We start from the raw sequence: 43,319 nt of genomic DNA, 5'->3' as shown, positions 1-43,319 counted from the left end.
CCCCCCCCCCCCCCCCCCCCCCCCCCCCCCCCCCCCCCCCCCCCCCCCCCCCCCTCAAAACCAAAACCCCCCCCCCCAGATTACTACGCGTCTCGTGGGCTCGGAGATGTGTATAAGAGACAGGTGCATGGGTGGGTCTCCAGCTGCGTGCGGGATCGGCCCGGTGGGAACCGGGCTCGTCGGTCGCGAGGGGTGGCGCCCGCCTGCTCCCGCCCACGCATCCGGGACACGTGAGGACCGGCTCCGAGCCGGCCGCAGGAACGACGGACGGTCCGAAGTATTGCTTTTGTGACCATTTCGTGTCTCAGAAACGCGGAATGTCGCCTTGACGCGCTGCCGACCTCGGCAGCATGACGCTGCCGAGACGGGTGACGTCAGCGGTTCCGGGCGGGGCGTCGCCGCGCCGCGACGTCGAGGGCGCTCGTGAGCAGTGCGACCGCGACGATGGCGGCGGCGACGCGCAGCGCGAGCCCGGCGTCAGGCGGCGTCGAGGCGAAGAAGACCGTGCCGACGAGCGCGATGCCGGCCGCGGTGCCGATGCGCTGGCCGGTCTGCAGCAGGCCGCCCGCGGTGCCCGCCCGCGCAACCGGGACGTCGGCCACGGTGAGGGTCACGTTCGGGGAGATGACGAACCCGCTGCCGATCCCGGCCACGAGGAGCGGTCCGGCGAGGGACCAGCCCGACGCGCCTCCGGTCACGGTCGTCAGCACGACGTCCGAGGCCACCAGCCCGATGAGCACGATGACGAGACCGGCGGTCACGAGCGAACGCCCCCACCGTGACACGAGCCGCCCGCCCACCGCGGAGGTGATCGCCGACCCCGCGGCGAAGGGCGTGACCGCGAGACCGGCGAGGAGCGGTGAGTAGCCGAGCGCCTGCTGGAAGTGGATCGTGAGCACGAAGAAGATGCCCGTGAAACCGGCGAAGTAGAGCGTGCCCACCGCCGCACCGGCGGCATAGCCCGGCACCCTGAAGAGGAGCAGGTCGACGACCGGCTCGCGGCCGCGGCGGCTCTCGCGGCGCTCCCAGGCGAGGAACAGCGCCAGCAGGAGGGTCCCGGCGACCGCCACCCACCACGGCACCGCCGCGGAGGTGCGGCCCGTCTCGACGACGGGCAGCAGGAGGCAGAGGACGGCCGCGCCGAGCAGGAGGACGCCGACCGGGTCGAGCTCCAGGCGACGGCTGCGGTGCCGCGGCGGCGGGTCGGGCAGCCAGCGCCTCGCGAGCAGGACGGCGGCAAGCGCGACAGGGAGGTTGACGAAGAAGATCCAGCGCCAGCCGTGCTCCGGTCCCAGGCGGTCGAGGATGAGGCCACCGGTCAGTGGACCGACGGCGGTGGAGATGCCGATCGTTGCCCCGAGAAGGCCGAAGGCCCGGCCCCGCTCGGCGCCTCGGAACAGCTGTTGGATCAGCCCCGACACCTGCGGGTTGAGGATGCCGCCGGCCGCCCCCTGGACGAGCCGCGCGGACACGAGCAGGGCACTCGTGGGCGCCAGACCGCAGGCAAGGCTGGACAGCCCGAACAGGACGACACCGACGAGGAACACCGTGCGCCGGCCGAGGGCGTCACCGAGCCGGCCGGACGGCACGAGCGTCAGCCCGAAGGTGAGGGCGTAGCCCGAGACGACCCACTGCAGCTCGCTCGACGATGCATCCAGCCCCGCCCGGACGGAGGGCAGGGCGACGTTGACGATGCTGACGTCGAGCAGCGTCATGAAGCCGGCGACGAGGCACACCCACAGGGCCTTCCACCGCCGCGGGTCGGGCCCGTCGGCGTCGTAACCGCGTCCTCCGGGGAGGGATGCGTCGGGGGCCGGCGGGGACGTCACCACGGGCCCGTACCCGGGGCGGCGGCGAGGCCCGCACGTCGTCCCACCGGGCGGATGCCCCCGTGGCGTCAGGTCAGGGCGATGACGACGACGCCGACGAGCGCGGCGACTCCGAGCACCAGTGTCGCCGCGGCGGCTCGGGCGAGAGCCGGTCCGGGCGCCGGCGCGGAGGGGCCGGCCGGGACGTCGCCGCCGCCCGTGGCGCGGACCGTGGCGTCCGCCTGGCGGTATCGACGTCGGGCCGTCACGGCCAGGTCGAGGCTCCAGACGAGCCCGAGGACGCAGGTGACCTCACCCCACACGCCGAGGTGTGGGGGCAGGACGCGCATCCCCACGAGGGAGCCGACCGCCACCGACAGCGCGGTGCGCCGCCACGCCAGTGAGGTGCGTTCCGGCTGCAGCCCCCCACGCACGGGTGGGTCCGGCGTCGTCACAGCAGCAGGCCGACGACGACGGCCAGGGCGACGAGGCCGAGCATGAGGGCGATCGGCAGCTTGAGGCCCGAGGAGGGCAGCGGTGTCCGGCGCCGTACGGCGCGTTCGGTGCGAGTCCAGGACAACCACGCCTGCGCCGTCGCCGCGACTCCCGCGACGACGAGGACGACCGCGATCGAGGCCCGCAGCCACCCCGTCAACGGCACCTGCAGGGCCTCAACCGCCAGACCCCCGGCGATGAAGGCCAACGCGGTCCGGATCCACGCGAGGAAGGTCCGCTCGTTGGCCAGGCTGAAGCGCGGGTCCGGCTCGTCACCCTCGCCGTAGACGGACCGGGGGAAGCGGTCTGGCGGGTCGCGGTCCGGACGCACGGGCCCTCCTCGGTCGGCTCGCCGGGTCCGGGCTGTGCCGCTCGGTCGGCGGGGTCGTGCCGGCGAGGCGCCGGCGGTTCCACCCGATCATCTCGCGGGGTGGGGCGAGTGGCGCCCCGGGATGCATCCTGACCGCAGCCGGCCGTGTGGTCACCGGGACGAAGGACGCCTGGGGAGCAGGCGGCGGGCCAGGCCTCGTGTCGGCGGCTCGCGCACCGGCCCGCGGGTCGGCACCGCCGCCCGTTCCCGGGCGTCCGTGAGCTCCTGCAGCGCCCACAGCGCGTCGCTGATGAGCGAGCCGTACACCGGCCACTGGCCCGGGTCGTCGAGCGGGGTGCGTCGCACCTCGTCGCGCAGCGCGAGGAGAACGTCCTCGGCGTGAGCCGCCGCGGCGTCGAAGGCCTCGTCGGCGTCGGGGTCCCGGTGCCCGAAGCGCTCCAGGGCGTGGGCCGTCGCCCGCAGTGCGCCGGCGTACCGGGTCAGGAACGTCGCGGACGGGACCGGCTGTGCCCGGTCGGGGTTGGCGGCCTCGACCAGGGTGCGCGCCACGCCGGTCAGGTGCCAGAGGCAGTGTCGCAGGGCCGTGACGGTCTCCGCGTAGCCCTCCCAGTCGACGGTGGCCGGCCGCAGGGACGCGCGCGGGTTGAGCCGCGTGCTCTCGCGTCCGGTCTCGATCTCCTCGACGACGCGGGGCGCCGTGTCGCTGATCGCGTTGCCACGCCGGTACCAGCGGCGTGCCGCGTCGGCGTCCCAGTCGCCCTCGAGGCCCGCCGCGACGTCGCCGAGCAGCTCGCGCACCTGCCGGGCCAGGCTCGAGACCCGTTGCCGGGGCCTGGTCAGGTGCAGGGGGCTGAGCACGAGGGCGTTGGTCATCACTCCGATGACGCCGCCCGCCACCGTCTCGACGACCGTCAGGTACGTGAAGCGCGCGTCGGTGCCACCGGCCGTGAGCAGGGACAGCAGGACCATCGCGGGCACCTGGGAGCCGTGCGAACCGAGGCGGGACCAGCGGCTGATGACGAGCGCCACGAGCGTCACCCCGAAGACCGTCCACCACGTGGCGCCGAACCAGGTCGCCGCGAGCCACGCAGCACCGAGGCCGAGCACGACCGCTGCGACCCGCTGAGCGCTGCCGGCGATGGAGCGGACCATGGTGCGGTCGACGACGAGCAGGGCAGCCATCGGCGCGTAGAACGGGATCGGACTGTGCAGCACGTGCAGGGCGAACTGCCACGCCAGGACGGCTGCCAGCGACGCCTTGAGCAGGAGCAGCAGGGCATCTCGCTCCGGCCCGGGGCGGCGCAGGGCGGTGCCGAACGCCCGGGCACGGAGGCGGGCATCCGTGCGCCAGTCACCCATCGGCGGCCGGAGGATCGGCAGAGATCAGGGCAGGAGGGCGGTGCGGCATCAGACATCCTCGCGAGGGTGGGCCCGGTCCGTGGTTGCTGAGGCCAGCGACCATACCCGGCGGCCCGGGTGCTTGCGCCGACGGCCCAGCCCTCGCGTCGGACCGGGCCCGGAGCTCCCGCGTCGCATAGCCTTGCGCTGTGGCACAAATCGGACAGCCACGGGCGAGCCCGGCGGACCGAGCGGCGCGGCAGGGTGCCTGGCTCTTCCTGCTGGCGGGGCTGCTCGCCGTCCTCGCCATCGCGCTCGACTCCGGCCGTGGCGAGATCCTGCTCGTCGTCGCGGGTCTCGACCTTCTCGCAGCGTCCCTGTGCCTCTGGTTGCCGTGGCGACGATGGCCGGTGACGCGGATCGCGTGGCTGTCCCTGCTCGCCTTCCTCGTGCTCGCGGTGTCGACGTGGGCGTTCGAGGGCCAGCCGGGCGGCACGATCCCCTTCTACGTCCTGACCTTCGTCTGGCTCGGGTTGCACCAGCCTCCGACCGTGGTGGCCTGGGCCGCTGTCCCGGCGGCCGTCTCCTACCTCGGCGGCCTCCTGGCCGCGGGCGCTCCTGCGAACGTCGTCGGGGGCAGCATCGTCGTCATCCCCGTCCTCGTGGCCGTGGGCCGCGTCATCGCCCGGAGCATGTACGACCTGCGCGAGAGCCAGCGGCTCCTGCAGTCCCAGGAGCAATGGCGGGCGGCGATGACGGCCACCCTCGCGCACGACATCCGCTCGCCCCTCACCTCCATCACCGGTGCGCTGGAGATCGTCTCCGACGACCCGGGCACCCCCGTCGCACTGGGGCGCCTCCTCGACTCCGCGAGCAGGCAGGCCGAACGGATCACCCGGCTCGCGGGCGACCTGCTCGACCTGGAACGCATCGACCAGGGGCGGCTGCGGCTCGAGATCACCGACGTCGACGTGCCCGCCCTCGCCGACCGGGTCGCCGGCCTGACCGACCCCGGGCAGGTGCGCGTCGAGGTGCCGCAGGGGCTCCAGGTCCACGCGGACCGTGGCCGGCTCGAGCAGATCCTCGTCAACCTCACCAACAACGCCCTGCGGCACGGCTCGGGACCGGTCGTCATCAGTGCGCACGACGGGTCCGGCGTCGTGACGCTCTCGGTGCGCGACCACGGGCCGGGGGTCGCCCCCGAAGCGGCCGCCAGGTTGTTCACCCGGCTCGCCGAGGGCCGGCCGGACACCGACTCGGTGGGGCTCGGGCTCTGGATCGTGCGCATGCTCACCGAGGCGCACGGCGGCGAGGTCTCCCACGAGAACTGCGACCCCGGGGCGGCCTTCCACGTGCGCCTGCCACAGCGCTGAGGCCCCGTCGCGCGGCTGGGGCCCCGCCACCGTCACTCGTCGCACTCGTCCGCCGGCTTCGGACGGTGACGTGGCCCGACATCGGACGACGGTGCCCTCGCTCCCGGTCGGGAACGAGGGCACCGGACGTCAGCGCACCCGGGTCAGAGTTATGTCCGCCTTCGGGGGCGTGAGCACACGCTGGAGCACTGGACACACGGTGGTCAGTCGACACGACGGGAGCGGGACGCCGGAACCGCGGCAGGGAAAGGCCGAACGCGGGCCCCGTCCGGGACCCGCGTTCGGCAAAGCGCCTGTGTCACAGGGACATTCGCACGCCCCCCGACTGACCTCAGATGTCGAAGTACATCTCGAACTCGTGCGGGTGCGGACGGAAGCGGATCGGGTCCACCTCGTTCTTGCGCTTGTACTCGATCCAGGCGGCGATGAGGTCCTCGGTGAAGACGTCGCCCTGGAGCAGGTACTCGTGGTCGGCCTCGAGGGCGTCGAGCACCTCCGGGAGCGAGCCGGGCACCTGGTCGATGGCGGCGTGCTCCTCGGGCGGCAGCTCGTAGAGGTCCTTGTCCACCGGCTCCGGCGGCTCGATGCGGTTCTTGATGCCGTCGAGGCCGGCCATGAGCTGGGCCGCGAAGGACAGGTACGGGTTGGCCGACGGGTCCGGCACGCGGAACTCGATGCGCTTGGCCTTGGGCGAGGTGCCGGTGATCGGGATGCGCACGCAGGCCGAACGGTTACGGGCGGAGTACACGAGGTTCACGGGAGCCTCGTAGCCCGGGACGAGACGGTGGTAGCTGTTGATCGTCGGGTTCGTGAACGCGAGCAGCGACGGGGCGTGCTTGAGCAGGCCGCCGATGTACCAGCGGGCGAGGTCCGAGAGGCCGCCGTAGCCGCGCTCGTCGTAGAAGAGCGGCTCGCCGTCCTTCCACAGGGACTGGTGCGTGTGCATGCCCGAGCCGTTGTCACCGAAGAGCGGCTTCGGCATGAACGTCGCGGTCTTGCCTGCGGCCCACGCCTGGTTCTTGACGACGTACTTGAACTTCATGATGTCGTCGCCGGAGTGAAGCAGCGTGTTGAACCTGTAGTTGATCTCCATCTGGCCGGCGGTGCCGACCTCGTGGTGGCTGCGCTCGACGTTGAGACCGACCTCCTTGAGCTGGAGGCACACCTGATCGCGGAAGTCCGCGAAGTGGTCGACGGGGGAGACGGGGAAGTAGCCGCCCTTGTAGCGGGTCTTGTACGCCTTGTTGCCGCCCTCCTCCTCACGACCGGTGTTCCAGGCAGCCTCGATGGAGTCGATGTAGTAGTAGCCGGCGTTCTGCTTAGTCTCGAAGCGCACGTCGTCGAAGACGTAGAACTCCGCCTCGGCGCCGAAGTAGGCGGTGTCGGCGATGCCCGTCGACTTGAGGTACTCCTCGGCCTTGCTCGCGATGTTGCGCGGGTCGCGGCTGTAGCGCTCGTCGGTGAACGGGTCGAGGATCGAGAAGTTCATGACCAGCGTCTTCTCGACGCGGTAGGGGTCGACGAACGCCGTGGCGGGGTCCGGCACGAGCTTCATGTCCGACTCGTGGATGGCCTGGAAGCCGCGGATCGACGAGCCGTCGAACATCTGGCCGACCGAGAAGAAGTCCTTGTCGACCGACTCAGCCGGCACGTTGAAGTGCTGCATGACACCGGGCAGATCGCAGAACCGAATGTCGACGAACTTGACGTCCTCGTCCTTGATGAACTTGAGGACCTCGTCAGCTGAGCTGAACATCCAACCTCCTGATGTGGGGCGAGGTCGCCACCCGGGAAGGAAGGGCGTCGGCCTCTGCTGTCGACAGCGACCCTAACCAGCCGCAGTTTCCCGGCCATGACCCGAATGTTTCGCCGGTGTTACGGATGGACAGGCCCGGGCAAAGCACGCGTGCGGGATCTCGTTACGCTGGTCCCGTGGTGGACCGCAAGGACTTCGGCTCGTGGCTCCAGGGGCCGCGGGAGCGCACGCAGCAGCCCGACGAGTGGCGCGGTCGTGCGCTCGGCCTGCCGCCGAGCGGGCCGGGCTCGGTGGCCGGCTTCGGCATCCGGTTCGTCGGCGTCCTCATCGACTGGGCCATCGCCTCGTTCGTCGCCCGGGGTGTGTTCGGCGTCCCGTTGCCCTTCTCGACCCCGCCTGCGACAGGTGGGCAGAACTTCGTCGTCCTCGGGATCTTCGCCCTCATGAACCTGCTGCTCGTCGGCACGCTCGGCACGACCATCGGACACCGGGTCGCCGGGCTCCAGGTGCGCTCGCTGAACGACGGCCGCGTCCTGCCGCTGCAGGCTCTCGCGCGAACGGTGCTCCTGTGCCTGTTCATCCCGGCGATCGTGTGGGACCGCGACGGACGCGGGCTGCACGACAGGGTCCCCAACACCGTCATCGTCCGCACCCGCTGACGCGCCGACACAGCCCGGCGGACGCGTCGACCAGCCCTGGCTGACGCACCGACCCGGCCCCGGTCGACCGACGTGAACGGCCCCGGCACCGTGACGGTGCCGGGGCCGTGTCAGCCGAGACTGGCAGTCACGGCGGGGTCACTTGCCGCGCAGGGCCTTGCGGTCCATGCGGGCCCGTGCCGGGTCGACGCCCGGGGGCAGCGGCGCGCGCAGGCCGCCGAGCGCCTTGAGGCGCTTGTTGACCATCGCCATCTCGTCCTTGGTGATCTGCGGCTTGAGGCGCTGGACCTTGCTCGCGATCTTGTTGAGCGGGACCTCGCCGTCGCCGTTGCCGACGCGCATCGTCGTCACCGGAACGCCCGGCGCGACGCGCTCGACGCGCTTCTTCTCGGCGACGAGCAGCTTCTGGACGCGCCCGGTCGGGCCCTCGCCGACGAGGACGACACCGGGGCGGCCCAGGGCGCGGTAGACCATGGCGGCCGAGCTGATGTCGCCGGCGCGGGCGACGTCGGCGGCGACCGGTTCACGGTCGGTGTACCAGCCGCGTCGGATCGAGGTGAGCGCGGCACCGGCGGCACCGGCCTGACCCTCGATCTGGGAGTAGGCCGCGCGCTCGGCGCGCCGGCTCAGGACCACGGTCGCGGCAAGGACGCCGAAGAGCACGCCGAAGATCGCGAAGACGATCCACATGTGCAGCAGCAGGCCTGCCACGAGCAGGACACCGAACACGACGAGGAAGGACAGCAGCATCCACCAGCCGATGGAGGGGTCCGCCGCCCTCGCCGCGCGGTAGACGTCGCGGATCTGGGACAGCCGTCCCTGCTTCTGGTCAGTGGGCGCGCCCGAGGCGCCGTCCGTGTTGCGTGCCATGGGCTCAGGATACGGCGCGGGTCTCGCGGGCCACCAATGCCGCCGCCTCCTGGCGTGCGGGGGACCCGGCCGCCTCGGCGAGGTGGGACAGGTGCTCCGGGATGGGCCGGCCCCACTTGCGCATCGCGGTGGCCCACAGGCGCCCCGCCCGGTAGGACGAGCGCACGAGGGGGCCGGCCATGACGCCCTTGAAGCCGAGGCCCTCGGCCACGTCCGACCAGTGCACGAACTCGTCGGGCTTGACCCAGCGGTCGATGGGGTGGTGCAGCTTCGACGGGCGCAGGTACTGGGTGATCGTCAGGATGTCGCACCCGGCGTCGTGCAGGTCGCGGATGGCCTCCTCGATCTCGGCGTCGGTCTCGCCCATGCCGAGGATGAGGTTGGACTTGGTGACGAGCTGCGCCTCGCGCGCCATCGTGAGCACCTTGAGCGACTTCTCGTACGTGAAGGCCGGGCGGATCCGCTTGAAGATGCGCGGCACCGTCTCGAGGTTGTGGGCGAACACCTCGGGGCGGGCGTCGAAGACCTGTCCGACGAGCTCGGGCTTCGCGCCGAAGTCGGGCGGCAGGATCTCGACGCCGGTGGTGGGGTTGAGCAGGTGGATCTGGCGGATGGTCTCGGCGTAGAGCCCGGCGGCGCCGTCGGGCTGGTCGTCGCGGGCGACGCCGGTGACGGTCGAGTAGCGCAGGCCCATCCGGCGCACCGACTCGGCGACGCGTCGCGGCTCGTCGAGGTCGAGGGCGGTGGGCCGTCCCGTGGCGATGTCGCAGAAGTCGCACCGCCGGGTGCAGACGTCACCGCCGATGAGGAAGGTCGCCTCCTTGTCCTCCCAGCACTCGAAGATGTTGGGGCAGCCGGCCTCCTGGCACACGGTGTGCAGGCCCTCGGACTTCACCATCGAGTGCAGGGCGGTGTACTCGGGGCCCATCTTCGCGGTGGTGCGGATCCAGGAGGGCTTGCGCTCGATGGGGGTCTCGGCGTTGCGCGCCTCGACGCGCAGCAGACGACGGCCGTCGGGAACGACAGACACACGGGCTCCTTGGTCGGGATTTGCTGCTCCGCACAGGTTACGCCTCGCGCGCCGGGCTCCCGACCACGGAGGTCGGCCCCGCCGCGGGGCCGCGACTCGTTCAGCGGCCGAGGTGGCCCCGCACCTCGGCCAGCCGGTCGGTGAGGAAGGCCCGCTCGACGTCGTTGCCCGAGAGCGCGATCGCCTCCTCGTACGCCGCCTCGGCCTCGTCCCAGGCCTCGAGGCGACGAAGCAGGTCGGCCCGCGTCGCGCTGAGGTAGGGGTAGGTCGCCAGCGCCGGGTCGCCCGTCAGGGGCTCCAGCGCGCGCAGCCCGGCGGCGGCGCCGTCCCGGAACCCCAGCGCCGCGGCACGGCCGAGCCGGACGACCGGGGACGGCCAGAGCCGGAGCAGCACGTCGTACAGCCCGGTGACCTCGGCCCAGTCGGTGGCCTCCCAGGACGGCGCCTCGGAGTGGACCGCGGCGATGGCGGCCTCGACGGTGAACCGGTCCGGGGGAGCAGCGGCGAGCGCCTCGGCGACGAGCGCGGTGGCCTCGTCGATGAGCGCCCGGTCCCACAGCGCCCGGTCCTGGTCGGCGAGCAGGACGAGCGTGCCGTCGTCCGCGACGCGCGTCGCACGACGGGCCTGCGCGAAGAGCACGAGCGCGAGCAGACCGGCGACCCGCGGCTCGCCGGGCAGCAGGTCATGCAGCAGGCGGCCCATCCCGACGGCGACCTCGACGAGGTCCTGGCGCACGTGGGAGGAACCCGAGGGTGCGGCGTGCCCGGTCGTGAGCACGAGGTGGACGACGTCCAGGACGGGGCCGAGGCGCTCGGGCAGCTCCGTGCGGCCCGGCACGCGGAAGGGGATCCGCGCGGCCGCGATCTTCTTCTTGGCCCGGGTGATCCGGGCCGCCATCGTCGCCTCCTGCACGAGGAAGGCACGCGCGACCTCACCGGTCGACAGGCCGCAGACGAGGCGCAGGGTGAGCGCCACCTGGGCCTCCGGCGCGAGGGCTGGGTGGCAGCAGGTGAACACGAGCCGGAGCCGGTCGTCGGGCACCAAGGTGCCGGCGGGCCCCTCGACGACGGTCGTGACGGCCTCCTCCTCGATGACGAGCAGCGGCAGCAGCCGCCGGGCGTGCGCCTCCCGGCGGACGACGTCGCGGGCCCGGTTGCCGGCGACGGTGGTCAGCCAGGCCCCGGGCCGCGCCGGGATGCCGTCGGCCGGCCACCGCTCGAGGGCACGCTCGTACGCGTCCTGGGTGCACTCCTCCGCGACGTCGAGGTCACGGGTGACCCGCACCGTCGAGGCGAGCACGCGTGCCCACTCCTCGTGGTGGGCCCGCGCGACCGCCTCTGCGACATGCGGCGATGGCTCGGTGGGCACGACCGCCTCAGCCGTGGTCGACGATCGGGCGCACCTCGACGGCTCCGTGCTGCTCGCGCAGCTCGGGGAGCATCCGCGCGAGGGCGACGGCGGCATCGAGGTCGGGCACGTCCAGGACGTAGAACCCGCCGAGTGCCTCCTTGGTCTCCATGAACGGCCCGTCGGTCACGACGGGCGCATCACCTCCGGCGGCGCGCAGCGTCGTGGCCGTGCTGACCGACTCGAGCTGCGCGCCGCTGAGGCCGGCGGGGCCGGCTGCGGTGGAGAAGGCGACGTGCGCGGCCTCCTTCGCCTCCAGCTGGTCCGACGTCTGGGCCTCCCACTCCTGCTCGCTGCCGTAGATGAGGACGAGGTACCTGGCCATGTCTGCTCCTTCGTGGTGTCCACCGGTCCCTCCGGCTTGCACGTACGACGAACGGGAGTCGGCCGGATCGACAGGCGGGTCCGGACTGCTGGGCGCGTCAGCTCACGTCGCGGCGCCGGAAGGCCACGAGCCCGGCCACGACGCCGACCACCGCCAGCACGAGGAGGTAGACCCAGGCGTGCGTGTAGCTCAGGGTGTGCTCGGTGAAGACGCACTCGCTCTCGGTGCACGACTCCGCCAGGTAGGTGCCGCCCTTCTCGATGAACGCCGACACGTTCGTCCCCACGGTCCACGGCCTGAGCCGGCCCTGGAGGAAGGCCTGGACGGCGACGAGCTCGACGGCGACGGCGTAGCCGAGCACCGAGAGCACCGCCGCCGAGGTGTGCCGCAGCACGAGGGCGAGGCACGCGCCTCCGACACCGCCGAGCACGACGAGCACGAGCACGCGCGCGAGCAGCTGGGGGAGGGAGTCGGTGAGCGGCGTCGGGTCGGGGATCTTCAGGTCGGACCCCGGGCGGTTGACGACGGCGACCATGCGGGCGCCGGCGTTGAGCAGCGCGAGCGCGACACCACCGAGGGCGGCCGACGCGAGCCCGACGGCCACGAGCTTGCTCGCGGCGGTCCGCAGGCGCCGTGGCTGGAAGGTGAGCCACGTCGACATCGACCCGGAGGTGAACTCGGCTCCGACGGTGCTGGCGCCGAGGACGAAGGCCAGGAAGGCGAGCAGGTAGGCCGCGAAGGTCGCGGCGGTGGCGGTGATGCCGTCGGCGACGGGCGGTACGACGCCCATGTCCTCCGGGGAGGGGACCAGGCCCACCTGGTCGCAGCCGAAGTCGATGGTCCGGTCACCCGAGCGGTCCCGTTCGGCCTGCTGGTCGCTGCGGCACTGGGCGACCTGGGCGGGCAGGTCGCGCTTGGCCTGCTCCACCACGATCGTGTAGTTGTCGAGCGCCTGGGCGAGCCTCTCGGGTTGGGTCGTGGTGTACGCGTTGTAGACCGTCACCCCGACGAACCCGACGACGGCCACGAGCAGCACCCGCGTCAGGCGTCGCCACCAGATCCGGCGCAGCTCGACCCCGACGAGGCCGGGGAACGACGTGCCCGTGGGGTGCACCTGCGAACGCGGACGCGACCGTGACGTCAGCAGCGTGCCGCTCATGCGGCACCTCCCTCGACGCCGGATTGCGCGTCGGCAGCGGACCCGAGCTCCTCGCCGGCGGTCAGGGCCAGGAAGGCGGACTCGAGGTCCGGCCGCTGGGGCACCAGCTCGCCGACGAACAGGCCGTGCCCGGCGAGTGCTCGGGTGACGCTCGCCCCGTCGTCGGTCGTGACGAGCAGGTGGGCGCCGTCGCGGGTCACCTCGAAGCCGTCGGCGCGCAGGACCTGCTCGGCGCGGTCCGGGCTGGAGACGCCGACGCGGACCGTCGCCGAGGTGGCCGCACCGAGGATCTCCTCGACGCGTCCCTCGGCGAGCAGCCGGCCGTGTCCGACGATCGACACCGTGTCGGCCACCTGCTCCACCTCGGCGAGGATGTGCGAGCTGACGAGCACGGTGCGGCCCTGGTCGCCGAGCGCGCGCATCGTGTCGCGGACCTCGCGGATGCCGGCCGGGTCGAGGCCGTTGGTCGGCTCGTCGAGGACGAGGAGGTCGGGGTCCTTGAGCAGCGTCGCGGCGATGGCGAGGCGCTGACGCATGCCGAGCGAGAACGACCCGTACCGGTCGCGGCCCCGGTCGAGCAGGTGCGTGGCCTCGAGCACCTCCTCGACGCGTCCGCGTGGCGTGCCGATGCCGCTCGCGAGGAGCGCGAGGTTCTGGCGGGCGGTGAAGGCGGGGAAGAACTTCGGCGACTCGACGATGGCCCCGACGCGGTCCGCGACGTGTGGCAGTCGCCGGGGGACCGGCTCACCCAGCACCTCCGCCGAGCCGGAGTCGGGGCGGACGAGGCCGAGCAGCATCCGGATCGTCGTCGTCTTGCCGCTGCCGTTCGGGCCGAGGAACCCGTGGACCCCGCCCAGGGGCACCGCCATCGACAGACCGGACACGGCGACCTGTCGGCCGCGTCGGCTCAGATAGGTCTTGCGCAGGTCGACGGTGCGGACGGCGACGTCCATGGTTCCCCCGTGGTGGCCGGTTGCGGTGGAGGCTGCGGCGGTGCCGCGGCCGTGCATCGGTGCAGCGCTGGGCGCTGCGGCTCACCCTAGGGGGTCGGCGGCGTCGCGGTCAGGCGTCGGCGCCAGACGTCGCGCTCAGACGTCGCGGTCAGACGTCGCGGTCAGATGTCGCGGTCAGACGTCGCGGTCAGACGTCGCGTCAGACGAGCGGCTCGGCCAGGGCGCGTCGGTTCGGTCGGAGCGTCGGCAGGATGTCGGCCAGGTGCCGCTCCACGTGGGGAAGCACCTCGGTGACGGGGACGTCGCGACCCAGCTCGGCCGACAGGGACGTGACACCGGCATCGGGGATGCCGCACGGGACGATGACCTGCCCCCACGACAGGTCAGGGTCGCAGTTGAAGGCGAAGCCGTGCATCGCCACCTGCCGGCTGACCCGGATTCCGATGGCGCCGATCTTGCGGCGCGGGCCGCGGTCGTCGGCGGCGATCCACGTGCCGCTCTCGCCCTCGGACCGGCCGGCCTCGACGCCGAAGTCGGCGCAGACGCGGATCATCATCTCCTCGAGGGCACGGACGTAGCCGACGACGTCGATGGGCGCGGGAAGCCGGACGATGGGGTAGCCGGTGATCTGGCCGGGGCCGTGCCAGGTGATCTTGCCGCCGCGGTCGACGTCGACGACCGGCGTACCGTCCTTGGGGCGCTCGTGCGGCTCGGTGCGCTTGCCGGCGGTGTAGACGGCGCGGTGCTCGAGCAGGTAGACGGTGTCGGGCTCCTCGCCCGCGACGACCTTGGCGTGGGTGTCGCGCTGCACCTGCCAGGCCCGCTCGTAGTCGACGAAGTCCGGGTCGAGGCCGAGGTGCACGAAACGCATGGCGCCAGCGTACGCCGGGCCGCAGCCGGACCCGCGCCGTGTGGTTGGGTGGGCGCATGCCGCCGAGCGTCCCCGACCCCCGCCCCCTCCGCGTCGGCCTCGTCGGCTACGGCTCGGCAGGGCGCGGCATCCACGCGCCCCTGCTCACCCGCGCCGGGCTCACGCTCGCGGCGGTCTCCACCTCGAACGCCGAGCGTGCCGCCCAGGTCCGCTCCGACCACCCCGAGGCCGAGGTCGTGCCCGACCTCGAGGCGCTGCTCGGGGTCAGCGGCCTCGACCTCGTCGTGCTCGCCTCGCCGAGCGGGGTGCACGGCGAGCAGGCCGAGACCGTCATCGGGGCCGGGCTGCCCCTCGTCGTCGACAAGCCCCTCGCCGTCGACGCGAGCCGGGCGCTGCGCGTCGTCGACCTCGCGGCCCACCACGGCGTGCCGCTCACGGTGTTCAACAACCGACGCTTCGACCCCGAGCTGGCGGCGCTGCGCCGGGTGCGTGACGACGACGTCATCGGAACCATCTGGCGCGCCGAGTACCGCTGGGACCGTTGGCGGCCCGTGCCGAAGCAACGGTGGCGCGAGCAGGTCACGGCCGAGGAGGGCGGCGGCCTGCTGCTCGACCTGCAGACCCACCTCGTCGACCAGGCGGTCCTGCTCCACGGCGAGGTCCTGTCGGTCTACGCCGAGCTCGACGCGCGCACGACGGTCGGTGAGGACGACACCTTCCTCGCCTGCCGGCACACCACCGGCGTCGTCAGCCACCTCATGGCCTCCTCGGTCAACGGGGCGCCCGGCCCGCGCGCCCGGGTCGCCGGCTCGGACGGCGCGTACGTCATCGGCAAGCAGGTCGACGACGTCAGCGTCTTCACCGAGTTCTTCAACGAGGGTGACGCCGTCGGCTGGGTGGTGCGCGGCGACGACCGTGAGCCGGGTCCCGTCGTCACCGACGCCGACCAGGCCGACTTCTACCGCGCGGTGGCCGGGGCGCTCGCCACGGACGACCCGCAACCCACGATGCCGGTCGACCCGCGCGACGCCGTCCACGTGCTGGCCGTCGTCGACGCGGCGCGGGTCAGCGCGCGCGACGGTCGCGTCGTCGAGGTGGTGACCCCGGGGCAGAGCCCCGACTGACCGCCCGGGGCCTGTGGATGAGGCGCGCGGTCCGGCCGCGCGCTCTGCTTCGATGGCCGGGTGAGCGAGCACGAGACCCCCGACGTCCCCGGGCACCGCCTCGAGGCCGTCATCGGCGCGGGGTCGTCCGCGGTCGTCTGGGCCGGGTCGGATGCGTCGGGGCGGCGGGTGGCGGTCAAGGTGCCGCGGGACTCCGGTGCCGCGACCCGGTCGGTGGCCGAGCAGCAGGTTCTTCTGTCCGTGCGCCACGACCACCTCGTGGCGCTCCGGTCGGTGGTGCCGCTGCCCGACGGCCGGGAGGCGCTCGTCTTCGACCACGTCGACGGTGTCGGCCTCGCCGCGATGGTCAAGGCTCGCGGGCACCTGCGCCCGGGCGAGGTCGTCACGGTCCTGACGCCGGTGTGCGACGCGGTGGCCACCCTGCACCGGGCGGGTGGCCTGCACGGCGACATCTCGCCCTCGAACGTGCGTCTGACGCCCGACGGGCGGCCGGTCCTGCTCGACCTGGGGGCCGCACGCGTGGCCGGCTCGGATGACGAGCGGGTCTACGGCACCAGCGGGTTCGTCGCTCCTGAGGTTGCCGCAGGATGGCCCCCGTCGGAGTCCAGCGACGTCTACGCGCTCGGGGCCCTCGCCTGGTTCTGCGCGACCGGCAACGGCGCCCCCCAAACCATGCTGCGTCTGGACCGCGAGACCGTCGCCTCTCACGTGGGGGAGCAGCTGGCCGACGCCATCGGCGCGTGCATCGACCCCGCCCCGCTCGAGCGGCCCTCGTCCGAGGGCCTGGCACGGCTCTTCTACGAGGCCGCCCCTGCCGATCCGGTCGAGGTCGTCGTCGGCACCGACGTCGCCTCGGCGCTGACCCACCGGCTGCGCGCGCAGGCCCGCGAGGACGATCAGCCGGCGGCGGCGGCCGACCGGTGGTGGCGCCGCCTCGTCGGCCGGTCCGGCGCGACCGTGGCACCGGCGGCCGCATCCGCCGGGGGCGTGCGGCGGCCGGTCGTCGCCGCCGTCGGTGCCGGACTCGTCGCCGTCGCCGCCTCCGGCTGGGCAGTCGCGGCCGTCGCGTCCTCCGGTGGACAGGCGCGCGAGCCGGTCCCGGATGTCGTCGCGGCGCAGGCTCCTGCCCGGCGCGTGGCCTCCGCACCGCGGCCGACGGATGCGCCGGCCCCGCCCGCCGCGACGAGCGCGGCCGCCGGGACCACCGGCGCGCCGGCGCACCGGGCGCCGGACCGGATGATGCTGCTGAGATCGCCGACGGCCCCGTCCGAGCACGCGAGCGACCTGCTGCAGGCGCTCGGCGACGCGCGCAGCCGAGCCCTCGTCGAGCGTGACGTCGCGGCGCTCGCCGCCGTGCACCGTTCCGGCGGGCCGAGCTGGTCCACCGACCGGCACCTCCTCGAGGCACTCCGGTCCGCCGGTGTCCGCTGGGAGGGCCTGCGGCTCCAGGTGGCCCGGGCCACCTTCGTGGCCGGGTCGTCGTCCGGTGGCGGACCGGACGGTCCCACGGCCGCCGTCGTGCGTGGTCGCGTGGACTGGACCGCCTACACGGTCGTCACGCAGACCGGGGCCCGCGTCGCGCAGGCGGCGCAGGAGGGGGACCTGCTCGACTTCCGCCTCGTCCGCGGGGCGGACGGCTGGCGCATCGACCGGATCAGCCGCGCACCAGCCAGCTGACCGCAGCCTCGAGGTCGGGGTGCTCGAAGGTGAAGCCAGCGCCCAGCAGCGCCTTCGGGACGACCCGCTGGCTGGCCACGATCGAGTCGGCGAACTCGCCGACGACTGCACGCAGGGCCAGGCGCGGTGCCGGCACGAGCGCCGGCCGGTGGAGGGCTGCGGCGACGGCCCGGGCGACGTCGCGCTGCCGGGCCGAGCCGGGGGCGGCGACGTTGAACGGCCCGGTCAGGTCGGGGTGGTCGACGAGATGGCTGATGGCGCGGACCTCGTCGACGAGCGTGACCCACGGCCACCACTCCTGCCCGGACCCCATCGGCCCCGCGAGGCCCAGCCGGGCGAGGAGCAGCAGCGGCCGGAACGCGCCGCCGGCGGAACTCATGACGAGGCCGCTGCGGACGCAGGCCACCGGCACGCCGGCCTCCCGGGCCGGGTCGGCGGCCTCCTCCCATCGCCGCACGATGCCGGACAGCACGTCGCGGCCGGGACCGCTGTCCTCCGTGAGCACCTCGTCGGCGCGGTCGCCGTAGTAGCCGACGGCCGATGCGTTGACGAGCCGCGGGTTCGCCCAACGGCTGCGGGCCTGGGCCAGCGCCGTGGCGACGGTCCACGTGGCGTCGGTCCGGCTGCGCTCGACCTCGCGCTTGTGCGCCGCGTCCCACCGCCGGTCACCGATGCCGACGCCGGCGAGGTTGACGACCGCGTCGACGCCCTCCAGGGCCGCGGCGTCGAGACCACCGCGCGAGGGGTCCCAGCGGACCTCACCGGGAGCGGACGGCTCTCGGCGGACCAGGCACACGACCGCGTCGCCGCGGGCCTCGAGGTGACGACGAAGCGCGCCGCCGATCAGGCCGGACGAACCGGTGATGGCGACGCGCTTCGTCATGGTTCACACCCTACGGGCGTGATGCGATGCGCACCCGCTCACGCCTCGAAGCGGCCCTCCTCCAGACGCGCCTTCATCGTGCCGAGGAAGCGAGCGGCGTCGGCGCCGTCGACGATGCGGTGGTCGTAGGACAGCGCCAGGTACATCATCGAGCGGATCGCGATCGTCTCGCCGCCGTCCGGGTCACTGACGACGACCGGGCGCTTGACGATGGCGCCGGTGCCGAGGATCGCGACCTGGGGCTGGTTGATGATCGGGGTGTCGAAGAGGGCACCCCGGCTGCCCGTGTTCGTGATGGTGAAGGTGCCGCCGGCGAGGTCGTCCGGGGTGATCTTGTTGCTGCGCGTGCGCGCAGCGACGTCGGCGATCGCGCGGGCCAGGCCGGCGATGTTGAGGTCACCGGCGTTCTTGACCACCGGGACGATGAGGCCCTTGTCGGTGTCGACGGCGATCGAGAGGTTCTCGCTGCCGTGGTAGACCACCTCGTCGCCCTCGATGCTCGCGTTGACCATCGGGTGCGCCTTGAGGGCCTCGGTGGCGGCCAGGGCGAGGAACGGCAGGAAGCTGAGCTTGACGCCCTCGCGGGCCTCGAAGTCCTTCTTCGCGCGGTCGCGGATGCGGGCGATCTTGGTCAGGTCGACCTCGACGACGGTCGTCAGCTGTGCCGACACCTGCAGCGACTCCACCATGCGGGTCGCGATGACCTTGCGGAGCCGACTCATCTTCTCGCGGGTGCCGCGCTTCGGCGACACCGATGCAGCCGGTGCGGCCGGCGCCGACGGGGCGGCTGCGGCCGGGGCCGACGCGGCGGGAGCCGGAGCCGCCGGGGCGGGGGCCTTGGCCGCCTCGGCCGCGTCGAGGACGTCCTGCTTGCGGATGCGGCCACCGACACCGGTGCCGGTGAGCGACCCGAGGTCGATGCCGTGCTGCTGGGCGAGCTTGCGCACGAGCGGGGTGACGTACGCGGCGGCGTCGTCGCGCGAGGGCTCGGCGGCGGGCGCCGTCGCCTCGGGCGACTGCTGGGCAGGCGGGCGCTCGGCGTCGGCGGGGAGCCCGGCCGCCTGCACCTCGGCCGTCTCGGCCTGGGCGGGTGCCTGCGCAGCCGGCGAGGGAGCCGACGCCTGCTGGGCCGCCGCCTGCGCCGGTGCCTGGCTGGGCTGCTGCGGGGCCTCCTGCTGCGGGGCCTCCTGCTGCGGGGCCTCCTGCGGCTGCGGAGCCTGCTGCGGGGCGGGCGCGCCACCGATCACGGCGAGGTCGCCGCCGACCGGGACGGTCTCGTCCTCGCCGACGAGGATCTTGGTCAGGGTGCCGGCGACGGGGGAGGGGATCTCGGTGTCGACCTTGTCGGTCGAGACCTCGAGGAGCGGCTCGTCGACGGCGACCTCGTCGCCCTCGGACTTGAGCCAGCGGGTGACCGTGCCCTCGGTGACCGACTCGCCGAGCGCCGGCATCGTCACCGTCTGCCCCTCGCCACCGGACGAGCCGGACGCGGCCGCCTGCGGCTGCTGTGCCTGGGCCGCCTCGGGCTCGCTCGTCGCGGGCTGCGGCTCCTGGTCGGTGCTCGGGGCCTCGGGCGCGGGCGCGCTCTGCTGGGCCTGCTCGGCCTGCGGTGCCTGCTCGGCGGCGGGCGCCTCGCCGCCGCCGGCGGGAGCGGCGCCGTCACCGATGACGGCGAGGTCGGCGCCGACCGGCACCGTGTCGTCCTCCTGCACGAGGATCTCCTGCAGCGTGCCCGCGACGGGGGAGGGGATCTCGGTGTCGACCTTGTCGGTCGAGACCTCGAGCAGCGGCTCGTCGACCTCCACGCTGTCACCGACGTTCTTCAGCCAGCGGGTGACGGTTCCCTCGGTGACGGACTCACCGAGGGCCGGCATGGTCACGCGTTCTGACATGACGTGTTCTCTCCTCTTCCCAGTTACTGGCTCAAGCGTGTGCGTGCAGCGGTTTTCCCGACAGGGCCAAGTGTGCCTCGCCGAGCGACTCGTTCTGCGTGGGGTGCGCGTGGATGAGACCGGAGACGTCCTCGGGGTGGGCCTCCCAGTTGACGATGAGCTGGGCCTCGCCGACCTGCTCACCCATCCGCGCGCCGATCATGTGCACCCCGACGACCGGGCCGTCCTTCTCGCGCACGAGCTTGACGAAGCCCTGCGTGCCGAGGATCTGGGACCTGCCGTTGCCGCCGAGGTTGTACTCGTAGGTCTCGACCTCGTCGTACTTCTCGCGGGCCTGTGCCTCGGTGAGGCCGACGCTCGCGATCTCCGGGTCGCAGTAGGTGACCCGCGGGATGCCGCTCTCCTCGATGACCGCCGGGGCCAGGCCCGCGATCTCCTCGGCGACGAAGATGCCCTGTGCGAAGCCGCGGTGGGCCAGCTGCAGGCCGGGCACGATGTCGCCGACGGCGTACACGCCCGGGACGCCGGTGCGGAGGCGCTCGTCGGTGGTGACGAAGCCGCGGTCGAGGGTGATGCCGGCGGCCTCGTACCCGAGGCCCTCGGTGACCGGTCCGCGGCCGACCGCGACGAGGAGCAGGTCGGTCTCGATGGTCTCGCCGGACTCCAGCGAGACGCTGACGACGTCACCGGACTGCGTCGCACCGGCCAGACGGACGCCGGTCTTGAACGCGATCTTGCGCTTGCGGAAGGAGCGCTCCAGCTGCTTGCTGATGGCCTCGTCCTCGGCCGGGACCAGGCGCGGCAGGGCCTCCACGACGGTGACCTCGGAGCCGAAGCTCTTGAAGACGGAGGCGAACTCGACGCCGATGACACCACCACCGAGGACGACGACGCGGGCCGGCACGTGGTCGATGGTGAGGGCCTGCTCGCTCGTCATGATGCGGCCGCCGATCTCGAGGCCGGGCAGCGTGCGCGGGCTGCTGCCGGTGGCGAGCACGACGTTGCGCCCGGTGAGGCGCCGATCGCCTACAGCGACCGTGTTCGGGCCCTCGAGGACGCCGGCGCCCTCGACGTAGTCGATCTTCGCAGCCTTGACGAGGCCCTGCAGACCCTTGTGCAGACGGGAGACGACGCCGTCCTTGTACGCGTGGACTCCGCCCATGTCGACCGACTCGAAGGTCGTCTTGACGCCGAAGTGCGCACCGTCGCGCGCGGAGTCGGCGACCTCGGCGGCATGCAGGAGGGCCTTGGTCGGGATGCACCCGACATGGAGGCACGTGCCCCCGAGCTTGCCCTTCTCGACGAGGGCCACCGAGAGCCCCAGCTCCGCCGACCGGAGGGCACAGGCGTAGCCACCCGACCCCCCGCCGAGGATGACGACGTCGTAGTCGCCTGCGGCGTCAGCCGACATGTTGGTGCGCTCCTTCAGGATGGGGGGCCACCCGGGGGTGTGGGTGCAGGAGCATCTTGTCATTGATCACGAGGGACGTCACAGGCAGGTCGCGCCCGCCGGCACCCTTGCGAGGACTCGCGAAGGCACGCGGCGGCAGGCGAGGCGCGGTGACGGCACGGCCCGCCACCTGCGCGGACGCACTCCCGGCACGGGTCGAGCACGTACAGTGCGGCCATGGGTTGGTTCTCCCGGCGCGGTGCAGGCCGGACGTCCGCGCGCCTCGGCCGGTCGGACGGACCTGGCATGGACATCGACCGCAAGGCCGTCGAGGCCCACCTGCGGGGGTTCGTCGAGGGCCACCGTGGTGTCGAGGCGTACGTCGAGCCGGCCACGAGCGTCACGACGACGACGGTCGTGCTCATCGCCTGGGACGGCGAGTGGACACGCCGCGCGGTCGGCACGCCGAAGGATGCCTTCGAGCTCGCCCGGCGGCTCGGCGTCCCTGCCTACGACGTCAACCACACCGGGTACCCCGGCCGGATGCGCGAGTACAACACGCGCAAGCGTCACGGCGACGCCTGACACGTCGGTGAAAGAGGTGGACCGGCGGCGGTCCTGCTGACAGGGTGAGGTCGTCCCCACCGTGCCGTACCGGCGCGCCCCGCCACGCATCCAGGAGGTCTCGAATGTCGAATCAGGAAGGTGCCCAGGTGGGCCCGGACGAGGAGATGAAGGCGAAGTTCCGGGCCGCCCTCGACAAGAAGCACGCGCACGGCGGCAAGGACGTCTCCGACGACCACGACCGCTCCAAGGTGCACGGCGCGCACGGCCCGGCCAAGGCCCAGCAGATGTTCCGGCGCAAGTCCGGCGGCTGACCGTCCTGCCGCGACCTCGAAAGGCCAGAACGCACCGGGCGTTCTGGCCTTTCGGTGTGCCCGGCGCTCAGGCGTAGGACTCCGCGACGGCCACCAGCGTGCGGACGCCGAAACCGGTGCCGCCCTTGGGGGCGTAGCCGTTCGGGGACTTGTCGTTGAAGGCCGGCCCGGCGATGTCGATGTGGCTCCACGGGATGCCGTCGCCGACGAACTCGCCGAGGAAGAGGCCGGCCGTCAGCATGCCGCCCTCGGGACCGCCCTTGTGCGCGAGGTCGGCGTTGACCGAGTCGAGACCACCGCGCAGCTCCTTCGGCAGCGGCATCGGCCACATCGCCTCGCCTGCGCCCTGGGCGGCGTCGAGGACCCGGGTCCGGAAGGCCTCGTCGTTGCCCATGACGGCGGCGGTGTCGGCCAGGGCGATGACCTGCGCGCCGGTCAGGGTCGCGATGTCGATGATGGCGTCGGGGGCCTCCTCGGAGGCGAGGGCCAGGCAGTCGCCGAGCACCATGCGGCCCTCGGCGTCGGTGTTGAGCACCTCGACCGTCTTGCCTCCGCGCATCGTCACGACGTCGCTCGGCCGCTGCGCCGTGGCGCTCGGCATGTTCTCGGCCAGACCGAGGTAGCCGGTGACGGCGATCGGCAGGCCGAGCTCGGCGACGGCGAGCACGGCGCCGGCGACGGCGGCGGCACCGGCCATGTCGCACTTCATCGTCAGCATGCCGCTGGCGGGCTTGATGCACAGGCCGCCGGAGTCGAAGGTGATGCCCTTGCCGACGAAGGCGATCGAGGCCTTCGGGCGCGCGGGGGAGTACGAGAGCACGGCGATGCGAGGCTCGTTGGCGGAGCCTTGGCCCACGCCCACCGTGCCGCCGAAACCGCCCGAGCGCAGCGCCTTCATGTCGTAGGACCGCAGCTTGACCTTCGTGCCCTTGACGCGGCCGGTCAGGGACTCGACGAAGGTCTCGGGGTACAGGAGGTTGGGCGGGAGGTTGACGAGGTCCCGGGTGTACGCGACCGCGGTGCCCAGGGCTGCGGCGCGCTTGACGGCACGTCGGGACGCCGCGTCGCCGGGGCCGACGAGGGCGAAGGCCGTGGTGGGCGTGTCGTCGTCGGCACCGACCTTGGTGACCGCGTAGGCACCGAGCGCGATGCCCTCGGCCGTTGCCGCGACGACCTCGACCGCGCTGCCGGGAACGGCGACGACGACCTTCTTCCTCGAGGCGAGGCCGCGAGCGGCGGCCCCCATGCCGCGTCGGACGTCCTCGAGGACGGCGGCGTCCGGCACGGCGGTGAGCGCGCCCACGCCGGCGAGGACGACGAGGCGGGCCCGGACGTCGGGTACCGCGGCCAGCGTCGTCACCTCGCCGACCTTGCCGGCCAGCTCGAGGTCGGAGACGACCGCCTTGAGGTGGGCGACCGTGGTGCGTGGCAGGTCGTGCCCCGGCGCGAGGGTCGCACCGTCGTCGCCGGCGACGAGGGCGACGACGAGCGCGTCGCCGGCCGTGTCGGCGGCCGAGCGGTTCGTGATGGTCAGCTGGGCCACGGAGGACTCCTTCAGGACGTGGTGCCGGTCGGGCCACGGGAGTGGTGCGACGAGGATGGGTCGGTGGACGCGGCGCGGGGCGCGCGGCCTGCTGCCGTCCCGACGCGTGGTCCGTCGTGCGGTCCGGGCGTCCGGTGGCGACGGCGCCGATGATAACGAGGGAGCCGCAGACCACTCCGGAGCGGGACCCGCGTGGCGTACGACCCGGTGCCGGGGCACCTGCCGGTGGCCACCGACCGGAGGGCGCCGCGGCGGAAGGGGCACGCCGCGCTGGCGGTAGGTTGACCCGCATGACGACAGCGCCGTCGGGGACGACCTCCCCGCTCACCTCGCCCCTCCACGACCGACACGTCGCCCTCGGCGCGAAGATGGCCGACTTCGGTGGCTGGGACATGCCGATCGAGTACCCCGGTGGGGGTGTCGTCCGCGAGCACACGGCCGTCCGCGAGCGCGTCGGCGTCTTCGACGTGAGCCACCTCGGCAAGGCCACCGTGACGGGTCCCGGGGCCGCCGACTTCGTCAACGCCTGCCTGACCAACGACCTGCGCCGCATCCAGCCCGGCTCGGCGCAGTACACGCTCTGCTGCGACGAGTCCGGCGGCGTGGTCGACGACCTCATCGCCTATCTCCGCTCGGACGACGACGTCTTCCTCATCCCCAACGCGGCCAACACGGCCGAGGTCGTTCGCCGGCTGCGTGAGGCAGCGCCCGAGGGGATCGAGGTGACCGACCGGCACCGTGAGTACGGTGTCATCGCCGTGCAGGGCTCCCGGAGCGACGAGGTGCTCGAGGCGCTCGGCCTTCCGACCGGGCACGACTACATGTCGTTCGTCGAGGCGCAGTGGGACGGCCGCCCGGTCATCGTCTGCCGCACCGGCTACACCGGCGAGCGCGGGTACGAGCTCGTACCCCGCTGGGACGACACCCCGGCGCTGTGGGACGCCCTCGTGGCCGCGGCCGAGCCGTTCGACGGCCTGCCCTGCGGGCTCGGCGCCCGCGACACCCTGCGCACCGAGATGGGCTACCCGCTGCACGGCCAGGACCTCTCGCTCGACATCACACCCGTGCAGGCTCGCGCCGGCTGGGCGGTCGGCTGGAAGAAGGACGCGTTCTGGGGCAAGGACGCGCTCGTCGCCGAGAAGGCGGCCCCGACGCGACTGTCGCGCGGGCTGCTCGTCACCGGGCGTGGCATCCCGCGGGCGCACTGCACCGTGAGCCGAGGCGGCGAGGTCGTCGGCGAGGTCACCTCGGGCACGTTCTCGCCGACGCTCAAGCAGGGCATCGCGCTCGCGCTCCTCGCGCCGGACGTGGCCGACGGGCAGACCGTGTCGGTCGACGTCCGTGGCCGCGACGTCGAGGCAAGGGTCGTCAAGCCCCCGTTCGTCGAGGTCCAGGTGCGGGAGGCCTGAGGGCCCGCGCGTCAGCCGGAGACGCGCAGGCCCACGACCGCGACCACGAGCGCGGCGGCCAGCGACACCTCGACGGCCGCCCCGACGACGTCGCCGGTGACGCCACCGAGGCGGCGGACCGCGTGGCTGCGCACCGCCAGGGCACCGGCACCGGCCGCGAGCACGGCGGCCACGCCGGCGGACGTCGGCAGCAGCGCGGCCAGGGCGGCGGCGTCGAGCCCGAGCACGAGGACGAGCGCCGCGGCACCGGCCGGTCCGGTGTCGCCGCGGCGCATCACCTCGAGCGACCGGGCCGGCTCGTGTCCGGACGTCAGGCCGTCGGCGAGGTCGGCGAGGCCGTCGAGGTGGAAGGCCCGCGACCCGAGCGCCACGACCACGAGGGCCAGCACGGCCGCCACCGCGGGCGGCAGCGCGCCGAGGACCACCAGGACGCCGAGGACCACCCACGCGAGGGCGAAGCCGAGCGTGCTGACGGGGGCGAGCAGCATCGCCAGGCCGAGCTCCCGGGGACCGACGGCATCCGGCGGCGCGACGCGCAGGGCGGTGAAGGTGCCGACGCAGAGGCGCCAGGCGTCACGCATCGAGAGTCCGTGGACGGGGGGACGACGGCACGACGAGGCCCTGCGAGAGGTCGAGGACGCGTCCGGCCACGACGAGGTGCACGCGCGCCGCCACGGCAGACACGGCGGCGTTGAGCCGGCCCAGCTCGTCCTGGAAGAGGCGACCGGAGGCCGTCGTCGGCACGAGCGACCACCCCACCTCGTTCGTCACGACGACGACGGGGACGGTTGCGGCGCAGAGGGACTCGACGAACGTTGCGCCCTGCAGACGGACGGCGGACGCTGCGACGGCGAGGTCGTCCCAGCCCACCGCGTCGACGACGCTCGTGAGCCACGTGCCGAGGCAGTCGACGAGCACCGGTCCGCGGGCGGCACGCAGGACGCCCGCGACGTCGGAGGTCTCCACCGTGCGCCACGAGGCCGGCCGCTGGGCGCGATGCGCCTCGACGCGGGTGCGCCACTCGTCGTCGTCGGCCGCCGGAGCAGGCCCGGTCGCGACGTACGTGACGTCCCTGTCGGCGGACAGCAGGTCCTCGGCGTGGCGGCTCTTGCCGCTGCGCACGGGCCCGGTGACGAGGGTCGTGCTCGCCGCGCGGGCGGTCACGTCGGGTCCTCGGGCTCGGCCCGCGGCGCGAACCGCACCGGGGCGTCGAAGGCCGCTCGTCGTGCGGCGCGCCGGAAGACCCGCAGCAGCGCCGGCCCCGCCAGCACGACGAGGACGGCGTTGAGCAGGCCGCGCGGCAGGTCCCAGGCGAGCGAGGTGGAGACGTAGAAGACGGCGTAGTGGGTGAGGTTGTCCGGCAGCGGGGCGCCGGGCACGAAACCCATGCCCGTGGGCGCGCCGGGCCCGAGGAACGGCCAGAACCACAGGTTCATGACGGCGCCGTACCCGAGGCCCGTGACGAGGGCGTACGCGGCGAGGACCCACCGCTCGGCGCGGCGCCCGTCCCCGACGGGCAGCAGGCCGGCACCGAGCCCGACGGCGCCCGAGCACACCATCTGGAACGGCAGCCAGGGACCCACCCCGCCCGTGAGCAGGGCTCCCGTCGTCACGGCGAGGGACCCGGAGACGAAGCCCACGCCGGGGCCGAGCACGCGGCCGGCGACGACGACGACGAAGAACATCGGCTCGAGCCCCGCCGTCCCGGCGCTGAGCAGGCGCAGTGCCCCGCCGGCGGCGGCCGCGACGCCGAGCACCGCGACGGTCTTGGCGTCGAGCCGCCCGGCGGTCACCTCGGCGAGGCACACGACGGCGAGCAGACCCAGGAGCAGGGCGAAGAACCACGGCGCGTCGTTGCCGTGGTCGGCCGCCACCTGACCGGGTGCGAAGAACGGCCACGTGAAGGCGGCGAACCCGACGAGCCCCACGGCGACGACCGCGAGGACGGCCGGCCAGCGCAGCGGGATGACCCGGCGTGAGGCGGGCGGCGGCGTCCGGACGGCGCGGGGTGCGGGTGCCGGCGCGCTCATGCCGTCCGCCCGAGGGCGCGGGCCACCTCGGCCACCGTGAGCCACGTCTGCGGGTGCAGCACCTTGGTCACCTGCGGGGCGAAGGCGGGGGAGGAGGCGAGGACCTCGCGCGTGGGGCCGTCGGTCACGACCTCCCCGTCGGCCAGGATGACGACGCGGTCGGCGACCTCGGCCGCGAGCTCGACGTCGTGGGTCGCCACGATGACCGTCGTGCCGGCCGCGGCCAGCTCGGCGAGGAGGCCGCACAGACGCTGCTTGGCGCCGTAGTCGAGCCCGCGCGTCGGCTCGTCGAGGAGGAGGACCTCCGGGGTGCCGGCGAGGATGACGGCCAGGGCCAGCTCGAGCCGCTGCCCCTCGGACAGGTCACGCGGGTGGGTCGTGGGGTCGATGCCCTCGCCGATGCGGGAGAGCACGGCTGCCGCGGTACCGGCGGGCACACCGAAGTCGGCGTCGGCCGCGGAGCACTCCGCGGCGACCGAGTCGGCGTAGAGCAGCAGCTCGGGCTGCTGCGGCACGAGCCCGACGACGCCGACCCGTTCGCGAGCGGCCAGGGTGTGCGGGTCCGCCGTGGCGGAGCCGGCACGGACTCGCCCGCCCGCGAGCCGGTGCTGTGCTGCCACCGCGCCGAGCAGCGTCGACTTGCCGGCGCCGTTGCGCCCCATGAGGGCCGTGACCGAGCCACGCGCCACCTTGAGGTCGACACCGTCGAGGACGACGCGTCCCGCCCGACGCACGGTCACCCGGTCGAGCGACAGCGCAGTGCCTGCGGGCCAGGGGCCGCCGGGTCGGCCGGGCCGGGACGGCGGCGTGCGCGGGCCGAGGGTCTCCCGCAGCGAGGCGGCACGGCGTCTGGCGTCGCGGATCGACAGGGGCGTGGGGCTCCAGCCGGCGAGCCGGGACAGCCCCACGACGGGCGGGAAGACGCGCGACAGGCTCATCGCCTCGGCCGGTTCGAGCAGCTCGGACACGTGGCCGTCCTCGACGAGCACGACCCGGTCGGCGTGGTGCACGACGCGTTCGAGGCGGTGCTCGGCGAGCACGACGGTGACGCCGAGGTCGTGCACGATGCGGTGCAGCGAGGCCAGGACCTCTTCTGCGGCAACGGGATCCAGCGCCGAGGTGGGTTCGTCCAGCACGAGCACCCGCGGACCGGCGGCGAAGAGGGCCGCGATGGCCACCCGCTGCTGCTGCCCGCCGGAGAGGGTGCCCAGGGCGCGCGCCCGCAGCGGGGTGAGCCCGAACAGGTCGAGCGTCTCCTCGACGCGGCGGCGGATCGCCGTCGGGTCCAGGCCCATCGTCTCCATGCCGTAGGCCACCTCGTCCTCGACGACGTCGGTGACGAAGGTCGACGACGGGTTCTGCTCGACGAGCCCCACGACGGTGGCGAGGTCGCGCGGCCGGTGTGCCGCGGTGTCGAGGCCGTCGACGACGACCCGGCCGGACAGGGTGCCGCCGCTGAAGTGCGGGACGAGGCCGTTGACGGTGCGCAGCAGCGTCGACTTGCCGCTGCCGGTGGGCCCGACGACGAGGACGAGCTCCCCCTCGGGCACCTCGAGCGTGACGTCCACGAGGCTCGGGGCGTCGGCGCCCGCGTAGGTGACGCTGACCCGGTCGAAGGCGATCACGGTGCAGCCTCCCGCGGCCGTGGCGTGAGCCAGGCGGGCAGGGCCGCCACGAGCACCGCGACCACGGTGAGCAGCGGCACCGCGGGCAGCTCGACGCGCTGGGGCGGCGTGACGCCGTCCCAGCCGCGCACGCCGGCCACGACGAGGACGACCGCAGGAGCGCTGCCGAGGACGACGGTCAGGGACTCCGGCCACTCCCACCGGTCACGTCGGTGGCCGGACCGGCCGTCACGCGAGGCGCCCACGACGAGGCTGCTCGCCGCGAGGACGGCCCCGGCGACGAGCAGGGGCAGGCCGAGGGTGCCGCCGGCCGACGCGTCGAGCAGGCCGTAGAGGCCGCCGAGGACGCCGAGGAGACCGAGCAGCGCGAGGCCGCTCGCGAGGCGGCGCGTGCCGGCGCTGCTGCGCACGGCGCGGCCGTAGCCACGGGACTCCATCGACGCGGCCAGCGCGAGCGAGCGCTCGAAGGCCGTCTCGAGGACGGGAACGGCGAGGCGGGCCGTCTCGCGGATGCCGTGCCCCTCGCGCCCTCGCAGGGTGCGCGCGGAGCGCACCGTGCGCGCGTCGGCGAGCAGCTGCGGCGCGAAGGTCAGCCCGACGACGACGGCCGTGCCGACGTCGTAGAGCGTCGCCGGCAGGTAGCGCAGGAGCCGCCGCGGTGACGCGAGGGCGTTGGCGGCGCCGAGGCAGGCGAGCACGGCCGCGAGGCGCAGCGCGTCGTAGAGGCTGAACAGGAGGGGCTCGAGCGCGACCGGCCCGCCGAGACGGATCCCGGAGAGCCAGTCCGGGAGCGGAACGCGTGGAAGCGTCACGAGGACGGTCTCGCCGTGGACGCCGTTGCCGAGGAGCGCGGTCACGAGGACCCGGAGGAGGACGACGGCCAGACCGATCGCGAGGAACCCGGCGAGCGGGTTGGGCGTGGCCGGGTCACGCCGCTCGGTGACGACGAGGACGCAGACGGCGACGACGAGCAGCAGCACGGCGGGGTTCGTCGTGCGGGACGCCGCCGTGGCGAGGCCCAGGCCCCACAGCCACCAGGCCGCGGGGTGCAGGAGCCGCGCGCGCAGCCGCATCGCCGTCGGGTCACCCCGCTCAGCCGTCGACGCCGGTGCGGCGCCGCGAGCGGACGAGCAGGTAGCCGATGAGGGCGAGCACGACGAGGGCGACGACGACCCAGGCCACGGTCGTGCCGGTGCTCGACGACGCGGGCCGGGCCGTGGCGTCGACCGGGGCGCTGGCCGCGGCGGTGGCGGTGACAGTCGTCGACGCGGCCGGTGGGGCGACGGTCACCGGGGTGTCGGCGGCCTTGGCGGCGGCGCTGACCTGCTTGACCTCACCGCCGCAGCCGGTGGCGGGGTAGCCGGCGACCGCGCAGACGAGGCCCTTCTCGGTGCGCAGCTCGCCCGCCTTGGCGAGCACGTCGGTGCTCGTGGCGGCAGTGGGGACGACGGCGCAGACGGCCTTCGGGGCAGGCGGGGTGGCGCCGTCCTCGGCGTCGGCCGCTCGGCCGAAGTCCACGACGAGCCCGACGCGCTTGGACCCGGACACCGCGGGTGTGGAGCCGCAGATCGCGTCGAAGCCGAGCACGGCCCGCGGGAAGCGCGTCGCGCTCTCGTCGCCGACGGCGAAGCGCCAGCCGTCGACGCTGCCGTCGGCAGGGGTGGTCTGGTCCGGGCCCTTCTGGGCGAACGACCACGCGCCGTCGGTCAGCTGGTAGAAGCCCCAGAAGCGGTATGCGGCGGCCTGCGCGGGGCCGGTGGTGAGGACGGCGACGGCGGCGGCGACGAGTGCGGCGAGCAGCACCCGCAGGGGGGTGCGACGAACGGTGGACACGGTTTCCTCCTCGCGGTCGGACACCGTCCCGAGCCCCCCGCGGAGCCGTCGTCGGTGACTCCGGTCCGCATTCCACGACAGACTGACACAGAGCCGGACGGGCGCGGGTTTTCCGGCTGTCGCCGCGGCGCCTGGTCGGGCGGGGCTGCGGATCACGGTTGCGGGTCAGCGCCGGAGTCGCACCGGCTTGCCCCGTCGTCCATCGGATACGCGAACCGTGGCACGCGCGGTGGCCGCCCGTCAAACGAGCCGGCGCACCGGGCGACCGGGGTGCGTCTAGGGTGACGGACATGAGCGGAGACTGGTCCTGGCTGTACCTCGACGCGCACGGCGAGCCGATGTCGGGGGAGGGCCTGGCCACGACCGGCTTCCCGACCCAGAGCGACGCCGAGAACTACCTCGGCGAGACCTGGCGCGACCTGCTCGCCCACGGCGTCGAGTCGGTGACGCTGCGCGAGGCCGACTCGGTCGTCTACGGCCCGATGAGCCTCCGGGCCGCGGAGTGAGCCTGGCCGCCGAGGTCCCCGACACCCTGTCGGCGGGCCTGGCCCGCGACCTGCTCGGACGCGTCGTCACCGCGCAGCGCGCCTGGCGCTCGCCCGGGGTGAGCGCGGGCGTCGTGCGCGACGGTGCCCTGGTGTGGTCCGGCCACGTGGGGTCCGCCGAGCTCGGCCCCGCCTCCCGCCCGGCCGACGACGACACCCAGTACCTCATCGGGTCCGTGACCAAGACGTTCACCGCGCTCGTCGTCATGGCGCTGCGCGACGACGGTCTGCTCAGCCTCGACGACGAGCTCGGCGGGTACCTGCCGGGCACCCGTCACGCCCGGGTGCCCTTGCGCCAGATGCTCGCCCACGCGTCCGGCCTGCAGCGCGAACCGGTCGGGAACATCTGGGAGTCGCTCGCCGCGCCCGAGCGCGCGGCATTCCTCGCCGGTGTCGAGGACACCGAGCAGGTGCTACCGGCGCACCACGCCTTCCACTACTCCAACCTCGCCTACGGCCTGCTCGGCCACGTCGTCGAGACGGTGACCGGTCGCGGCTGGGAGGACGTCGTCCGTGAGCGGGTTCTCGAGCCGCTCGGGATGTCCCGGACGGGCCTGACGCCGGCGTCCGACCGGGCGCACGGCTACCAGGTCGACCCCTACCGCGGCACCACCACCGAGGAGCCGCTCTTCACGCTCAACGCGACGGCCCCGCTCGGCGGGCTGTGGTCGACCGTGTCCGACCTGGCGCGCTACGCCGCCTACGTCGCCGCCCCGGACGGCCGCGTCGTGGCTCCCGAGACGGTCGAGGAGATGTGCCGGCCGCTCATCATGACCGACGTCGACGGCTGGTCCGGCGCGTACGGGCTCGGGTTCGGCATGGGCCGGCGCGGTGACCGCGTCTACGTCGGGCACGGCGGCGCGATGCCCGGCTTCCTCACCGGACTGCGCATCCGGCGCCGCGACGGCGTCGGCGCGGTCGTGTTCGCCAACTGCACGTCGAACGCCCTCACCCTCGCGCTCGCGACCGACCTCGTGGACGCCGTCCTGGACGCCGAGCCGACGCTCGCGCCGGCGTGGGTCCCCGAGGAGCCGCGACCCGAGCTCGAGGAGCTTCTCGGCCTGTGGTGGTCCGAGGGCGCGCCGATCACGTTCTTCGTCCGGGAGGGCCGGCTGTGGTCGCGCCTGTCCGAGGACGAGCCGCTGTCCGAGACACGGTTCGAGGCCGACGGGGTGGACCGGTTCCGCGCGGCTGCGGGTCGCGAACGCGGCGAGGTGCTCGACGTGGTCCGTGGCGCCGACGGTTCGGTCGAGAAGCTGTACTTCGCGACGTACGCCGTCACCCGCGAGCCGCTCGCGTTCGCCGAGCTGCAGGACTGAGGCCCGCACGCAGCAGACCCCCGGACGCCGTGTGGTGTCCGGGGGCCCGGCAGGTGACGGGTGGGCGGCTCAGCGCGGCTGCTCGCCGCGCGCGACCTGCGCCTTGGGCATCCGCGTGCGACGCATCTGGAAGGCGCGCATGATCGCGTACCAGGCATCGCCCTTCTCGGCCCCGCCGAACTTGGCCTCGACCTTCTTGCGGGTGCGGCGCCACATGAGGACGGCGTCGACGACGGCCACGAGGATGAGGCCGTAGACGAGGACGAACACGGCCATCAGCGCCCACCCCGCCCGCACGAAGCTGAGCAGCAGGACGAGCAGCATGACCGGCAGCATGAACTCGCCGATGTTCCAGCGGGCGTCGACCGAGTCCCGGATGAACCGACGGCGCGGGCCCTTGTCGCGGGCCGGCAGGTACTTCTCGTTGCCCGCCAGCATGCCCGCGCGCTGCGTGGCCATCGCCTCGCGGCGGGCGGTGCGGTCCTGCTTGGAGGCGGCCTTGCGGTCGGTGACGATGAGTGGACGCTTGTTCAGGGCCTCCTGGTCACGGCGCTTGGGCGTCGGCCGGTTCTTGGCGCCGGGTCGCGCCTCGGAGTCCTGCAGCGCGGTGGAGGAGGAGGCGAGCTCCTCGTTGAGGGTCTTCTTGCGTCCGAACACGGGCCCACTCTAGGCGAGGTCGGGCGCGGGACAGGAATCGCGCGCTCCGCGGCCGGCGCGGCCGTCACAGGCGTCGCTTGCGTAGGGGCACGAAGCGGTACAGCCCGTGCTCGCTCGTCGTCAGGGCGCCGTCGGCCAGCTCGACGAGGACCATCGTCCCGGCGACGGGGACGACCATGCGTCCCGGGTCGGCGAGCTGGTCGACGAGGGCCTGCGGCAGCGAGGTGGCCTCCGCGGAGACGAGGATGCGGTCGTAGGGCCCACGCTCCGGTGCGCCGAGGACGTCGGGCTCGGCGAGGTCGATCGAGGCCCACGGGGCATCGCACCGGGCGAGGTTGTCCGCGCCCCAGGCCGCGAGGTCCGGCTCGAGCTCGACGCCGACGACGACGCCGGCAGGCCCGACGAGGTGGGCGAGCAGGGCCGTCGTCCAGCCCGAGCCGGCGCCGACGTCGAGGACGCGCTGGCCCGGACGCACGTCGAGCAGGCGCAGCATGTCGGCGACCGTCCGCGGCTGCGAGTTCGTCTGCCCGTGGCCGATGAGGATGGGGCCGTCGTGGCCGGCCCGCCAGCGCGCCGCGCGCGGCAGGAACCCGGCCCGCGGCACGGCCTCGAGGGCCCGGTCCACCGGATCCATCCCTCGAGTCTTCCACGGCACGGCGCAGGCGTCCGAGCGCGGATGGCCCGGGTCAGGCGGGTCCCGCGACGACGTGCAGGAGGGTGCCGAGGGACCGGTAGGGGTCGGTCCGTCCGAGCCTCTCCTCGACGTCGAGCAGGGTCGCGAGCGTCTCGGCGTCCGGTGTCGGCTCGTCGACCGGCACCGTGTCGGAGGCGACCCGGACGCCGTACCAGGCGCGCACGGTGAGCCCGTTGGCCTCGCAGTCGGCGGTCAGGGACTCCAGGGTGTCGGCGCGGGCGTCGACACCGATCTCGTTGCGGTAGCGGGCGTCACGGCCCTGCGCTCGCGCGGCCTCGAGCTCGTCGAGCATCGCTGCCGCGCCGTCCCAGTCGCTACGGGCAGCCGGCCGCCAGGCCATCGCCGCGCCGTTGCGCGCGACGAGCGAGACGACCCCGCCGGGAGCCGTCCGGCGCGCGAGGGCGGCCACCGCCGAGCGGCTCTCGGGCAGGTACATGAGCACCCCGTGGCACAGGACGACGTCGTAGGCGGTGGGACGCGTCACGCTGGCGAGCGACGCCAGGTCGCCGGCGAGGAGCGTGACCCGGTCCCGCTGCGAGGGCTCCAGCGAGGCGGCGGCCTGCTCGAAGGCCGCGCGCATGCGGGCGTCGGGTTCGACGGCCGTCACGGTGTGCCCGAGGCGAGCGAGGCGCAGGGACTGCGTGCCCTGCCCGGCGCCCACGTCGAGCACCCTGAGCGGGCCGCGGGGAAGATGGGCCCCGAGCTGGCGCGCGACGAGCTCCTGGCGCACGACGTTGCGCAGGTTGCCGAGCCGGCGCAGCCACGGGTCCTGGCCCGGCGTGAAGGCGTTGGTTGCCACGGCGACGAAACTAGCCGAACCTCACGGACGCCCACGGGGCTGCCGGGGGAGTGGGGTGCGACCCGTCGGTAGGGTCGGGCTGTGACCGACGACGTGCTCTCCCAGGACCAGATCAGCGCCATCCGCGACCGGGTCGCCGAGCTCATGCCGCAGGTGCGGGCCGACCTCGAGGACCTCGTGCGCATTCCGAGCGTCTCCGCGACGAGCTTCGACCAGGCCAACGTGGCGCGCAGCGCCGAGGCCGTGGCCGAGCTGCTGCGCCGGGAGGGCCTCGACGTCGAGGTGGTCGTCGAGGGCGGCCGCCCCGCCGTCATCGGCCACCTCGCGGGACCGGAGGGTGCCCCGACCGTGACGCTCTACGCGCACCACGACGTGCAGCCGCCCGGTGACGACGCCGACTGGCACAGCCCGCCGTTCGAGCCGACCGAGCGCGACGGTCGCCTCTACGGCCGTGGCGCCGCCGACGACAAGGCCGGCGTCATGGCCCACGTCGCCGCGTTGCGGGCCCACGCCGGCAACCTGCCGGTGGGCGTGACGGTCTTCGTCGAGGGCGAGGAGGAGTTCGGCTCGGCCTCGCTGCCGGCGATCCTCGAGAAGCACGGCCACCGCCTCGCCGCCGACGCGATCGTCATCGCCGACTCGGGCAACTGGGCCATCGGCGAGCCGGCGCTGACGACGACGCTGCGGGGTGGTGTCCGGGCGGTGGTCCGGGTCGAGACCCTCGACCACTCGGTCCACTCCGGCATGTTCGGCGGTGCCGCCCCGGACGCCGTCACGGCGATGGTCCGCCTGCTCGCGACGCTCCACGACGACGACGGCAGCGTCGCCGTCCGCGGCCTCGACGAGGGCACCGCAGCCGACATCGACTACGACGAGGCGCGCTTCCGCGAGGAGTCCGGGCTGCTCGACGGCGTCTCGCTCATCGGCACCGGCTCGATCCTGACCCGCCTGTGGAACAAGCCCTCGATCACGACGATCGGCATGGACGTCACGTCGGTCGACAAGGCGTCCAACACGCTCGCGGCCCACGCCGCCGCCAAGGTCTCGATGCGGCTGGCTCCCACGCAGGACCCGGCCGCGGCGTTCGAGCTGCTCAAGGCCCACCTGCTCGAGCACGCGCCGTGGGGTGCGCGAGTCACCGTGGACCTCGAGGAGCACGGCTGGGGTTTCGCGGCCGATGCCGAGGGGCCGGTCTACGACCAGGCGCGCGCCGCCTTCAAGGACGCGTGGGGCGTCGACGCCGTCGACATGGGGGTGGGTGGCTCGATCCCGTTCATCTCCGACTTCGCCGCCCGCTTCCCCGACGCCGCCATCCTCGTGACGGGCGTCGAGGACCCCGACACCCGGGCGCACGGCGCGAACGAGTCGCTCCACCTCGCGGAGTTCGCCCGCGTCTGCCAGGCGGAGGCGCTCCTGCTCGCCCGCCTCGGCGCCATGCCGCGCTGACGCGTCAGGAGCGTTTGCCGCGGCCCCGGTAGATGCCCTCGTGCAGCTCGAGGGCGTAGGCCGCGGCGCCGGGCATGCCGAGGTCGTGGGCGACCGCGACCTCGGCATCGATGTCGTAGGGCACGCGGACGAACTGGATCGAGAACGGCTGCGGCGCAAGGGAGTCCGTGACGCCCTCGAGGATGCAGTACGGGGCGCTCGGGTCGTCGAGGTGGTTGCCGACGGCTCCGACGTTGAAGAGCTGCAGGCCCTCGTCGGCCTCGAGGTAGGTGCCGTGGATGTCGCCGTAGCCGACGACGTCGGGTGTCGCGCCCCGCTCCCACACGTGCCCCGGGACCGGGGGGCGGAACTCACCGGTGAAGTCGGTGTTCGTGAACATGCCGCGGAACTCGTCCTGCGTGTGCGCCCGGCGGACGCGGACGAACTCGCTGGTCTGCGAGGCGTGGAAGAGGCGGACCCGCTTGCCGCTCATGACGAGGTCGTGGGCGTTGGGCAGGCCGGCGAGCCACGCGGCGTCGTCGTCGGTGATCTCGTCACGCGTCCACTGGCCGGCCTCGAACCGCGGCACGGTGCCGCGTCCGACGTGGCCTTCCCAGTCGCCGATGAGCGAGTCCCAGTTGCCCCGGACGGTCACCTCGCACGCCTCGCGCGAGAGCTTGACCGCCTCGGAGCCGCGCGGTCCCTTGCCGACGACGTCGCCGAGGTTGACGACGCGCACGATGCCGCGGGCCTCGATGTCCGCGAGGACCGCCTCGAGGGCGGTCACGTTCCCGTGGACGTCGGAGATGACGGCGATGCGGTCGGGCGCCGGCCGCACCGGCTCAGTCCTTGTGGGTCTTGCCGGGCAGGGCGAGCATCCGGTCGAGTGCGGCGCGGGCCTGCGCGGCCACGGCGGGGTCGACGCGGATGGGGTTGACCACGCGACCCTCGACGAGGGACTCGAGGGCCCAGACGAGGTGCGGCAGGTCGATGCGGTTCATCGTCGAGCAGTAGCAGACGTTCTTCTCCAGGAAGGCGATCCGCTGGTTCGGGAACTGCCGGGCCAGACGCCGGACGAGGTTGAGCTCGGTGCCGACCACCCAGGAGGTGCCGTCCGGCGCCGCGGCGATGGTCTGGATGATCTTCTCCGTGGAGCCCACCTCGTCGGCGAGCTCGACGACCTCGTAGCGGCACTCGGGGTGGACGATGACCTTGACGTCGGGGATCTCCCGGCGCGCGGCCTCGACGGCCTCGACGGAGAAGCGGCCGTGCACCGAGCAGTGCCCGCGCCACAGGATCATCCGGGCGTCCTCGAGCTGCTCGTGGGTCAGGCCGCCGTTCGGGCGGTGCGGGTCCCAGACGACGCAGTCCTCGAGCGAGAGGCCGAGCTCGCGCACGGCGGTGTTGCGGCCGAGGTGCTGGTCGGGCAGGAAGAGCACCTTCCCCCTGCCGTGCACCCCGCCGACCTCGTCGAAGGCCCAGTCGAGCGCCGTGCGGGCGTTCGAGGAGGTGCAGATGGTGCCGCCGTGCCGCCCGGTGAACGCCTTGATCGCGGCCGAGGAGTTCATGTACGTGACCGGGATCGTCCGCTCGGCGACGCCGGCCGCAGCGAGCTGCTCCCAGCAGTCCTCGACCTGGGCGATCGCGGCCATGTCGGCCATCGAGCACCCGGCGGCGAGGTCGGGCAGGATCACCGTCTGGTCCTCGCTCGTGAGGATGTCGGCCGACTCGGCCATGAAGTGCACGCCGCAGAAGACGATGTACGGCGCGTCGGGACGGGCGGCGGCGTCGCGCGCCAGCTTGAAGGAGTCACCCGTGACGTCGGCGAACTCGATGACCTCGTCGCGCTGGTAGTGGTGGCCGAGGACGAACACCGAGTCGCCGAGTGCGGCCTTCGCGGCCCGGGCCCGCTGCACGAGCCCGGGGTCGGAGGGGGCCGGCAGGTCGCCGGGGCACTCGACCCCGCGCTCGGTGTGCAGGTCGGTGCCCCGGCCGAGCACGAGGAGGGGCAGCGGGGCGGGTGCCGTCGTCATGCCCAGATCGTATGCCGCCGCGGGCGTGCCCCACGCCACCGCCCGACGTCCGGCCGCAGGCGGCGGCACGGGGGGAGACGTGCCCTTGACTTCAAGTGAGCTTGATGTCTGACGCTGGGGACGTCGACGACCCACGTCGACGACGACACCAGGAGGGACCGATGCCCACCGCACTCGTCACCGGCGCCACCCGAGGTCTCGGCCGCGCGCTCGCCGCGGCCCTCGCCCGCCGAGGCTGGACGCTCGTCCTCACCGCACGCACCACGGACGACCTGGACCGCACCGTCACCGAGGTCTCCGAGCTCACTGCGCTCGCCGGACCGGCCGGGCCCGGACGCCCGAGCACGCCGACCGTCGGTGTCGCGGGCGACGTCGCCGACGCCGTCCACCGCCGCGAGGTCGTCCAGGCCGTGCGCGCCGCGGCCGGGGGAGCCGGTCTGGACCTGCTCGTGGCCAACGCCAGCACGCTGGGGCCACTGCCGATGCGTCACCTCCGGGACGTGACGGGCGACGAGCTCGCCGCCGTCCTGGCCGTCAACGTCCTCGCCCCGCACGAGCTGGTCCGCGCCCTCCTGCCCGACCTCGAGCAGGCCGGTGGCGCGTTCGTGAGCCTGTCCTCGGACGCCGCCGTGGGCCACTACGAGACGTGGGGTCCCTACGGCGCCTCGAAGGCGGCGCTCGACCACCTGACCCTCACCCTCGGCGAGGAGGAGCCGGCCATCCGTGCGTGGGCCCTCGACCCGGGGGACATGCGCACCGCGATGCACCAGGACGCGTTCCCCGGCGAGGACATCGGCGACCGCCCGCTCCCGGAGGAGGTGGCGGTGCCCGCCGTCCTGGCCCTGCTCGAGACGCGTCCACCGAGCGGCCGGCTCGTCGCTGCGGAGATCCTCGCCGCTCGCGGCTCGCAAACGGCGGTGTCGCGGTGACGACGCTGCTGCGCCACGCCCCCTCGACGCGGTTCCGCGCGACGGGCGACCTGACGGCGTCGTCACCGCCCGAGGAGCGCGCCGGCTCGCGGGACGCCGTGCGGCTCCTCGTCGCGCAGGACACGGCCGACGGCCCACGGGTGACCCACACCCGCTTCGACCGGATCGCCGAGCACCTGCGACCCGGTGACGTCCTCGTCGTCAACACGTCGGCGACCTCCGCCCGTGAGGTCGACGCCGTCCTCGACGGCCGCGGGCCCGTGGTCCTGCACGTCGCCACAGCCCTCGACGAGCAGACCGTCGTCGTGGAGCTGCGCTCGGCGCCGGACGCGTCCGTGCCCGTTCTCGACGCCGTCGTCGGCGCCGTCGTCGACATCGACCTCGAGGCCCCTGCGGCCGACGTCCCCGCCCCCGGGGCTGGGGTGGGCTCCGGCTCGGGGGCCGCCGGCCCGGCGGTCGTGCGGGCGAGGCTGCACCTCGACGCGCCCTACCCGCACGAGGGGTCGTCACCGACGGGGGTGGGAAACCGGCTCTGGCGCGCCACGGTCATCGCCCCCGACGGCCCGACGGCGGCTCACGACGTGCCTGAGCTCCTCACCGGCCTGGACCGCGTCGGCCGGCCCATCGCCTATGGCTACCTCGACCACCGCTACCCGCTCGCTGCGTACCAGACCGTCTTCGGGAGCGTCCCGGGCAGCGCCGAGATGGCGAGCGCCGGGCGGCCCTTCACGGCGGAGCTCGTGACGCGCCTCGTCACCGCGGGCGTCCTCGTCGCACCGGTCCTGCTCCACACCGGCGTGTCGTCGCAGGAGGCCGGGGAGGCGCCGCAGCCCGAGTGGTTCTCCGTGCCGGCCGGGACCGCCGACCTCGTCAACCACGTCGTCTCGCACGGCGGTCGCGTCGTGGCCGTGGGCACGACGGCCACCCGCGCGCTCGAGTCGGCCACCGGTGCGGGCGGTACCGTCCGCGCCGCCGAGGGCTGGACCGACCTCGTCATCGGACCGGACCGGCCGGTGCGCGTCGTCGGCGGGCTCGTCACCGGCTGGCACGACCCGGAGGCCTCCCACCTGCTGCTCGTCGAGTCGGTCGCGGGTGCGGCGCTGGCCCAGGCGGCCTACGACGAGGCGGTCGCGCACCGGTACGGCTGGCACGAGTTCGGCGACGCCGGCCTGTTCCTGCCGCGACGAGACCGGTAGCACCCGGGTGGGAGGATGCGACGCGTGCATGTCATCCTCGCACCCGACTGCTACACCGGCACGCTGACCGCCCGGCAGGCCGCGGCCGCCATGGCCGACGGCTGGTCGCGCAGCGCCCCGCACGACGCCCTGACGCTCGTGCCGCTGTCGGACGGCGGCCCCGGGTTCGTCGACGTCCTCGCCGCCTCCCTGGTGGGGCAGGTGCTCGGCGTCGTCACGACCGACCCGCTCGGGCGCGAGGTGCCGGGATCGGTCCTGCTCGTCGACGGGCCGGCCGGCCCCACGGCCTACGTCGAGTCGGCCCAGGCCGCCGGCCTGCACCTGCTCGGCGCGGACGAACGCGACCCGACGCGGACGACGTCCTTCGGCGTCGGCACTCTCGTCCTCGCTGCCCTCGAGGCGGGGGCGCGACGCGTCGTCGTCGGGCTCGGCGGCTCGGGCACGAACGACGCCGGCGCGGGCCTGCTCGCCGCGCTCGGCGTCGGCCCTCGTGAGCGCCTGGCGCGGGGCGGGCTCGAGCTGTCGGCCACCGCCGCGGACGACGTCGCCGGCCTCGACGCGGCCCGCGCGCGCCTTCGTGGCATCGAGCTCGTCGTGGCGAGCGACGTCGACTCGCCACTGCTCGGGCTCAAGGGGGCCAGCGCCGTCTTCGCGCCGCAGAAGGGCGCCACCGAGGAGGACGCCCAGCGCCTGGAGAACGCCCTCGGCCACTTCGCGAGCGTCGTCGCCCGGGTCCGTCCTCCGGCGCACGACCTGCTCACGGGGACGGCGATGCGCCCGGAGCGCGAGCCCGGAGCGGGCGCGGCGGGCGGCCTCGGGTACGCCCTCCTCCTCCTCGGCGCGCGTCGGACGTCGGGGGTCGGCGCGGTCCTCGAGGCCGTCGGCTTCGGCGGTCTCGTCCGGGGTGCCGACCTCGTCGTGACCGGGGAGGGCTGCTTCGACTGGCAGTCGCTGCGCGGCAAGGTCGTCGTCGGTGTGGCCGAGGCGGCCGCGTCGGTCGGCATCCCGGCGGTCGCCGTGCCCGGGCAGGCGCTCGTCGGACGTCGTGAGGCGATGGCGGCCGGCCTGTCGGGGGTGTACCCGGTCGCCGAGCGACCCGGAGACGTCGCCGCCTCCCTCGCCGACCCGGCGGCCCGGCTCGCCGACCGGGTCGCGCGGGTCGCGCGGACGTGGTCCCCCGGGCGGTGAGACCCCGTGCGGTGAGACCCAGGACCGCGCGCCGCTGCCGGTCCGCTCCCGGCTCACGACGTGGTCCCGAGTGTCCGCATCGTGGGCCGGCCGTGGGGGAGGGCCGGGAGGTCTGCACGTGCCCACGCCGCGTCGACGTATCCTTGAAGGGCCGGGAACACTTCCGGCGCGCCACGGGTTGAGACTCCTGACCCGTGCACCACGACGCGAAGGACCAGCACATGAGTGTCGAGACGAACGCTTCTCCCGCCGAGGCCCAGACCGAGGCCCCCGCCCACGGTGTCGTCCTCACGGACGTCGCCGCGACCAAGGTCAAGAGCCTCCTCGAGCAGGAGGGTCGCGACGACCTCCGCCTCCGTGTGGGCGTCCAGCCCGGCGGTTGCTCCGGCCTGATCTACCAGCTCTACTTCGACGAGCGCACCCTCGACGGTGACCTCGTGCGCGACTTCGACGGTGTCGAGGTCGTCGTCGACCGGATGAGCAGCCCGTACCTCGAGGGCGCGACGATCGACTTCGCCGACACGATCGAGAAGCAGGGCTTCACCATCGACAACCCGAACGCGGGCAGCAGCTGCGCCTGCGGCGACTCCTTCAGCTGAGCCGACGAAGGGCCCGACCGCAACGGTCGGGCCCTTCGCGATGTCCGACGCCGGCCACGTCAGTCGGTCAGCTGCCGTAGTCGCCGAGACCCCGGGTGAACCGCGCCGCGTCGTCCGGCACCTCGATGTCGACGTGCCGGGGCTGCCAGGCCCGCGGAGCGGTGTGAGGGAGGTCGAGGTCCCGACAGTCCATCACGAGCTCGGAGACGCTGCCCGAGTCGAGCTCGTCCCTGGGGGAGGGGAACTCCAGCGTCGTGTCCATGCACCAACGCTAGTTCCGCCGCAGCCGCCCGCACACCCCGTACCGGCGGGTAGGTGTGCGCCACCCCGGTCGACGCCGTTCGCGCTAGGTTCTCCGTGTGCAGATCGCCATCACTGGTTCCATCGCCACCGACCACCTCATGACCTTCGACGGCCTGTTCGCCGACTCCCTCGTCGTCGAGCAGCTCGACAAGATCTCACTGTCCTTCCTCACCCAGGACCTGCAGGTACGGCGGGGCGGGGTCGCTGCGAACATCGCCTTCGGGATGGCCAACCTCGGCCAGAGCCCGATCCTCGTCGGAGCGGTGGGCGAGGACTTCACGGACTACCGGTCCTGGCTCGAGCGGCACGGCGTCGACTGCGCGTCGGTGCACTACTCCGAGTCCCAGCACACGGCCCGCTTCATCTGCACGACCGACCGCGACATGGCCCAGATCGCCACCTTCTACGCCGGTGCGATGTCCGAGGCGCGCGACATCGAGCTGGCCCCGGTGGCCCAGCGGGTCGGGGGCCTCGACCTCGTCGTCGTCGGCGCCAACGACCCGGAGGCGATGCTGCGCCACACCGACGAGTGCCGCAGCCGCGGCATCCCCTTCGCGGCCGACCCGAGCCAGCAGCTGGCCTTCTGCGACGGGCCGACCATCGCCCGCCTCGTCGACGGCGCGGACTACCTGTTCACGAACGAGTACGAGAGCCACCTGGCCTGCCAGAAGACCGGCTGGAGCGAGGACGAGCTCGCCGAGCGCGTCCGGGTGCAGGTCAAGACCCGCGGCAAGGACGGCGTCACCGTGCGCGTCCGTGGTGAGGAGCCCGTCGAGGTCGGCATCGCCCGCGAGGTCCGCAAGGCCGACCCCACCGGCGTCGGCGACGCCTTCCGGGCCGGCTACCTCACCGGCCTCTCCGCAGGCCTGTCGGTCCGCCACTGCGCCGAGCTCGGCTCGATGCTCGCGACGTACGTCATCGAGACCGTCGGCACCCTGTCTCTTATACACATCTGACGCTGCCGACGACGGA

Annotated in this window: 43 protein-coding genes; 15 read left to right on the top strand and 28 right to left on the bottom strand. The window is 73.8% G+C overall.

The features are described 5' to 3' along the window. Positions 1 to 374: 374 nt before the first annotated feature. The 4 genes from ACPYOM_RS04805 to ACPYOM_RS04790 all read right to left on the bottom strand — a co-directional run bounded on the left by ACPYOM_RS04805 (position 375) and on the right by ACPYOM_RS04790 (position 3,993). Positions 375 to 1,829, bottom strand: a complete 1,455-nt coding sequence (locus ACPYOM_RS04805; RefSeq protein ID WP_481345092.1) for an MFS transporter — start codon at positions 1,827 to 1,829, stop codon at positions 375 to 377. 68 nt (positions 1,830 to 1,897) lie between these two features. Further along, positions 1,898 to 2,263 carry a DUF202 domain-containing protein gene (locus ACPYOM_RS04800; protein WP_481345091.1) on the bottom strand — a complete coding sequence of 122 codons (366 nt, stop codon included), beginning with the start codon at positions 2,261 to 2,263 and terminating at the stop codon, positions 1,898 to 1,900. Then, entirely contained in the window at positions 2,260 to 2,634 is a 375-nt protein-coding gene (locus ACPYOM_RS04795) for a YidH family protein (RefSeq protein WP_481345090.1), read from the bottom strand. The genes ACPYOM_RS04800 and ACPYOM_RS04795 overlap by 4 nt, the downstream gene beginning before the upstream one ends. Before the next feature lie 150 nt (positions 2,635 to 2,784). After that, positions 2,785 to 3,993 carry an FUSC family protein gene (locus ACPYOM_RS04790; RefSeq protein WP_481345089.1) on the bottom strand — a complete coding sequence of 403 codons (1,209 nt, stop codon included), beginning with the start codon at positions 3,991 to 3,993 and terminating at the stop codon, positions 2,785 to 2,787. 188 nt (positions 3,994 to 4,181) lie between these two features. On the opposite strand from ACPYOM_RS04790, the gene ACPYOM_RS04785 reads away from it, so the two are divergent. Continuing rightward, positions 4,182 to 5,345 carry a sensor histidine kinase gene (locus ACPYOM_RS04785; RefSeq protein ID WP_481345088.1) on the top strand — a complete coding sequence of 388 codons (1,164 nt, stop codon included), beginning with the start codon at positions 4,182 to 4,184 and terminating at the stop codon, positions 5,343 to 5,345. 331 nt (positions 5,346 to 5,676) lie between these two features. Here ACPYOM_RS04785 and glnA read toward each other — a convergent pair whose 3' ends face one another. Then, positions 5,677 to 7,101, bottom strand: coding sequence for a type I glutamate--ammonia ligase (gene glnA, locus ACPYOM_RS04780; RefSeq protein ID WP_481341934.1), 1,425 nt, complete (start codon positions 7,099 to 7,101; stop codon positions 5,677 to 5,679). A 176-nt stretch (positions 7,102 to 7,277) separates the two neighbouring features. Between glnA and ACPYOM_RS04775 the strand changes: the two genes are divergently transcribed. Continuing rightward, positions 7,278 to 7,760 carry an RDD family protein gene (locus ACPYOM_RS04775; protein WP_481341935.1) on the top strand — a complete coding sequence of 161 codons (483 nt, stop codon included), beginning with the start codon at positions 7,278 to 7,280 and terminating at the stop codon, positions 7,758 to 7,760. 138 nt (positions 7,761 to 7,898) lie between these two features. On the opposite strand, the gene ACPYOM_RS04770 is transcribed toward ACPYOM_RS04775, so the two are convergent. The 7 genes from ACPYOM_RS04770 to lipB form a co-directional block, all read right to left on the bottom strand. Then, entirely contained in the window at positions 7,899 to 8,630 is a 732-nt protein-coding gene (locus ACPYOM_RS04770; RefSeq protein ID WP_481345087.1) for a DUF4191 domain-containing protein, read from the bottom strand. Positions 8,631 to 8,634: 4 nt separating this feature from the next. Continuing rightward, positions 8,635 to 9,660 carry a lipoyl synthase gene (gene lipA / locus ACPYOM_RS04765; protein ID WP_481345086.1) on the bottom strand — a complete coding sequence of 342 codons (1,026 nt, stop codon included), beginning with the start codon at positions 9,658 to 9,660 and terminating at the stop codon, positions 8,635 to 8,637. Between the two features lie 100 nt (positions 9,661 to 9,760). Further along, positions 9,761 to 11,029 (bottom strand): RNA polymerase sigma factor, encoded by a 1,269-nt coding sequence (locus ACPYOM_RS04760; RefSeq protein WP_481345085.1) that lies wholly within the window; start codon positions 11,027 to 11,029, stop codon positions 9,761 to 9,763. Between the two features lie 7 nt (positions 11,030 to 11,036). Next, on the bottom strand, positions 11,037 to 11,393 hold the full coding sequence (locus tag ACPYOM_RS04755; RefSeq protein ID WP_481345084.1) for a YciI family protein: 357 nt from the start codon (positions 11,391 to 11,393) through the stop codon (positions 11,037 to 11,039). 97 nt (positions 11,394 to 11,490) lie between these two features. Then, positions 11,491 to 12,552, bottom strand: a complete 1,062-nt coding sequence (locus tag ACPYOM_RS04750; protein WP_481345083.1) for an ABC transporter permease subunit — start codon at positions 12,550 to 12,552, stop codon at positions 11,491 to 11,493. Then, positions 12,549 to 13,505 carry an ABC transporter ATP-binding protein gene (locus ACPYOM_RS04745; protein ID WP_481345082.1) on the bottom strand — a complete coding sequence of 319 codons (957 nt, stop codon included), beginning with the start codon at positions 13,503 to 13,505 and terminating at the stop codon, positions 12,549 to 12,551. The genes ACPYOM_RS04750 and ACPYOM_RS04745 overlap by 4 nt, the downstream gene beginning before the upstream one ends. Positions 13,506 to 13,704: 199 nt before the next feature. Beyond that, entirely contained in the window at positions 13,705 to 14,376 is a 672-nt protein-coding gene (lipB, locus tag ACPYOM_RS04740) for a lipoyl(octanoyl) transferase LipB (RefSeq protein ID WP_481341942.1), read from the bottom strand. A gap of 56 nt (positions 14,377 to 14,432) precedes the next feature. On the opposite strand from lipB, the gene ACPYOM_RS04735 reads away from it, so the two are divergent. Further along, a complete protein-coding gene (locus tag ACPYOM_RS04735) occupies positions 14,433 to 15,500 on the top strand; it encodes a Gfo/Idh/MocA family protein (RefSeq protein WP_481345081.1) in 1,068 nt (355 codons plus the stop codon). 60 nt (positions 15,501 to 15,560) lie between these two features. Then, positions 15,561 to 17,177 (top strand): protein kinase domain-containing protein, encoded by a 1,617-nt coding sequence (locus ACPYOM_RS04730; protein WP_481345080.1) that lies wholly within the window; start codon positions 15,561 to 15,563, stop codon positions 17,175 to 17,177. Here the strand turns inward: ACPYOM_RS04730 and ACPYOM_RS04725 are convergent. Genes ACPYOM_RS04725 through lpdA form a run of 3 tightly spaced genes read right to left on the bottom strand, consistent with a single transcriptional unit; the run spans position 17,155 to position 21,363 of the window. Further along, on the bottom strand, positions 17,155 to 18,060 hold the full coding sequence (locus ACPYOM_RS04725) for a TIGR01777 family oxidoreductase (protein WP_481345079.1): 906 nt from the start codon (positions 18,058 to 18,060) through the stop codon (positions 17,155 to 17,157). The two genes, ACPYOM_RS04730 and ACPYOM_RS04725, sit on opposite strands and share 23 nt — an antisense overlap. A 38-nt stretch (positions 18,061 to 18,098) precedes the next feature. Continuing rightward, positions 18,099 to 19,952: a 2-oxoglutarate dehydrogenase, E2 component, dihydrolipoamide succinyltransferase gene (gene sucB / locus ACPYOM_RS04720; RefSeq protein ID WP_481345078.1), complete on the bottom strand. Its 1,854-nt coding sequence runs from the start codon at positions 19,950 to 19,952 to the stop codon at positions 18,099 to 18,101. A gap of 31 nt (positions 19,953 to 19,983) precedes the next feature. Further along, the gene (gene lpdA / locus ACPYOM_RS04715; RefSeq protein WP_481341947.1) at positions 19,984 to 21,363 is read right to left on the bottom strand and encodes a dihydrolipoyl dehydrogenase; all 1,380 of its coding nucleotides are present in this window, start codon (positions 21,361 to 21,363) and stop codon (positions 19,984 to 19,986) included. A 216-nt stretch (positions 21,364 to 21,579) separates the two neighbouring features. Here lpdA and ACPYOM_RS04710 point away from each other — a divergent pair, with 216 nt between their 5' ends. Further along, positions 21,580 to 21,927: a hypothetical protein gene (locus tag ACPYOM_RS04710; RefSeq protein ID WP_481345077.1), complete on the top strand. Its 348-nt coding sequence runs from the start codon at positions 21,580 to 21,582 to the stop codon at positions 21,925 to 21,927. A 104-nt stretch (positions 21,928 to 22,031) separates the two neighbouring features. Further along, positions 22,032 to 22,220: a DUF5302 domain-containing protein gene (locus ACPYOM_RS04705; protein ID WP_481341950.1), complete on the top strand. Its 189-nt coding sequence runs from the start codon at positions 22,032 to 22,034 to the stop codon at positions 22,218 to 22,220. Between the two features lie 67 nt (positions 22,221 to 22,287). Here ACPYOM_RS04705 and ACPYOM_RS04700 read toward each other — a convergent pair whose 3' ends face one another. Then, positions 22,288 to 23,763, bottom strand: a complete 1,476-nt coding sequence (locus tag ACPYOM_RS04700; RefSeq protein WP_481345076.1) for a leucyl aminopeptidase — start codon at positions 23,761 to 23,763, stop codon at positions 22,288 to 22,290. A gap of 290 nt (positions 23,764 to 24,053) precedes the next feature. On the opposite strand from ACPYOM_RS04700, the gene gcvT reads away from it, so the two are divergent. Beyond that, complete coding sequence (gcvT, locus tag ACPYOM_RS04695; RefSeq protein ID WP_481345075.1) at positions 24,054 to 25,172, top strand: glycine cleavage system aminomethyltransferase GcvT; 1,119 nt, start codon at positions 24,054 to 24,056, stop codon at positions 25,170 to 25,172. 11 nt (positions 25,173 to 25,183) lie between these two features. On the opposite strand, the gene ACPYOM_RS04690 is transcribed toward gcvT, so the two are convergent. From ACPYOM_RS04690 to ACPYOM_RS04665, 6 genes are read right to left on the bottom strand one after another with little or no spacing between them, the layout of a single operon-like run. Further along, positions 25,184 to 25,753, bottom strand: coding sequence for an adenosylcobinamide-GDP ribazoletransferase (locus ACPYOM_RS04690; RefSeq protein WP_481345074.1), 570 nt, complete (start codon positions 25,751 to 25,753; stop codon positions 25,184 to 25,186). After that, positions 25,746 to 26,336, bottom strand: a complete 591-nt coding sequence (locus ACPYOM_RS04685; RefSeq protein ID WP_481345073.1) for a bifunctional adenosylcobinamide kinase/adenosylcobinamide-phosphate guanylyltransferase — start codon at positions 26,334 to 26,336, stop codon at positions 25,746 to 25,748. Before ACPYOM_RS04685 ends, ACPYOM_RS04690 begins: the two co-directional genes overlap by 8 nt. Beyond that, the gene (locus ACPYOM_RS04680; RefSeq protein WP_481345072.1) at positions 26,333 to 27,202 is read right to left on the bottom strand and encodes an ECF transporter S component; all 870 of its coding nucleotides are present in this window, start codon (positions 27,200 to 27,202) and stop codon (positions 26,333 to 26,335) included. The genes ACPYOM_RS04685 and ACPYOM_RS04680 overlap by 4 nt, the downstream gene beginning before the upstream one ends. Continuing rightward, positions 27,199 to 28,827 carry an ABC transporter ATP-binding protein gene (locus ACPYOM_RS04675; protein ID WP_481345071.1) on the bottom strand — a complete coding sequence of 543 codons (1,629 nt, stop codon included), beginning with the start codon at positions 28,825 to 28,827 and terminating at the stop codon, positions 27,199 to 27,201. The genes ACPYOM_RS04680 and ACPYOM_RS04675 overlap by 4 nt, the downstream gene beginning before the upstream one ends. Continuing rightward, positions 28,824 to 29,900, bottom strand: coding sequence for an energy-coupling factor transporter transmembrane component T (locus ACPYOM_RS04670; protein WP_481345070.1), 1,077 nt, complete (start codon positions 29,898 to 29,900; stop codon positions 28,824 to 28,826). The genes ACPYOM_RS04675 and ACPYOM_RS04670 overlap by 4 nt, the downstream gene beginning before the upstream one ends. Positions 29,901 to 29,919: 19 nt before the next feature. Further along, on the bottom strand, positions 29,920 to 30,660 hold the full coding sequence (locus ACPYOM_RS04665) for an SCO2322 family protein (protein ID WP_481345069.1): 741 nt from the start codon (positions 30,658 to 30,660) through the stop codon (positions 29,920 to 29,922). A gap of 290 nt (positions 30,661 to 30,950) precedes the next feature. Between ACPYOM_RS04665 and ACPYOM_RS04660 the strand changes: the two genes are divergently transcribed. Continuing rightward, on the top strand, positions 30,951 to 31,166 hold the full coding sequence (locus ACPYOM_RS04660) for a hypothetical protein (RefSeq protein ID WP_481343068.1): 216 nt from the start codon (positions 30,951 to 30,953) through the stop codon (positions 31,164 to 31,166). After that, positions 31,163 to 32,524 carry a serine hydrolase domain-containing protein gene (locus ACPYOM_RS04655; protein WP_481345068.1) on the top strand — a complete coding sequence of 454 codons (1,362 nt, stop codon included), beginning with the start codon at positions 31,163 to 31,165 and terminating at the stop codon, positions 32,522 to 32,524. Before ACPYOM_RS04660 ends, ACPYOM_RS04655 begins: the two co-directional genes overlap by 4 nt. Before the next feature lie 69 nt (positions 32,525 to 32,593). On the opposite strand, the gene ACPYOM_RS04650 is transcribed toward ACPYOM_RS04655, so the two are convergent. The 3 genes from ACPYOM_RS04650 to ACPYOM_RS04640 all read right to left on the bottom strand — a co-directional run bounded on the left by ACPYOM_RS04650 (position 32,594) and on the right by ACPYOM_RS04640 (position 34,674). Further along, positions 32,594 to 33,181 carry a DUF3043 domain-containing protein gene (locus ACPYOM_RS04650; RefSeq protein WP_481343066.1) on the bottom strand — a complete coding sequence of 196 codons (588 nt, stop codon included), beginning with the start codon at positions 33,179 to 33,181 and terminating at the stop codon, positions 32,594 to 32,596. A 64-nt stretch (positions 33,182 to 33,245) separates the two neighbouring features. Continuing rightward, complete coding sequence (locus ACPYOM_RS04645; protein WP_481343065.1) at positions 33,246 to 33,815, bottom strand: protein-L-isoaspartate O-methyltransferase family protein; 570 nt, start codon at positions 33,813 to 33,815, stop codon at positions 33,246 to 33,248. 52 nt (positions 33,816 to 33,867) lie between these two features. After that, a complete protein-coding gene (locus ACPYOM_RS04640) occupies positions 33,868 to 34,674 on the bottom strand; it encodes a class I SAM-dependent methyltransferase (protein WP_481345067.1) in 807 nt (268 codons plus the stop codon). Between the two features lie 81 nt (positions 34,675 to 34,755). Here ACPYOM_RS04640 and ACPYOM_RS04635 point away from each other — a divergent pair, with 81 nt between their 5' ends. Continuing rightward, on the top strand, positions 34,756 to 36,120 hold the full coding sequence (locus ACPYOM_RS04635) for a M20/M25/M40 family metallo-hydrolase (RefSeq protein ID WP_481343063.1): 1,365 nt from the start codon (positions 34,756 to 34,758) through the stop codon (positions 36,118 to 36,120). A gap of 4 nt (positions 36,121 to 36,124) precedes the next feature. On the opposite strand, the gene ACPYOM_RS04630 is transcribed toward ACPYOM_RS04635, so the two are convergent. Together ACPYOM_RS04630 and nadA are read right to left on the bottom strand one after the other, a co-directional pair. Continuing rightward, positions 36,125 to 36,937 carry a metallophosphoesterase family protein gene (locus ACPYOM_RS04630; RefSeq protein WP_481345066.1) on the bottom strand — a complete coding sequence of 271 codons (813 nt, stop codon included), beginning with the start codon at positions 36,935 to 36,937 and terminating at the stop codon, positions 36,125 to 36,127. Between the two features lie 4 nt (positions 36,938 to 36,941). Beyond that, complete coding sequence (nadA, locus tag ACPYOM_RS04625; RefSeq protein WP_481345065.1) at positions 36,942 to 38,132, bottom strand: quinolinate synthase NadA; 1,191 nt, start codon at positions 38,130 to 38,132, stop codon at positions 36,942 to 36,944. Positions 38,133 to 38,293: 161 nt separating this feature from the next. Here nadA and ACPYOM_RS04620 point away from each other — a divergent pair, with 161 nt between their 5' ends. The 4 genes from ACPYOM_RS04620 (at position 38,294) to erpA (ending at position 42,044) form a co-directional block, all read left to right on the top strand. Further along, on the top strand, positions 38,294 to 39,061 hold the full coding sequence (locus ACPYOM_RS04620) for an SDR family NAD(P)-dependent oxidoreductase (protein WP_481345064.1): 768 nt from the start codon (positions 38,294 to 38,296) through the stop codon (positions 39,059 to 39,061). Beyond that, positions 39,058 to 40,257 carry an S-adenosylmethionine:tRNA ribosyltransferase-isomerase gene (locus ACPYOM_RS04615; protein ID WP_481345063.1) on the top strand — a complete coding sequence of 400 codons (1,200 nt, stop codon included), beginning with the start codon at positions 39,058 to 39,060 and terminating at the stop codon, positions 40,255 to 40,257. Before ACPYOM_RS04620 ends, ACPYOM_RS04615 begins: the two co-directional genes overlap by 4 nt. A gap of 24 nt (positions 40,258 to 40,281) precedes the next feature. Continuing rightward, complete coding sequence (locus tag ACPYOM_RS04610; RefSeq protein WP_481345062.1) at positions 40,282 to 41,445, top strand: glycerate kinase family protein; 1,164 nt, start codon at positions 40,282 to 40,284, stop codon at positions 41,443 to 41,445. A gap of 221 nt (positions 41,446 to 41,666) precedes the next feature. Beyond that, a complete protein-coding gene (gene erpA, locus ACPYOM_RS04605) occupies positions 41,667 to 42,044 on the top strand; it encodes an iron-sulfur cluster insertion protein ErpA (RefSeq protein ID WP_323098708.1) in 378 nt (125 codons plus the stop codon). A 67-nt stretch (positions 42,045 to 42,111) separates the two neighbouring features. On the opposite strand, the gene ACPYOM_RS04600 is transcribed toward erpA, so the two are convergent. Beyond that, positions 42,112 to 42,306, bottom strand: coding sequence for a hypothetical protein (locus ACPYOM_RS04600; RefSeq protein WP_481345061.1), 195 nt, complete (start codon positions 42,304 to 42,306; stop codon positions 42,112 to 42,114). A gap of 97 nt (positions 42,307 to 42,403) precedes the next feature. On the opposite strand from ACPYOM_RS04600, the gene ACPYOM_RS04595 reads away from it, so the two are divergent. Continuing rightward, positions 42,404 to 43,303 (top strand): carbohydrate kinase family protein, encoded by a 900-nt coding sequence (locus ACPYOM_RS04595; protein WP_481345060.1) that lies wholly within the window; start codon positions 42,404 to 42,406, stop codon positions 43,301 to 43,303. Positions 43,304 to 43,319 lie beyond the last annotated feature (16 nt).

The sequence above is a fragment of the Monashia sp. HAY1-2A genome, assembly GCF_056755315.1.
This window is presented reverse-complemented; position numbering and strand designations above follow the sequence as displayed.

Excerpts from the sequence above, each read along its gene's own strand:
- ACPYOM_RS04790 (WP_481345089.1), bottom strand. The coding sequence starts at position 3,993 with ATGGGTGACTGGCGCACGGATGCCCGCCTCCGTGCCCGGGCGTTCGGC.
- glnA (WP_481341934.1), bottom strand. The coding sequence starts at position 7,101 with ATGTTCAGCTCAGCTGACGAGGTCCTCAAGTTCATCAAGGACGAGGAC.
- ACPYOM_RS04770 (WP_481345087.1), bottom strand. The coding sequence starts at position 8,630 with ATGGCACGCAACACGGACGGCGCCTCGGGCGCGCCCACTGACCAGAAG.
- ACPYOM_RS04755 (WP_481345084.1), bottom strand. The coding sequence starts at position 11,393 with ATGGCCAGGTACCTCGTCCTCATCTACGGCAGCGAGCAGGAGTGGGAG.
- ACPYOM_RS04750 (WP_481345083.1), bottom strand. The coding sequence starts at position 12,552 with ATGAGCGGCACGCTGCTGACGTCACGGTCGCGTCCGCGTTCGCAGGTG.
- ACPYOM_RS04745 (WP_481345082.1), bottom strand. The coding sequence starts at position 13,505 with ATGGACGTCGCCGTCCGCACCGTCGACCTGCGCAAGACCTATCTGAGC.
- lipB (WP_481341942.1), bottom strand. The coding sequence starts at position 14,376 with ATGCGTTTCGTGCACCTCGGCCTCGACCCGGACTTCGTCGACTACGAG.
- ACPYOM_RS04735 (WP_481345081.1), top strand. The coding sequence starts at position 14,433 with ATGCCGCCGAGCGTCCCCGACCCCCGCCCCCTCCGCGTCGGCCTCGTC.
- ACPYOM_RS04725 (WP_481345079.1), bottom strand. The coding sequence starts at position 18,060 with ATGACGAAGCGCGTCGCCATCACCGGTTCGTCCGGCCTGATCGGCGGC.
- sucB (WP_481345078.1), bottom strand. The coding sequence starts at position 19,952 with ATGTCAGAACGCGTGACCATGCCGGCCCTCGGTGAGTCCGTCACCGAG.
- lpdA (WP_481341947.1), bottom strand. The coding sequence starts at position 21,363 with ATGTCGGCTGACGCCGCAGGCGACTACGACGTCGTCATCCTCGGCGGG.
- ACPYOM_RS04710 (WP_481345077.1), top strand. The coding sequence starts at position 21,580 with ATGGGTTGGTTCTCCCGGCGCGGTGCAGGCCGGACGTCCGCGCGCCTC.
- ACPYOM_RS04705 (WP_481341950.1), top strand. The coding sequence starts at position 22,032 with ATGTCGAATCAGGAAGGTGCCCAGGTGGGCCCGGACGAGGAGATGAAG.
- gcvT (WP_481345075.1), top strand. The coding sequence starts at position 24,054 with ATGACGACAGCGCCGTCGGGGACGACCTCCCCGCTCACCTCGCCCCTC.
- ACPYOM_RS04690 (WP_481345074.1), bottom strand. The coding sequence starts at position 25,753 with ATGCGTGACGCCTGGCGCCTCTGCGTCGGCACCTTCACCGCCCTGCGC.
- ACPYOM_RS04680 (WP_481345072.1), bottom strand. The coding sequence starts at position 27,202 with ATGAGCGCGCCGGCACCCGCACCCCGCGCCGTCCGGACGCCGCCGCCC.
- ACPYOM_RS04670 (WP_481345070.1), bottom strand. The coding sequence starts at position 29,900 with ATGCGGCTGCGCGCGCGGCTCCTGCACCCCGCGGCCTGGTGGCTGTGG.
- ACPYOM_RS04660 (WP_481343068.1), top strand. The coding sequence starts at position 30,951 with ATGAGCGGAGACTGGTCCTGGCTGTACCTCGACGCGCACGGCGAGCCG.
- ACPYOM_RS04645 (WP_481343065.1), bottom strand. The coding sequence starts at position 33,815 with ATGGATCCGGTGGACCGGGCCCTCGAGGCCGTGCCGCGGGCCGGGTTC.
- nadA (WP_481345065.1), bottom strand. The coding sequence starts at position 38,132 with ATGACGACGGCACCCGCCCCGCTGCCCCTCCTCGTGCTCGGCCGGGGC.
- ACPYOM_RS04620 (WP_481345064.1), top strand. The coding sequence starts at position 38,294 with ATGCCCACCGCACTCGTCACCGGCGCCACCCGAGGTCTCGGCCGCGCG.
- erpA (WP_323098708.1), top strand. The coding sequence starts at position 41,667 with ATGAGTGTCGAGACGAACGCTTCTCCCGCCGAGGCCCAGACCGAGGCC.
- ACPYOM_RS04600 (WP_481345061.1), bottom strand. The coding sequence starts at position 42,306 with ATGGACACGACGCTGGAGTTCCCCTCCCCCAGGGACGAGCTCGACTCG.